Annotated in this window: 55 protein-coding genes (2 of these 55 running past the window's edge); 22 read left to right on the plus strand and 33 right to left on the minus strand. The window is 56.8% G+C overall.

Annotated features, from left to right (window positions below; genetic code table 11):
* On the plus strand, nt 1-42 hold the 3' end of the coding sequence (locus ACSPHG_RS12915) for a trypsin-like serine peptidase (protein ID WP_435953924.1). Its footprint begins 762 nt before the window's first position; only the last 42 of its 804 coding nucleotides appear in the window; the start codon falls outside the window, past its left edge; the stop codon is at nt 40-42.
* Between the two features lie 75 nt (nt 43-117).
* Here ACSPHG_RS12915 and nudI read toward each other — a convergent pair whose 3' ends face one another.
* The 6 genes from nudI to ACSPHG_RS24280 all read right to left on the minus strand — a co-directional run bounded on the left by nudI (nt 118) and on the right by ACSPHG_RS24280 (nt 3226).
* Nucleotides 118-543, minus strand: a complete 426-nt coding sequence (gene nudI, locus ACSPHG_RS12920; protein WP_435953926.1) for a nucleoside triphosphatase NudI — start codon at nt 541-543, stop codon at nt 118-120.
* Between the two features lies 1 nt (nt 544).
* The gene (locus tag ACSPHG_RS12925) at nt 545-1252 is read right to left on the minus strand and encodes a deoxynucleoside kinase (RefSeq protein WP_435953927.1); all 708 of its coding nucleotides are present in this window, start codon (nt 1250-1252) and stop codon (nt 545-547) included.
* Nucleotides 1249-2115: a radical SAM protein gene (locus tag ACSPHG_RS12930; RefSeq protein ID WP_435953928.1), complete on the minus strand. Its 867-nt coding sequence runs from the start codon at nt 2113-2115 to the stop codon at nt 1249-1251. Before ACSPHG_RS12930 ends, ACSPHG_RS12925 begins: the two co-directional genes overlap by 4 nt.
* Nucleotides 2116-2284: 169 nt before the next feature.
* Nucleotides 2285-2614 (minus strand): multidrug/spermidine efflux SMR transporter subunit MdtI, encoded by a 330-nt coding sequence (gene mdtI, locus ACSPHG_RS12935; protein WP_435953929.1) that lies wholly within the window; start codon nt 2612-2614, stop codon nt 2285-2287.
* A complete protein-coding gene (mdtJ, locus tag ACSPHG_RS12940; protein WP_435956013.1) occupies nt 2601-2978 on the minus strand; it encodes a multidrug/spermidine efflux SMR transporter subunit MdtJ in 378 nt (125 codons plus the stop codon). The genes mdtI and mdtJ overlap by 14 nt, the downstream gene beginning before the upstream one ends.
* A 134-nt stretch (nt 2979-3112) precedes the next feature.
* Entirely contained in the window at nt 3113-3226 is a 114-nt protein-coding gene (locus tag ACSPHG_RS24280) for a protein YdgV (protein WP_494516576.1), read from the minus strand.
* 237 nt (nt 3227-3463) lie between these two features.
* Between ACSPHG_RS24280 and ACSPHG_RS12945 the strand changes: the two genes are divergently transcribed.
* Nucleotides 3464-4498, plus strand: coding sequence for an AI-2E family transporter (locus ACSPHG_RS12945; protein WP_435953931.1), 1035 nt, complete (start codon nt 3464-3466; stop codon nt 4496-4498).
* A 37-nt stretch (nt 4499-4535) separates the two neighbouring features.
* On the opposite strand, the gene ACSPHG_RS12950 is transcribed toward ACSPHG_RS12945, so the two are convergent.
* The 4 genes from ACSPHG_RS12950 to ACSPHG_RS12965 all read right to left on the minus strand — a co-directional run bounded on the left by ACSPHG_RS12950 (nt 4536) and on the right by ACSPHG_RS12965 (nt 7111).
* Nucleotides 4536-5144, minus strand: a complete 609-nt coding sequence (locus ACSPHG_RS12950) for an alpha/beta hydrolase (protein ID WP_435953932.1) — start codon at nt 5142-5144, stop codon at nt 4536-4538.
* Between the two features lie 164 nt (nt 5145-5308).
* Nucleotides 5309-5539 (minus strand): tautomerase PptA, encoded by a 231-nt coding sequence (gene pptA, locus ACSPHG_RS12955; RefSeq protein WP_435953933.1) that lies wholly within the window; start codon nt 5537-5539, stop codon nt 5309-5311.
* A gap of 76 nt (nt 5540-5615) precedes the next feature.
* Nucleotides 5616-6419 carry an arylamine N-acetyltransferase family protein gene (locus tag ACSPHG_RS12960; protein WP_435953934.1) on the minus strand — a complete coding sequence of 268 codons (804 nt, stop codon included), beginning with the start codon at nt 6417-6419 and terminating at the stop codon, nt 5616-5618.
* Nucleotides 6420-6493: 74 nt separating this feature from the next.
* Nucleotides 6494-7111: a glutathione S-transferase family protein gene (locus tag ACSPHG_RS12965; RefSeq protein WP_435953936.1), complete on the minus strand. Its 618-nt coding sequence runs from the start codon at nt 7109-7111 to the stop codon at nt 6494-6496.
* A 70-nt stretch (nt 7112-7181) separates the two neighbouring features.
* On the opposite strand from ACSPHG_RS12965, the gene ACSPHG_RS12970 reads away from it, so the two are divergent.
* The 3 genes from ACSPHG_RS12970 (at nt 7182) to ACSPHG_RS12980 (ending at nt 12834) form a co-directional block, all read left to right on the plus strand.
* On the plus strand, nt 7182-8264 hold the full coding sequence (locus tag ACSPHG_RS12970; protein ID WP_435953937.1) for a LacI family DNA-binding transcriptional regulator: 1083 nt from the start codon (nt 7182-7184) through the stop codon (nt 8262-8264).
* Between the two features lie 152 nt (nt 8265-8416).
* Nucleotides 8417-11506, plus strand: a complete 3090-nt coding sequence (locus tag ACSPHG_RS12975; RefSeq protein ID WP_435953939.1) for a beta-galactosidase — start codon at nt 8417-8419, stop codon at nt 11504-11506.
* A gap of 65 nt (nt 11507-11571) precedes the next feature.
* Entirely contained in the window at nt 11572-12834 is a 1263-nt protein-coding gene (locus ACSPHG_RS12980; protein WP_435953941.1) for an MFS transporter, read from the plus strand.
* Between the two features lie 26 nt (nt 12835-12860).
* Here the strand turns inward: ACSPHG_RS12980 and ACSPHG_RS12985 are convergent, their stop codons facing one another.
* Together ACSPHG_RS12985 and ACSPHG_RS12990 are read right to left on the minus strand one after the other, a co-directional pair.
* Nucleotides 12861-13760 (minus strand): LysR family transcriptional regulator, encoded by a 900-nt coding sequence (locus ACSPHG_RS12985; RefSeq protein WP_435953943.1) that lies wholly within the window; start codon nt 13758-13760, stop codon nt 12861-12863.
* Between the two features lie 28 nt (nt 13761-13788).
* The gene (locus ACSPHG_RS12990; RefSeq protein WP_435953944.1) at nt 13789-14139 is read right to left on the minus strand and encodes an MmcQ/YjbR family DNA-binding protein; all 351 of its coding nucleotides are present in this window, start codon (nt 14137-14139) and stop codon (nt 13789-13791) included.
* Between the two features lie 972 nt (nt 14140-15111).
* Here ACSPHG_RS12990 and ansP point away from each other — a divergent pair.
* From ansP to pqqU, 3 genes are all read left to right on the plus strand, one after another.
* Entirely contained in the window at nt 15112-16611 is a 1500-nt protein-coding gene (gene ansP / locus ACSPHG_RS12995) for an L-asparagine permease (protein ID WP_435953945.1), read from the plus strand.
* 59 nt (nt 16612-16670) lie between these two features.
* Entirely contained in the window at nt 16671-17216 is a 546-nt protein-coding gene (idi, locus tag ACSPHG_RS13000) for an isopentenyl-diphosphate Delta-isomerase (RefSeq protein ID WP_435953946.1), read from the plus strand.
* Between the two features lie 213 nt (nt 17217-17429).
* Nucleotides 17430-19568 carry a TonB-dependent receptor PqqU gene (pqqU, locus tag ACSPHG_RS13005; protein ID WP_435956014.1) on the plus strand — a complete coding sequence of 713 codons (2139 nt, stop codon included), beginning with the start codon at nt 17430-17432 and terminating at the stop codon, nt 19566-19568.
* Between the two features lie 31 nt (nt 19569-19599).
* Here pqqU and ACSPHG_RS13010 read toward each other — a convergent pair whose 3' ends face one another.
* A complete protein-coding gene (locus ACSPHG_RS13010) occupies nt 19600-20505 on the minus strand; it encodes a LysR family transcriptional regulator (protein WP_435953948.1) in 906 nt (301 codons plus the stop codon).
* Nucleotides 20506-20618: 113 nt separating this feature from the next.
* On the opposite strand from ACSPHG_RS13010, the gene ACSPHG_RS13015 reads away from it, so the two are divergent.
* Nucleotides 20619-21143 carry an SRPBCC domain-containing protein gene (locus ACSPHG_RS13015; RefSeq protein WP_435953950.1) on the plus strand — a complete coding sequence of 175 codons (525 nt, stop codon included), beginning with the start codon at nt 20619-20621 and terminating at the stop codon, nt 21141-21143.
* Nucleotides 21144-21159: 16 nt separating this feature from the next.
* Here the strand turns inward: ACSPHG_RS13015 and ACSPHG_RS13020 are convergent, their stop codons facing one another.
* The 3 genes from ACSPHG_RS13020 to ACSPHG_RS13030 all read right to left on the minus strand — a co-directional run bounded on the left by ACSPHG_RS13020 (nt 21160) and on the right by ACSPHG_RS13030 (nt 22506).
* Nucleotides 21160-21519 carry a DUF4186 domain-containing protein gene (locus tag ACSPHG_RS13020; RefSeq protein ID WP_435953952.1) on the minus strand — a complete coding sequence of 120 codons (360 nt, stop codon included), beginning with the start codon at nt 21517-21519 and terminating at the stop codon, nt 21160-21162.
* A 92-nt stretch (nt 21520-21611) separates the two neighbouring features.
* On the minus strand, nt 21612-22064 hold the full coding sequence (locus ACSPHG_RS13025) for a DMT family transporter (RefSeq protein ID WP_435953953.1): 453 nt from the start codon (nt 22062-22064) through the stop codon (nt 21612-21614).
* 7 nt (nt 22065-22071) lie between these two features.
* A complete protein-coding gene (locus ACSPHG_RS13030) occupies nt 22072-22506 on the minus strand; it encodes a DMT family transporter (RefSeq protein WP_435953954.1) in 435 nt (144 codons plus the stop codon).
* A gap of 98 nt (nt 22507-22604) precedes the next feature.
* Here ACSPHG_RS13030 and ACSPHG_RS13035 point away from each other — a divergent pair, with 98 nt between their 5' ends.
* From ACSPHG_RS13035 to yciZ, 4 genes are all read left to right on the plus strand, one after another.
* Complete coding sequence (locus ACSPHG_RS13035; RefSeq protein WP_435953955.1) at nt 22605-23540, plus strand: LysR family transcriptional regulator; 936 nt, start codon at nt 22605-22607, stop codon at nt 23538-23540.
* Between the two features lie 120 nt (nt 23541-23660).
* Entirely contained in the window at nt 23661-24098 is a 438-nt protein-coding gene (gene umuD / locus ACSPHG_RS13040) for a translesion error-prone DNA polymerase V autoproteolytic subunit (protein WP_435953956.1), read from the plus strand.
* On the plus strand, nt 24082-25344 hold the full coding sequence (umuC, locus tag ACSPHG_RS13045) for a translesion error-prone DNA polymerase V subunit UmuC (RefSeq protein WP_435953957.1): 1263 nt from the start codon (nt 24082-24084) through the stop codon (nt 25342-25344). Before umuD ends, umuC begins: the two co-directional genes overlap by 17 nt.
* Nucleotides 25345-25449: 105 nt before the next feature.
* On the plus strand, nt 25450-25632 hold the full coding sequence (gene yciZ, locus ACSPHG_RS13050) for a protein YciZ/DeoL (protein ID WP_435953958.1): 183 nt from the start codon (nt 25450-25452) through the stop codon (nt 25630-25632).
* A gap of 105 nt (nt 25633-25737) precedes the next feature.
* Here the strand turns inward: yciZ and fsa are convergent, their stop codons facing one another.
* Nucleotides 25738-26400 (minus strand): fructose-6-phosphate aldolase, encoded by a 663-nt coding sequence (gene fsa / locus ACSPHG_RS13055; RefSeq protein ID WP_435953959.1) that lies wholly within the window; start codon nt 26398-26400, stop codon nt 25738-25740.
* 134 nt (nt 26401-26534) lie between these two features.
* Here fsa and ACSPHG_RS13060 point away from each other — a divergent pair, with 134 nt between their 5' ends.
* From ACSPHG_RS13060 to osmB, 4 genes are all read left to right on the plus strand, one after another.
* On the plus strand, nt 26535-27434 hold the full coding sequence (locus ACSPHG_RS13060) for a glycyl-radical enzyme activating protein (protein WP_435953960.1): 900 nt from the start codon (nt 26535-26537) through the stop codon (nt 27432-27434).
* 5 nt (nt 27435-27439) lie between these two features.
* Entirely contained in the window at nt 27440-29872 is a 2433-nt protein-coding gene (locus tag ACSPHG_RS13065; protein ID WP_435953961.1) for a formate C-acetyltransferase/glycerol dehydratase family glycyl radical enzyme, read from the plus strand.
* A 43-nt stretch (nt 29873-29915) separates the two neighbouring features.
* Entirely contained in the window at nt 29916-30674 is a 759-nt protein-coding gene (gene yciT / locus ACSPHG_RS13070; RefSeq protein WP_435953962.1) for a DNA-binding transcriptional regulator YciT, read from the plus strand.
* A 259-nt stretch (nt 30675-30933) separates the two neighbouring features.
* Nucleotides 30934-31152, plus strand: coding sequence for an osmotically-inducible lipoprotein OsmB (gene osmB / locus ACSPHG_RS13075; protein WP_435953963.1), 219 nt, complete (start codon nt 30934-30936; stop codon nt 31150-31152).
* 131 nt (nt 31153-31283) lie between these two features.
* Here osmB and yciH read toward each other — a convergent pair whose 3' ends face one another.
* The 5 genes from yciH to pgpB form a co-directional block, all read right to left on the minus strand.
* Nucleotides 31284-31610, minus strand: a complete 327-nt coding sequence (gene yciH / locus ACSPHG_RS13080; protein WP_435953964.1) for a stress response translation initiation inhibitor YciH — start codon at nt 31608-31610, stop codon at nt 31284-31286.
* Nucleotides 31611-31622: 12 nt separating this feature from the next.
* Complete coding sequence (pyrF, locus tag ACSPHG_RS13085; protein ID WP_435953965.1) at nt 31623-32360, minus strand: orotidine-5'-phosphate decarboxylase; 738 nt, start codon at nt 32358-32360, stop codon at nt 31623-31625.
* Between the two features lie 203 nt (nt 32361-32563).
* Nucleotides 32564-33733 (minus strand): lipopolysaccharide assembly protein LapB, encoded by a 1170-nt coding sequence (gene lapB, locus ACSPHG_RS13090; RefSeq protein WP_435953966.1) that lies wholly within the window; start codon nt 33731-33733, stop codon nt 32564-32566.
* Between the two features lie 6 nt (nt 33734-33739).
* On the minus strand, nt 33740-34045 hold the full coding sequence (locus ACSPHG_RS13095; RefSeq protein ID WP_435953967.1) for a LapA family protein: 306 nt from the start codon (nt 34043-34045) through the stop codon (nt 33740-33742).
* A gap of 136 nt (nt 34046-34181) precedes the next feature.
* Nucleotides 34182-34946: a phosphatidylglycerophosphatase B gene (gene pgpB / locus ACSPHG_RS13100; RefSeq protein WP_435953968.1), complete on the minus strand. Its 765-nt coding sequence runs from the start codon at nt 34944-34946 to the stop codon at nt 34182-34184.
* A gap of 210 nt (nt 34947-35156) precedes the next feature.
* Here pgpB and ribA point away from each other — a divergent pair, with 210 nt between their 5' ends.
* Nucleotides 35157-35747: a GTP cyclohydrolase II gene (gene ribA / locus ACSPHG_RS13105; protein WP_435953969.1), complete on the plus strand. Its 591-nt coding sequence runs from the start codon at nt 35157-35159 to the stop codon at nt 35745-35747.
* A gap of 44 nt (nt 35748-35791) precedes the next feature.
* Here the strand turns inward: ribA and acnA are convergent, their stop codons facing one another.
* The 6 genes from acnA to topA all read right to left on the minus strand — a co-directional run bounded on the left by acnA (nt 35792) and on the right by topA (nt 43319).
* On the minus strand, nt 35792-38467 hold the full coding sequence (gene acnA / locus ACSPHG_RS13110) for an aconitate hydratase AcnA (protein ID WP_435953970.1): 2676 nt from the start codon (nt 38465-38467) through the stop codon (nt 35792-35794).
* Between the two features lie 180 nt (nt 38468-38647).
* Nucleotides 38648-38746 (minus strand): small membrane protein YmiC, encoded by a 99-nt coding sequence (gene ymiC / locus ACSPHG_RS13115; RefSeq protein WP_435953971.1) that lies wholly within the window; start codon nt 38744-38746, stop codon nt 38648-38650.
* A 153-nt stretch (nt 38747-38899) separates the two neighbouring features.
* Nucleotides 38900-39070 (minus strand): YciX family protein, encoded by a 171-nt coding sequence (locus tag ACSPHG_RS13120; protein ID WP_435953972.1) that lies wholly within the window; start codon nt 39068-39070, stop codon nt 38900-38902.
* 2 nt (nt 39071-39072) lie between these two features.
* A complete protein-coding gene (locus tag ACSPHG_RS13125) occupies nt 39073-39234 on the minus strand; it encodes a YmiA family putative membrane protein (protein WP_494516571.1) in 162 nt (53 codons plus the stop codon).
* 311 nt (nt 39235-39545) lie between these two features.
* A complete protein-coding gene (gene cysB, locus ACSPHG_RS13130) occupies nt 39546-40520 on the minus strand; it encodes an HTH-type transcriptional regulator CysB (protein WP_435953974.1) in 975 nt (324 codons plus the stop codon).
* Nucleotides 40521-40721: 201 nt separating this feature from the next.
* Complete coding sequence (topA, locus tag ACSPHG_RS13135; protein ID WP_435953975.1) at nt 40722-43319, minus strand: type I DNA topoisomerase; 2598 nt, start codon at nt 43317-43319, stop codon at nt 40722-40724.
* Nucleotides 43320-43723: 404 nt separating this feature from the next.
* On the opposite strand from topA, the gene ACSPHG_RS13140 reads away from it, so the two are divergent.
* Nucleotides 43724-43975, plus strand: coding sequence for a YciN family protein (locus ACSPHG_RS13140; RefSeq protein WP_435953976.1), 252 nt, complete (start codon nt 43724-43726; stop codon nt 43973-43975).
* 107 nt (nt 43976-44082) lie between these two features.
* Here ACSPHG_RS13140 and sohB read toward each other — a convergent pair whose 3' ends face one another.
* A complete protein-coding gene (sohB, locus tag ACSPHG_RS13145) occupies nt 44083-45132 on the minus strand; it encodes a protease SohB (protein WP_435953977.1) in 1050 nt (349 codons plus the stop codon).
* A 264-nt stretch (nt 45133-45396) separates the two neighbouring features.
* Between sohB and ACSPHG_RS13150 the strand changes: the two genes are divergently transcribed.
* Together ACSPHG_RS13150 and cobO are read left to right on the plus strand one after the other, a co-directional pair.
* Nucleotides 45397-46158 (plus strand): YciK family oxidoreductase, encoded by a 762-nt coding sequence (locus ACSPHG_RS13150; RefSeq protein ID WP_435953978.1) that lies wholly within the window; start codon nt 45397-45399, stop codon nt 46156-46158.
* A complete protein-coding gene (gene cobO / locus ACSPHG_RS13155) occupies nt 46155-46745 on the plus strand; it encodes a cob(I)yrinic acid a,c-diamide adenosyltransferase (protein ID WP_435953979.1) in 591 nt (196 codons plus the stop codon). The genes ACSPHG_RS13150 and cobO overlap by 4 nt, the downstream gene beginning before the upstream one ends.
* Before the next feature lie 38 nt (nt 46746-46783).
* Here cobO and ACSPHG_RS13160 read toward each other — a convergent pair whose 3' ends face one another.
* The 3 genes from ACSPHG_RS13160 to ACSPHG_RS13170 all read right to left on the minus strand — a co-directional run bounded on the left by ACSPHG_RS13160 (nt 46784) and on the right by ACSPHG_RS13170 (nt 52948).
* Nucleotides 46784-49156 (minus strand): glycoside hydrolase family 3 N-terminal domain-containing protein, encoded by a 2373-nt coding sequence (locus ACSPHG_RS13160; protein ID WP_435953980.1) that lies wholly within the window; start codon nt 49154-49156, stop codon nt 46784-46786.
* A gap of 3 nt (nt 49157-49159) precedes the next feature.
* Complete coding sequence (locus ACSPHG_RS13165; RefSeq protein ID WP_435953981.1) at nt 49160-50548, minus strand: MFS transporter; 1389 nt, start codon at nt 50546-50548, stop codon at nt 49160-49162.
* A gap of 237 nt (nt 50549-50785) precedes the next feature.
* Nucleotides 50786-52948 carry a TonB-dependent siderophore receptor gene (locus ACSPHG_RS13170; protein ID WP_435953982.1) on the minus strand — a complete coding sequence of 721 codons (2163 nt, stop codon included), beginning with the start codon at nt 52946-52948 and terminating at the stop codon, nt 50786-50788.
* A 155-nt stretch (nt 52949-53103) separates the two neighbouring features.
* On the opposite strand from ACSPHG_RS13170, the gene ACSPHG_RS13175 reads away from it, so the two are divergent.
* Nucleotides 53104-54666, plus strand: coding sequence for an alpha/beta hydrolase-fold protein (locus ACSPHG_RS13175; RefSeq protein WP_435953983.1), 1563 nt, complete (start codon nt 53104-53106; stop codon nt 54664-54666).
* Nucleotides 54667-54702: 36 nt separating this feature from the next.
* Here ACSPHG_RS13175 and ppsA read toward each other — a convergent pair whose 3' ends face one another.
* A protein-coding gene (gene ppsA / locus ACSPHG_RS13180) for a phosphoenolpyruvate synthase (protein WP_435953984.1) crosses the window boundary here: on the minus strand, nt 54703-56732 show its 3' portion. It continues 349 nt past the right edge of the window; 2030 of the gene's 2379 nt are visible here — the last part of the coding sequence; the start codon falls outside the window, past its right edge; it ends in the stop codon at nt 54703-54705.

Here is a 56732-nt window from a genome sequence, read left to right on the forward strand (position 1 = left end):
ACGGGATTCCGCGACAGGCTTGAAGAGCTGGCGAACCAGTAGAACAGATGAAATGCGTTAATGTTTCAGCGAGATATGACCATTGGTACCCCCAGCCTTGAAGCTGGGGATAATCCCTTAGATGATCCCTTTTTCAGTAAAAGTGACCCGCGTAGCTTCATTTAAATCCAAAGATTTTATTTTTTCAGGTGGCATCCAGATAATTTCCTGGAACTCTTCGTTGAATGTAATATCGCGATTAGCACTTACACAATCAAATATAAGATAAATCATATAAATATCTTCGGTAGTGCCATCCGGATACGTTTTTGTACGGATGTCATCACGAAAAGCCCAAGGATTAATGTCTGTGATAAGTAGTTCATCCCCTAACTCTTCCATGATTTCGCGCCTAAGAGCGGTTTCCATTGTTTCGCCGGGTTCCATTCCGCCACCAGGCAAAGCCCATTGACCCGGGAAAACTCCACGATCGGAAGCCATTTTACACAGCAGAAACTCACCATCATTTTGTATTACAGGGCACACGATTATTCTCTGACGCATTTTATTTCCTTAATAACATTGCTTTCTGAAATACTCTATCAGAAAAGTCATCTATCTCATCTGGATGATTGCATATCATCACTCGTGGACGAAGATGGTCTGGAAGATTATCAATAAAATGCTGGTATTCATTATGCCAGCCATTTATCCATTTTACTTTTGCATCCTCTCCAGGAAATTCCTTTGGACGGACACCCTGTATTTCATCGTCCTGGAGATGGGCAAGTGAGTAATTTACGGAATAATCAATAAAAACTATAATGTCAGGCTCAGGTAGCAACTCATAGACACTTTTCCAAAGGTTCATGTAAGTGTCATGCTGCATTTTACTAATGTATTGAGCTTTAAACATGAAATTGACAAATACATAATCTTCAAGATGAGAACGTTCCATTATCAGATTAAACCCTTTATCCAGCCAGGATTTAATAATCAGAGCGCGCTGTATCATAAAGTTGAGTTGAATAAGATAACCATAGTTTTTTGTATCATCGAACAGATAAGGAAGAAGTGAATGGTGAACGCTTTTCTCGTCTATGGCTATTGTATAGGAATCCTCCTTAAATAAACATGAAGATAATTTCTTCAAGAGTGTGCTTTTACCTACACCGGAATTCCCGGATAGGCATACATAAAGGGGTTGCCGCTCCTTAAAAACCTCTTTCTTATCTGCCGACCAGGGATCCATATAAAGATAGTTGTATCTCATGCTGTGAACTCCCTTTCGTTGAGCCAGAAACGATTATTTTCACATTTTCTCATGATCTCATCGTTTCCAAAAATAGAATTTATAATCCTGTCAGGTGAATCTGTTAACATATTACCCAACAGGGTATATTTTTCGCCGTCGGGAATAATGATATCAAAATTGGGTTCCATAACGACATTGGCTTTGTCCCTCTCTTCGAAGGTGGCCCAACTGATGGGCATATCTGGGTGTTGCTTTTTCAAGATATTCATTTTAGATGTAAATACATCTGTACTTATTTCTAACTTATCCCTTTTTTCTATCCCAACGCCCAACGGGCAGAATTGATAAAACCGCCAGGCCTGAATTTTATAGGGAAGCTCTTCAATCCAGCTGACAATATCGCTCAGCAGATTAGCATTTGACTGGGAAACTACGGTGGTGAGTTTTATATTAATACGATTATTATTGTTCGGTAGCCACGTCAATATATTTTTAATGACTCTATGCTGGTTACTCATTTTATCACTGCGAATATCTGTATTCACGTACTTATCAATGCCGTCGATTGGCATGCCAACCCAGTCCAGAACCGGATTCAGCCGCTCATGATCCATTACGAAACGATGTCCGACGGTGGATAGATAGGTCATAAATCCCATCTGTTTCGCATATTCAATCATATTAATGAAGTCCGCTCTGGACGTCGGTTCACCACCAGTAAAACCTATACGTCGAAAACCCATTCGATACATGCGTTCAATAACATTGAGGGCACTGGAAAGAGACGAATCTTTGACACCGGGGTTGCGAAAACACAGATCGCAACCGAGATCGCAGTGTGAGGTTATTCTGAAATCCAAAAGCAAGCTGCTAATGTCCATAACAAGTCCTCTGTTTGCTGAGTTGAAACGCTATAACCATGCAATTTACATGGTTATAGCAAACCATATGCTCATATCAACCAGAGTTAAAGCTTAAATTTCGCCAGGTAGTTTTTCCCACAGATCGGCTTAGCAACACTTTCGGAAGTTTTCGGCGTCGAATCTCTTATCAGGCAACTTTAATAATAATCATGCCGATCAGCAGGAAAACCAGACCGATCCAGCCTTTACGGTTCAGACGCTGGCCGAAGAGGATCCAGCCTGCGGCAACCGTTGCCGCAATACCAAAGCCGCCCCACAGCGCGTAGGCCACGGAAAGTTCGATACCCTTCACCGCCTGTGCCAGGGCGCTAAACGCCGCGAGCACCGCTAACAGCGAAAGTACGCCATATCCCCAGCGACGGAAGCCGTCGGAATGCTTAAGAAAAATGTTCGCCGCGATTTCGAGCACGATGGCGGCCAGCAGCCAGGCCGCGTGGATCCATTCAAACGATGGCATGGTTACCTCCACGTGCTACGGGTTGGCTGTGCGCCTTTTTTGCGGTGGTACCCGACTTGATCAGCGCAATGCCCACCACCAGAGTGGTTAAACCTATAATTTTCAGTAATGAGATTGACTCGTCGAACAGCAGAACGCTGAACAGCGTAATAAACAGAATACCGATCCCTTCCCACATCGCATACGCCACGCCGAGGGCAATACGCTTAATAGAAAACGACAGTAAAATATAAGAAACGGCGATCATCACCAGCATGAAAATATAACCGAAGTTATTATCACTGACGCTTGACCATTTCATCGACAAGGTGCCAATAATTTCAGCAGCGATTGCGCAAGCTAATAGAATCCAATAAATCATGATTTCTCTCCTGACAGAGAAAATAACGGTGCCGCAGTTTGTATAAACGCCTCAGGCGACAAACAAACCGAACAAAAAGTGTTAAAAGGCCTTACAGCGCACGCGAGGTGCCTGATGGCGAATGCAGGAGAGCGGGACTATAGCGCGTTGCGCCAGTGTTGTTCACCGGATAAAGAAAAGGCAGGGGAAAAGATAACGGGGTGGTTCATTAATAACGTTTTGAACAGCTTGTTCGTAAACATAATGTCCATAGTATTCACAACATATCCGCGTTGTTGCTTCTCATCAGTTGCGGATAGTAAATTGTCCTCAGTAGTCAAACACGCCAAATTTGTACCATATCAGCGTTTTATTTTCCTCTCATTTTCATTTCTTTACGTTGGCGTTTAATAAAATAGTGGTGAATACTCCGTATTATAGTGAGAAATTACGGACAAAATAGACGTGTCGGGCTGCCCTCCCACACGGACGCGCGGAGACCCCCCTGCATGGCAAAACCCATCATTACGCTCAATGGTTTAAAAGTCGTCATCATGCTCGGCATGCTGGTCATTATCATGGCCGGCGTGAAGGAAGCGGCGGATATCATTGTGCCCTTTATCCTCGCGCTGTTTATCGCGGTGATCCTCAACCCGGTTATCCGCCGCCTCGAGAAATTGCGCGTGCCGCGGGTGCTGGCGATTACGCTCGTCGTCGTGATTATCGTGCTTTCGATGGTGCTGCTGCTCGCCTATCTCGGCACCTCGCTTAACGAACTGGCGCGCACCCTGCCGCAGTATCGCTCGTCGCTGGTTGCGCCTTTGCAGACTCTCGAACCCTGGCTGCAGCGCGTCGGCATCAGCGTTTCGGTGGATGAACTGCTCAAATATATCGATCCCAACTCGGCGATGACGCTGGTCACCGGGCTTATCACCCAGCTTTCCAACGCCATGACGTCGATCTTCCTGCTGCTGCTGACCGTGGTCTTTATGCTGATTGAGGTTCCGCAGCTGCCCGTAAAGCTTCAGCAGCTTATGGCCCGCCCCGTCGAGGGGATGGGCGCGATTCAGCGCTGCCTCGACAGCGTCAGCCACTATCTGGTGCTAAAAACGGCGATAAGCCTGGTGACCGGCGTGGTGGTATGGGCGATGCTCGGCGCGCTGGACGTGCGCTTTGCGTTCGTCTGGGGCCTGCTCGCCTTCTCGCTCAACTACATTCCCAATATCGGCTCGGTGCTGGCCGCCATTCCCCCCGTCGCGCAGGTGCTGGTGTTCAGCGGCTTCTACGAAGGGATGATTGTCGTTGCGGGCTACCTGGTGATTAACCTGGTGATCGGGAATATTATCGAGCCGCGCATGATGGGCCGCGGATTAGGCTTATCGACGCTGGTGGTGTTTCTGTCGCTGATATTCTGGGGCTGGCTGCTTGGCCCGGTGGGCATGCTGCTTTCCGTGCCGCTGACTATCGTGGTGAAAATCGCCCTGGAGCAAAGCCACGGCGGCAAGAGCATCGCCGTCCTGCTGAGCGATCTGAGCGAGAACTGAGGAATGCCCGGCTCCTGGCAGAACCGGGCGGGCAGAATCAGGTTAGATCGAAACGGCGGATGATAAACTCCATCGCCTTGGCAACGCCTTCCGCGCTGATGGTGTGAACCACGCCGGGTTCAAACAGCGTTTCCACTTCCACACCGGCTTCCGTTAACGCAGCGGCGGCCGATTCGCTCTCGGACCAGGGGATAACCTGGTCATCCATGCCGTGGACCAGCAGCGCAGCGGTACCCGCCGCAGGCTGGTAAGGACGCGGGGACGAAAGTCGCCCGGAGAAAGCCGCCACGCCCGCCATCGGGAAACGTGCGGTCACCAGCGCGTCCAGCGCCATAATCGAGCCCTGAGAAAAGCCGAGCAGGATCACCTTGTCTTTCCCCGGCGTCACGTCGTGCTGCCTGAAGATAGCGTCGAGGGTTTCATTGAAGGCCGCGCGGGCTTCAACGATGCGCGCGGGGCGAGTCTCTTCCGTTACGCCCATCACGCTAAACCACTGGTAGCCCTCGCCGCCGCCGTCAAAGCGCGAGGTGCCGTTAGGTGAAGCAAAAATAACCTCCGGCATAACCTGCTGAAAATAGAGCCCCAGCCCCGCCAGATCCGCGCCGGAACTTCCCACGCCGTGTAAAAAAATTACGAGCTTTTTCATATATGTCCTTAATCCGTTGGCCGGGAAGCGTTCACCCGCCCGATCGCCGGGCTTCGTACAACGATCTACATAGAATCCCACAGAGTTATCCACCGATTTTGTGGATAACTTTTGCCGGGTCGGGAAGCGTCACCGCACGAGTTTCTTTCCGGCCATCCTTGCGTTTACATGCTGTAGCCGGGTTTTTTAGCGAGCGTTTCCAACGACGGCGCGATTTCTTTGTCGTAGACGTCCTCTTTCCAGCGATCCTGCTCGACGGGGATAAGCGCCACCGACAGCGAGGCGTCTTTAGAACCAAAATGTTTCTTCACGGCTTCGCTGAGATCGTCCGCCAGCGCCTGCTTCTGCTCTTCCGTCAGCTCGCGCGGAAAGTGTTTTACGGTGATATGTGGCACGGGTTTTCTCCATCATGGTTAGAAAATGCGGGTTTGATTTCTTACTACTGCATTACATCTGCGTAACCAGATGATATCAACTACAGAAGATGCGGTTAAAGGATTCAACGTCGATGCCGTGCGTCGGCGAATCAAGGCGCAGGCCAAGATTTTCCTGAAGCGCCCGGTACACTGCCCCGGCGTCCGGCAGTTCCCGTCTTTCGCCGTTAACCGTAAGCTGGCGGTCGCTCAGGGTAATGCTGCCGCCGTTGCGCGCGTGCAGGCTGCCCATCAGATGATGGCGGAAGTGGGAATCCGGCCACGTCGCCACATAGTGGTTCGCCACCTCGTAATCGGCAAAATACTGCGGCTGCAAATCGAAACGGTACAGCGGCAGCCACTCCTCGCCTTCGCGCAGGCTGAGAAGATATTCGTCTTCGAGGCGCGTCACGCGGTAAACGCCGTGCGGCGTGGCCTGTTCGCGATCGGGCTCGAAGCGCAGCGGCGCGGTCAGCGTTTTGCCGCCGAAGCCCACGTCCGCCAAATAACGCTCCGCGCCGACGGTCACCAGCTGTAGGCGATGCGTGCGGGCGGGAACCTCGGCGGGACGCATAATCAACACGCGCGCGGCCAGGTCTTCGACGGCAAAACCGATTTCAAGCAGCGCCCGGCGCAGCAGCGCATTTTGCTCGTAGCAGTAGCCACCCCGCCCGGCGGTGACCAGCTTGTCGAACACGCTGTCGTCGTCGAGCAGGATCCGGCGGCCCAGCAGCGCGTCCAGATTTTCAAACGGGATGGCGCAGGCGTGCAGCAGGTGCAGCCGCCGCAGGGTCGGCAGATCCGCCGCGTAAGGGCCGGTGTAATGGATGCGCGCCAGGTAAGCGTTCAGGTCAAAAGCCATGGGACATTTTCCGTTACGGTGGAGTTGTCCTTACTATAAAGGATGGCGTGGCCTGCACATGATCGATGGTGCGATCACAGCAGTTCGTTGCGGCTCAGCACTTCCCGCAGGCGCTCGTCCTCGCGCACCTTTTGTGCAATGGCGTACAGCTTCGGCGTGTGCTTTTCAAACCACGCCTGCCGGGGCCGCCAGTTAATCATTACCGCCGGATAAGCGTCCAGCAGGCTAATTTTTTCGCCAAAAATGTATGGCCCGTCGCCAAGCTGCGTCTCCAGCCACAGATAGAGCCGCTCGCGATACCGGTTGGTGCTCGCCAGCAGCTCTTCTTCACCGCTTTGCGTCCAGCGGGAAGTGTCATCGCCGTAGGTGAAGGTGGGATAAACGTTGGCGACAAGCCAGACCAGCAGGCGGTAAAACCGCTGGCGTTCCGGCGTGTCCGGCGGCGGGGCCAGCTCGGGATGTTTATCCAGCAGCATCAGGGCGATGGCGGCGGTTTCGGTCATGATACTGCCGTCTTCCAGCCTGAGCGTCGGCACCTGCGCGAGCGGGTTCAGCTCCAGCAGCGCGTCACGCTGCGGGCCAGGTTGTTCAAAACCTTCAACGTTTTTCCACTTCCAGGCCTCGCCCGTCAGCACGAACATGATTTCGACAATCGCCGAGCCGCACCCCGGCGCACCGTAGAGTTTGTACATGATGCTCTCCTGTCTAAAGTGATTAAGTGTAGAATAGCCCCGGACTTTAAGAGCGATAAGGAAACCCGGCATGAAACCCAAGTCAGTAACGCTTTACGATGTGGCTGAATATGCCGACGTTTCCTATCAGACCGTCTCCCGCGTCATCAACCAGGCGAGCCACGTTTCCGAAAAAACGCGCCTGAAGGTCGAGGCGGCGATGGCCGCGCTGAACTACGTGCCCAACCGCGTGGCGCAGCAGCTCGCCGGCAAGCTGAGCCAGACCATCGGCCTTGCCACCACCAACCTTTCGCTCCACGCCCCTTCGCAGATCGTCGCGGCCATCAAAACCCAGGCGGGCGGCATGAACTTCAACGTGGTGATTTCCATGATTGAGGAGCCGGGGCTTGCGGCCTGTAAGAGCGCGGTTAACGGCCTGCTGTCGCAGCGCGTTGACGGGCTAATCGTCAATATCCCGCTGGAAAACGCGGACGCGAAGGCGGTGCAGGAAACCTGCGGCGGCGTGCCGACGCTGTTTTTGGACGTCGCCCCGGATCTGGGGGCCAACACCATTATTTTTGACCCGTACGCGGGCGCGCGCCTGGGCGTTGAACACCTTACGGATTTGGGCCACCGTCAAATTGCCCTGCTTTGCGGGCCGCTAAGTTCGGTTTCCGCTCGCCTGCGTTTTGAAGGCTGGAAGCAAACCCTTGAGGAGCACAGGCTGGAGGCGATGGCGATAATGGAAGGCGACTGGAGCTCTCTGTCCGGCTACGAGCAGGTTTCGCGCCTGCTGCGCGACGGGAAAACGCCCACCGCCATCGTTGTCGCCAACGATCAGATGGCGCTCGGCGCGCTGCGTGCCCTGTCGGAACACGGGCTGTCGGTGCCTGCCGAGGTGTCCGTCGTCGGCTATGACGATACCGAAGACAGCGCCTGCTTTATCCCGCCGCTCACCACCATCAAGCAGGATTTCCGCGCGCTCGGCAAAGCCAGCGTCGATCGTCTGCTGGAACTCATCCACCAGCCGAATGCCCAGCACCAGCCGCAGGTTCTGCCGGTTACGCTTGTTGAGCGTAAAACCACGGCGGCTCCCGGCTCCAGCACCCCTTCTGCTCAGGCGCTTGCCGATGCGTTAACCGCCCTTGCCCGCCAGGTCTCGCGCCTCGGCTAGCCTGCCCAATCCATTCCCCTGCGTTATACAAAAGCCCTAAATCTGTGAGTCACATCACCTAATGTCACCCTGCTGCTTTACACCCCGGCGGGGAAAAATCATATTGCTTTTAAATTGTGAGCGCTTCGCAAATCAATCAAGGACTATGAGATATGACGATCAAAGCAGGCACCGTTGCTTCTACTCTGGCTTCCGTACTGGCCCGGCGCGACTGGGAAAACCCGGCGGTCACCCAGCTAAACCAGCTTCCCGCCCACCCGCCGTTCGCCAGCTGGCGCAGCCCGGAACAGGCGCGCAGGGACGAACCCTCCCAGCGCCTGCGCAGCCTTAACGGCAGCTGGAAGTTTAGCTATTTTTCCCGTCCGGAAGCCGTGCCGGAAAGCTGGATTGAGCAGGATCTCAACGGTGCCGACGCCGTTCAGGTGCCGTCAAACTGGCAGATGCTGGGCTACGACGCGCCGATTTATACCAACGTCACCTACCCGATTCCGGTGAACCCGCCGTTCGTTCCGGAAGAAAACGCCACCGGATGTTACTCGCTCACATTTAATATCGACGCCGAGTGGCTGGCAGACGGCCAGACGCGCGTTGTCTTCGACGGCGTGAACTCCGCTTTTCACCTGTGGTGCAACGGCTGCTGGGTTGGCTACGCGCAGGACAGCCGCCTGCCGTCAGAGTTTGACCTCAGCGCCGTGCTGAAGGCCGGGGAAAACCGCCTTGCGGTGATGGTGCTGCGCTGGAGCGACGGCAGCTATCTGGAAGACCAGGACATGTGGCGCATGAGCGGCATCTTCCGCGACGTCACCCTGCTGCACAAGCCGCAGGCGCAAATCAGCGACCTGCGCGTGGTAACCCATCTCAACGAGGACTTCACCCGCGCCGAGCTGGAAACGCTGGTGGCGGTAAAAGGCGACGCGGGCTGTCAGGTATGCGTCCAGCTATGGCTGGGAGACAGGCCGATAGCCGAGCGCCAGCAGGCCATCGGCAGCGACATTATCGACGAACGCGGAGCCTATAGCGACCGCACCACCGTTCGCCTGACGGTTGAACGCCCGCTGCTGTGGAGCGCCGAAACGCCGAACCTGTACCGCCTCGTCGCGATCTTAAAGGACGACCATGGCGCGGTCATCGAGGCGGAAGCCTGCGACGTGGGCGTGCGCAAGGTGGAGATTTCCCACGGGCTGCTTAAGCTAAACGGCAGGCCGCTGCTGATTCGCGGCACCAACCGCCACGAGCACCACCCGGAAAACGGCCAGGTGATGGACGTTGAAACCATGCGCCGCGATATCCTGCTGATGAAGCAGCACAACTTTAACGCCGTGCGCTGCTCCCACTACCCTAACCACCCGATGTGGTACCGCCTTTGTGACCGGTACGGCCTGTACGTGGTCGATGAGGCCAACATTGAAACCCACGGCATGGTGCCGATGAACCGCCTGAGCGACGATCCCGTCTGGCTCCCGGCGATGACCGAACGCGTCACGCGCATGGTGCAGCGCGACCGCAACCACCCGTCGATAATCATCTGGTCGCTGGGCAATGAATCCGGGCACGGCGCCAACCACGACGCGCTTTACCGCTGGATTAAGTCCAACGACCCAACCCGCCCGGTGCAGTACGAAGGCGGCGGCGCGAACAGCGCGGCCACCGATATTATTTGCCCGATGTACGCCCGCGTGGACCAGGATCAGCCGTTCCCGCAGGTGCCGAAATGGTCGATTAAAAAATGGATCGGCATGCCGGATGAGAACCGCCCGCTGATTCTGTGCGAATACGCCCACGCCATGGGCAACAGCTTCGGCGGCTTCCATAAATATTGGGAAGCGTTCCGCCAGCACCCCAAATTGCAGGGCGGTTTCGTCTGGGACTGGGTGGATCAGTCGCTGATTAAACGGGACGAAAGCGGCCAGCCGTTTAGCGCCTACGGCGGGGATTTTGGCGATACGCCGAACGATCGCCAGTTCTGCATGAACGGCCTGGTGTTTGCCGACCGCACGCCGCATCCGGCGCTGTACGAGGCCAAGCAGGCGCAGCAGTTTTTCCAGTTCGCGCTGCTGCGCGAAACGCCGCTGAAGGTTGAGATCGCCAGCGAATACCTGTTCCGCGCGAGCGATAACGAACGCCTGCTGTGGACGGTCAAACAGGACGGCAGCGTGCTGGCGCAGGGCGAGGCGCGGCTGGACATCGCTCCGCAGGGCAAACAGACGGTTGAAATTGATGCCCTGCCGGAGATGGCCCGCAGCGGCGACGTGTGGCTGACGGTGCAGGTGCAGCAGATAGAGGCGACCGCCTGGTCCGACGCCGGACACATCTGCGCGTGGGATCAGTGGCAGCTTGCGGGCCTGCTGGCGCTGCCCGAGATAACAAACGGCGGCGAGGCGCCGCGCCTGGAGGCCACGCCGGACGGTTTTGAAATCCACCAGCGCAGCCACCGCTGGGCCTTTAGCCGCGAGTCCGGCCTGCTGACGCAGTGGTGGCAGGACGGCGAGCCCGCGCTGCTCTCCCCGCTTGAAGACAGCTTTACCCGCGCGCCGCTGGACAACGACATTGGCGTCAGCGAAGCCACGCGCATCGACCCGAACGCCTGGGTTGAGCGCTGGAAGGCCGCCGGTATGTACGGGCTGGAATGCGAACTGTTAAGCGTTGATGCCCAGCCGCTGGCGCGCGAGGTGCAGGTTCGCACCGCGCACCGCTGGACGCACGGCGGCAAAACGCTGTTTATCAGCCGCAAAACCTACCGCATCGACGACGCGGGCGAGCTGCATATCAACGTGGACGTCGACATCGCCTACGGTACGCCTGCCCCGGCGCGCATCGGGCTGAGCTGCCAGCTTGCCGAAGTACAGCCGGACGTAAGCTGGCTCGGCCTCGGCCCGCATGAGAACTACCCGGATCGCAAAAGCTCCGCGCTGTTCGACCGCTGGCAGCTGCCGCTTGAAGAGATGTACACGCCGTACGTTTTCCCAACCGAAAACGGGCTGCGCTGCGATACGCGGCGGCTGGCCTACGGCGCAAACGAATGGCGCGGGAACTTCCACTTCAACATCGGCCGCTATAGCCAGCGGCAGCTGCGGGAAACCTCGCATCGCCACCTGCTTACGCCCGAAGCGGGAAGCTGGCTGAACATCGACGGCTTCCATATGGGCGTGGGCGGGGATGATTCGTGGAGCCCAAGCGTTTCGCCTGAATATCTGCTTGAAAAACAACAATATCATTATGCAGTGAGCTGGGTGCGTCGTTAAGCACCGCGTTTTTGACCGGGCAGGCCTGGCCAGTCTGCCCCGCTCTTACCCTAAGGATAAACCTCATGTACTACCTGAAAAATACGAATTTCTGGATGTTTGGGCTGTTCTTTTTCTTCTACTTTTTCATCATGGGCGCCTACTTCCCGTTTTTCCCGATCTGGCTGCACGACATCAACCACATCAGCAAAAGCGACACCGGCATTATCTTCGCCTGCATTTCGTTTTTCTCGCTGCTGTTCCAGCCGGTCTTCGGGCTGCTGTCGGACAAATTAGGGCTGCGCAAGCACCTGCTGTGGATCATCACCGGTATGCTGGTGATGTTCGCCCCGTTCTTTATCTACGTTTTTGGGCCGCTGCTGCAGGCCAATATTCTGCTGGGGTCGATCGTCGGCGGGATTTACCTGGGCTTTATCTACAACGGTGGCGCACCGGCGATTGAGGCCTATATCGAGAAGGTGAGCCGCCGCAGCTCGTTTGAATTTGGCCGCGCGCGCCTGTTTGGCTGCGTCGGCTGGGCGCTGTGCGCGTCGATTGTCGGCATCATGTTCACCATCAATAACCAGTTTGTCTTCTGGCTTGGCTCGGGCTGCGCGGTGATCCTCGCCGTCCTGCTGTTTATCGCCAAACCGGAAACCCAGCCTTCCGCCGAGGTTGCCGACTCGCTGGGCGCTAACCATTCGCCGTTTAGCTTCCGCCTTGCCCTCGAGCTGCTGAAAAACCCTAAGCTGTGGTTCCTTTCGCTGTATGTCGTGGGCGTGTCCTGCACCTATGACGTGTTCGACCAGCAGTTCGCCAACTTCTTCACCTCGTTCTTCGACTCCAACCAGCAGGGCACGCGGGTGTTCGGCTACGTCACCACCATGGGCGAGCTGCTCAACGCCTGCATTATGTTCTTCGCGCCGCTTATCGTGAACCGCATCGGGGGCAAAAACGCGCTGCTGTTGGCCGGGGCTATCATGTCGGTGAGGATTATCGGCTCGTCCTTCGCCTCCACGCCGCTGGAAGTGATCGTGCTAAAAACGCTGCACATGTTCGAAATCCCGTTCCTGATTGTCGGCTGCTTTAAGTACATCACCAGCCAGTTTGAGGTGCGTTTTTCCGCCACCATCTATCTGGTCTGCTTCTGCTTCTTCAAGCAGCTGGCGATGATGTTTATGTCGGTGTTCGCGGGCTATATGTATGACAGGGTGGGCTTCCACGGCGCGTATCTGGTGCTCGGCCTGGTCGCCCTTTCGTTTACCGTGCTGTCGGTGTTCACCCTGAGCGGGATGGGGCCGCTCGACGCGATACGCTCGTTCGGCAAGCAGAAAGAGAAGCTGGCCTGATTAAGCGCCACGGTGTCGGGTAGCGCTTACGCTTGCCCGGCCTGGATTTTTGTAGACCACGCCTCGCCCATCGCATCTAACAGCTGCGCCAGCAGCGGCTGGGCGATATGGCCGGGCCTGGAGAGCGCCACCAGCGGGTGCGCCAGGCCCGAATCGCCAAACTCCGTTTCGATTCGTTCAACGTTTTCCCAGCTTTCCGCCTCAAAATGCACCGGCAAAAATGCCCAGCCGTCGCCCGCGCAGAGCAGCTTTTCGAGCATCGCCATTTCGTTGACGCGCAGGGTTCGGTCGGCGATTTGCAGGCGCTGGGCAAGCCACGGCGGCATGGACTGGAAGGGTATCAGCTGCGTGCATGACGCAAGCTGCAAAGAACTTACCGGCTTAACGGGGAAAAATCCCTCTTTCGCATACACCGCAAGCGCGATGCTGCCGACGGCGCGCCACTGCAGTTTGTCATTGATCGAGCGGTTCATCGCCTGGTAAATACCGATATCCGCAAGCCCTTCCTCAAGCCACTGCTCCGCCTGCCCGCGCTCACACAGAATCAGGTCCAGCTGGATCTGGCGCCCGCGCAGCAGCCGGGTCAGACGGAAAAGATAGTCGCGCGGGGTAAACGGGTCATAGCACAGCGTAACGTGGGTGCTGAGCTGCTGGGGGATCTGCCGGGCAATCTGAGCGAACGCCTGCGCCTCGTGTAAAAACAGCCGCGCCTGGCGGTAAAGCAGCTGCCCGGCGTCGGTTAGGGTCAGCGGCCGCGTGGATCGATCAAACAGCGGATAGCCAAGATCCAGTTCGAGATAGTCCACCAGCTCGCTGATGGTGGTGCGATCCTTTTTCAGCTTTCGCGCCGCCTGGGTGAGCGTTCCACATTCGCAAACGCAGGCGAAGGCTTCAATCTGCGCGAGGGTGAAATTCAGCAGGTTCATCTTTTCCCCTTTTTCCGTTTGGGCCAGCTCAGCGCGTTAGCCGATAGCTTTCGTCAATCAGGCTGAGGATGTCCTCGGCGGGAACGGTTTCCAGCAGCACCGTGACCCAGTGCTCTTTATTCATGTGGTAGGCGGGCAAAATGCCGGGCTGCATGCGCAGCGAGCCCAGCAGCTCGGGCTGAACTTTAACGTTCATCGCCTCAAGGCTCCCTTCCCCCGGCAGGCCCAGCTTTTCAGGCTCAATACGGTACACCAGCGCAAACCATTTCTTTTTGAACCTGTGCCGCAGCACCGCGTAATCGCTAAGTTTTTGCCACGGGTAGTCCGGTTCAACCTGGTATTTGTCTAATACAGCCTCAAAGAGCGCTTCGCGTTTCATCTGCCGATCTTTCCTGTTATCTGTTGCCGTAAGTGGGGACAACGTTAGCACACTGTCAGCTTTAAATTCGAATGTACGACATCACGAATTTTTAATGGCCCTTTTGCGTGGCGCTTTATTTCCTGCGAATATTCACTTTGTTATTCTTTAAAATTAGCATTCCTTGGGGTTATTAAATAACCTGGAACATATCCAAATTTAATAATGGTTCTTTTGTACAGCATTCAACAGTGCGCAATAAGTATTACACGGAGCTTTAACAGGATTAATTAATAAAAGGAGATTTATGATGATTATTCCGCCGATGGTTGGACGGTCGGGGCGGGCTTATGGCACCGTGCAGGTTTATTAAATGACGCTAAAACCCCTCCAACTCGCGTTGCTTTGGCTCGCTGGTTGCGCGTTATATTGCGTAACTGTCTCAACATTTTATGTCGCCGTTCCGGAACGATGGCTTTATACAAGGATTACGGATTATACGGGACTAATTCAGGGACATCAGTGGGACGAGCTTTATGGCATAATAATGTTTATCTCATCAGCATTCATTAACGGATTACTGATCTGGCTACTTGCCGCTCTATACGTTCGCAGTAAATCTCATCAGGAGTAAATGTACGCGGTTGCCGCTACGGCAGCCGCAAATTGTTGCCTGGCAACTTTTCCCGCGCTTGTATTAGCAGTACGTAGAGTCTTCGCATCAGGTTAATTACTCCCCAAGAACCAGCCTCAATAGACGTTGTTTTCAGTCAATAACGCCAGGCATTGTGCAAAGACGAATCCCCCTAACTTCTGAACGCCCACAGACATAGAATTTTCAGCAAAAACAAATAGACATCCTGAAGACAAACCTGCCAGGATTCATCGCCGATTTTCGTCATGCCCGCGATTTAACAAACTACAGGGCAGGCAATTTTTGGTGTTAAAACGTTCGAGGCAAGCAGGAACAACACAGAAATCACAGGATTATCAATGAAAACAAAGCATAAAACCGAGGCTGAGCACCGCGCGGCCAAAAGGCGCTGGCTCAACTCGCATGATTCCGGCTATCACAAGGCGATGGGGAATCGTCAGGTACAGATGATCGCCATCGGCGGCGCTATCGGCACCGGGCTATTTTTGGGCGCCGGGGCGCGTTTGCAGATGGCAGGCCCGGCGCTCGCGCTGGTCTATCTGGTTTGCGGTATTTTCTCTTTCTTCATCCTGCGCGCACTGGGTGAACTGGTTTTACACCGCCCTTCCAGCGGCAGTTTTGTCTCTTACGCCCGCGAGTTCCTCGGCGAGAAGGCCTCCTACGTCGCGGGCTGGATGTACTTTGTTAACTGGGCGATGACCGGCATTGTCGATATCACCGCTGTGGCCCTCTATATGCACTACTGGGGCGCGTTTGGCGACGTGCCGCAGTGGGTGTTTGCCCTTGGCGCGCTGGCGATTGTCGGCACCATGAACATGATCGGCGTGAAGTGGTTCGCCGAGATGGAGTTTTGGTTCGCGCTGATTAAGGTACTGGCGATCGTCGCGTTTCTGGTGGTCGGCACGGTGTTTCTGGGCAGCGGCAAAATGCTCGACGGCAACACCACCGGCTTCCACCTGATAACCGACAACGGCGGATTCTTCCCGCACGGGCTGCTGCCTGCGCTGGTTCTGGTGCAGGGCGTCGTCTTCGCCTTTGCGTCCATTGAGCTGGTGGGCACGGCGGCGGGCGAATGCAAAGATCCGCAAAACATGGTGCCGAAAGCGATCAACAGCGTTATCTGGCGCATCGGCCTGTTCTACGTCGGTTCCGTGGTGCTGCTGGTTCTGCTCCTGCCGTGGAACGCCTATCAGGCCGGACAAAGCCCGTTCGTCACCTTCTTCTCGAAGCTTGGCGTGCCGTACATCGGCGATATCATGAATATGGTGGTGCTGAGCGCCGCGCTCTCCAGCCTCAACTCCGGGCTGTACTCCACCGGCCGCATCCTGCGCTCCATGTCGATGGGCGGTTCCGCGCCGAAGTTCATGTCGAAAATGAGCAAGCAGCAGGTGCCGTATGCGGGCATTCTGGTGACGCTTGGCATTTACGTGATTGGCGTGGTGCTGAACTACTACGTGCCTTCGCAGGTGTTTGAAATCGTACTTAACGTCGCGTCGCTGGGGATTATCGCCTCGTGGGGCTTTATCGTGGTTTGCCAGATGAAGCTGCGCCAGGCCATCAGGCAGGGCAAGGCGGAAGACGTCAGCTTTAAGCTGCCGGGCGCGCCGTTCACCTCCTGGCTGACGCTGCTGTTCCTGGTCAGCGTGCTGGTGCTGATGGCGTTCGATTACCCGAATGGCACATATACCATAGCCTCGATACCTGTGATTGCTATACTCCTGATTCTTGGCTGGTTCGGGGCGCGTAAACGCGTCAACGAAATCGCAAGCCAGGTTCACGAGCATCACGAAGAAACCCCGTCTGATACCCTCACGCCAGCGGATTCTACGAAGAGCTGATAAATTGCCGCTACCGCCTGATGCCGGGCGGTAGCACCCCAGGTTTAACCGGAATTGATATGACTGCCGTTACCGAATACGTGCTGCTACTTGATGATGATTTAAACGTCTCCGGCACCATGGAAAAATCACTGGTCCATACCGCCGCCACCCCGCTGCATCTCGCTTTCTCCTGTTATCTTTTCAACGAAAAAAACGAACTGCTGCTCACCCGCCGTGCCATCGGCAAAATCGCCTGGCCCGGCGTGTGGACCAACTCGGCCTGCGGCCACCCTCTGCCGGATGAAGCCATGGCGGACGCCGTTTCCCGCCGCTGCGGTTACGAACTGGGCCTTGCTATTGAATCGCCAACGCTTATCGACGGGTCGTTTCAGTATTACGCCACCGACGCCAACGGCATCGTTGAAAACGAGTTCTGCCCGGTGTTCTTCGCCCGCGCGGCTTCCCAGCCGCATCCCAACGCCGATGAGGTGATGGATTACGTCTGGGTGCCCGTTGAGCAGGTTCTTGCCGGTGTGAAGGCGATTCCTGCCGCCTACAGCCCGTGGATGGTTGCCCAGCTCCAGCGCCCCGATATTCTGGCCGCGCTGCATAAATTTCTTTAATCACAAAGCTCCGCTAAGTGCCTCCGGGCCGGTTGTCAGGCCGGCCGATTAGCGCACCGGCTTGCATTATCCCGCCCCGCCATCTTTACTTTGCGTTAACGTAAAGTGCCTTTACAGTTTTCAAACTTTCGCCATAAGTATTAACATATGCCGAAAATGTTCCAGATGGTTCGTCTGGACGCTCGCCCTTCTCACCTGATGAAAATTGCTCTGATGAAAATGAATGCACACGGAAAGTCCACGCTCCCCCTTCTTCTGATCCCGGCGCTGACGCCATGGGCCGCGCCTGTCGTAGCGGCAGAGACCCCGCAGAATAACGAACAAACGATGGTGGTGACCGCTACACCCGGTGGGATATCCGAGTTGGATACGCCCGCCGCCGTCAGCGTGGTGAACGGCGACGATATGCGCCAGGCCGCGCCGCGCGTGAATCTCTCGGAAAGCCTGAGCAGCGTGCCGGGTTTACAGGTGCAAAACCGCCAGAACTACGCGCAGGATTTACAGCTTTCCGTTCGCGGGTTCGGGTCACGTTCCACCTACGGCGTGCGCGGCATTCGCATGTACGTGGACGGTATTCCGGCGACCATGCCGGACGGCCAGGGGCAGACGTCCAACATTGATATCAACAGCGTGGAGAGCATCGAGGTGCTGCGTGGGCCGTTTTCGGCGCTGTACGGCAACTCGTCCGGCGGCGTGGTTAACGTCACCACCACTACCGGCACGCAGCCGCCAACCCTTGAGGCGAGCACTTATTACGGCAGTTTCGGCAGCTGGCGTAACAGCGTGAAGGCAAGCGGCTCAACCGGCGATGGCACGCACGCGGGCGACGTTGACTACTCGGTTTCCGCCTCGCGCTTTACCACCCACGGCTACCGCGAGCACAGCAGCGCGCAGAAAAACCTCGGCAACGCCAAGCTTGGCGTGCGTCTGGACGAGGCCAGCAAGCTGACCTTCCTGTTTAACAGCGTGGACATCGACGCCAACGATCCGGGCGGCCTGACCGAGCAGGAATGGCACGACAACCCTACCCAGTCGCCGCGCGCCAATCAGTACGACACGCGCAAAACCACCAAGCAAACCCAGGCGGGCCTGCACTACGAGCGCCAGCTTACGGCGAACGACGACCTGAGCGTGATGGTTTACGCCGGCGAGCGCGAAACCACGCAGTACCAGTCCATTCCCGTTGCCCCGCAGCTTAACCCGACGCACCCCGGCGGCGTGATCCAGCTTTCGCGCCACTATCAGGGTATCGACTCGCGCTGGACGCACCGCGGCAACCTGCTTTCCGTGCCGGTGAGCTTCACGACGGGGCTTGATTACGAAACCATGTCCGAGAAGCGCAAGGGCTACGAGAACTTCGTGGTGGAAAACGGCACCACGGTGCTGGGCGAGAAAGGCGATCTGCGCCGCAACGAGCGCAACCTGATGTGGAACGTGGATCCGTATCTGCAAACCGCGTGGCAGTTTACCGATAAACTCAGCCTGGACGCAGGCGTGCGCTTTAGCTCGGTGTACTTCGACTCCAACGATTACTACATCGTCGGCAAAAATGGCGACGACAGCGGCGACGCGAGCTACCACAAGTGGCTGCCTGCCGCCTCGCTGAAATACGCGATCACCGATGCCTGGAACGTATACACCTCCGCAGGACGCGGGTTTGAAACGCCGACCATCAACGAACTTTCCTATCGCGACAACGGCCAGTCCGGGCTGAACTTCGGCCTGAAACCGTCCACCAGCGACACGATTGAAGTGGGCAGCAAAACCCGCGTCGGCAACGGCCTGTTTACCGCAGCGGTATTCCAGACCGATACCGACGATGAGATCGTGACCGACCAAAGCAGCGGCGGCCGCACCACCTACAAAAACGCCGGTGAAACCCGCCGTCGCGGCGCGGAGCTGTCGCTCGATCAGCAGTTCGCCTACGACTGGCGCGTGAAAATGGCGTGGACTTATCTGGACGCCACCTACCGCACCAACGTCTGCGGCGAAGACAGCTGCAAAGGCAACCGCATGCCGGGCATCGCCCGTAATATGGGCTACGCCGCGCTGGAATACGCGCCGGAAGAAGGCTTCTACGCCGGGGCCGACGTGCGCTATATGAGCGATATTCAGGCCGACGACGAGAACGATGCCAAAGCACCAACCTACACCGTGGCCTCGCTGAACAGCGGCTACAAGTTCCGCATTCAGCAAAGCTGGCTGCTGGACGTCTGGGGACGCGTGGACAACCTGTTCGACCGCGATTATGTCGGATCGGTCATCGTTAACGAAGGCAACGGGCGCTACTTCGAACCCGCGCCCGGCCGCAACTACGGCGTGGGCGTCAATCTGAGCTATACGTTCCAGTAGTGATACCGAGCGGAACCCCAGGGTTCCGCTTTTACTTTATCTCCCCGCAGCTCTCGAATAACACCTCCCTGACCCACCGATGCGCCGCATCCTGATGGGTGCGTTCGTGCCATGCGGCAACTTTGGTGAAGCCGGGTATCGCCAGCGGCGGCGTCAGGGTGACGATATCCTGGCCGGGGGTTATAAGCCTTGCCGGCACGACCGCAATCAAAGCGGTGGTGCGCAAGACCTCTTTGAGAAACAAAAAGCTTTGTACCGATAAACTCACCCGCCGCCGATAGCCGAGCTTTTGTAGCGCGATATCGGTCACGCCGTTAAATTCACTGCCGCTCCACGACACCAGCGCATGATCCCACGCGCAGAACTCATCAAGCGTAATGGCGGGCTGACCGGCAAGCGGATGATGCCCGCCCATGGCGCACACGTACTTTTCTTCATACAGCGTGCGGGCGTGCAGATCCGGGGCCACCGCGTACGTCGTCATAATCGCGATATCCATTTCACCCTTTTCAAGCTGCTGCTGCGCGTTGCTGTCTTCCGGCGGGCGAACGGCCACGCGCATGCCGGGAGCAATCCTGCGCAGCTCACCGATAAACGGCAGGACGATGGCCTGTAGCGCGTAGTCCGTCGCGGTAAGCGAAACGGTGAGGTCTGACGTTGCCGGGTCGAATTCCGCGGGCCGTAAAATCTGCTCAACGTCGTCGAGGATGCGCTTCACCGGCCCTGCGAGCTGCAGGGCGCGGTCCGTGGGGACGATGCCGCGCTGGGTGCGGATAAACAGCGGATCGTTAAAACTGTCGCGCAATCGCGTCAGCATGCCGCTTACCGCAGGCTGCGTGACCGAAAGGCGCGTCGCGGCCCGCGTTACGCTGCGTTCTTCAAGCAGCGCGTCCAGCGTTTTTAGTAAATTGAGATCCAAATTTCGCAGCTCGCGCATCGCTCCTCCTGGTTATAATCTTAAATTATATCTGAGATTAGTTTTCACGATTAGTTTTATATCTTACGACGCCCTATTCTCACCCCACATTAACGACAAGCGAGACATTTACCATGCATGCAATCCACTGGCCGGAAGGCTTTATCCCAGGTTTTAGCGACAATTTCGCCTCCAATGAAGTTATTATTGCCGGACTTAGCGCCGCAGATGTCTGGGGCTGGCTGACCGATACCCACGCCTGGCCGGACTATTACAGCAACGTTTCCGAGGTTCGTTTTTATGACGGCACAGGCCCGGTACTGAGCGCGGGCGCGCGGTTTCGTTTTACGACGTTCAGCTTCCCCATCGAAGCTGAAGTGGTGGAGTTCGTCGCGCCGGCAGAAGGGCTGCCGGGCCGGCTGGCGTGGCACGGCTGGGCTGAAGGGGATGCCCAAACCGCGCTGGACGTGCATCACGCCTGGCTGATTGAAGATTTGCCGCAGGGGCGCGTGCGCATATTGACTCAGGAAACGCAGAACGGTAAGCCTGCCCGCGATCTCGCTTCGGCGCTGCCGAATCCGATGATTAACGCGCACCAGGAGTGGATAAGCGGGTTGGCGAACAAAGCGCTGGCGCACAAGCAGGTCGGGCAGGCTTAACGCCACGCGACAAAATTTACCCCGTCATCTGCGCCGTCAACCACCTGTAAATCACCGCTACCACATAGCGTTGCTGCTCGGCTGAAAGCTCGGCTCCGGCGGGAATACTGTGCCATTTTGCAAGGCAGCCACGGCAGCAGGTGCCGGTGGCGTGCTGGGCGATAAACACGGGGTGGCCGCGCATCGGCGTTTGTTTGCCGTCGTTTTTCGGCTGCGCGGGCGCAAGCCGCTGGGCGATAAAATCTTCCGCATGGCGGGTGACGGTTTCCGGGCCTTTATCGATGCAGTACTGGCGCTCTTTTGGGCCAAGGCGAAAACGCTGGCGAAACGTGGAGCGCGACAGGCGCTGGAAGACGGGGTCAAGATTGTTGTTCATAGCGTGAGTTCGGGCAGGCCGGGTACAAAGACCTCTAGTGTTCCCCCAATGCTGCCGCGTAGCAAGCGGATATTCATCGGGGGAGTGCGGCATCAGGCCGCTTTCGGCTTGCTGCTTGAGTAGATGAAAAACAGCGCGATGCCCAGGCAGATTACCGCGCCGAGGCGGGTGGCGGAAAAGTGGATGGCCTCGTTACCCAGCCAGCCAAAGTGGTCAATCAGCATGCTCATCGCCAGTTGGCCGAAGATAACGGCGACGGTCGCAACCGCAGTGCCAATACGCTGCACCGCCAGCACCATAATAACGATGTAGGGCACGCCGCAAAACGCGCCGAGCAGCTGCCATTTCGGCACGTCCAGCAGCGTGACCGCGTGCTTCGGCTCGAAAAAGAAGATCAGCAGCGCGGTAATTAACGCGCCTACCGAGAAGGTCAGAAACGCGCTTTTAAATACGCCCACTTTGCTGCCAAGCTGGCCGTTAATTGCCGCCTGGATGCTCAGAAACGCGCCGCCCATTACCGCCAGTATAATCAAGAAAATAGCCATTTTTACCTCAGCCTTTTGCCACAAGAACCAGCGCAATCACGATAAAAATCAGCGCGATAATGCGCCTGACGTCTATTTTTCGATGCGCGGTACCAAACAGCCCGTAGTGGTCAATCACCAGGCTTTTGAAAACCTGCCCTGCCAGAATGCCTATCATGGTCATCGCGATGCCGATGCCGGGAACGGCAACCGTCAGAATGATGACGTAAAGCGGGCCAAGCACGCCGCCGAGCAGCTGCCAGGAAGGCTGCGCAAAAAACGACGGGCTGTTGCGCGGGCTGAAAAACAGCATCAGCAGAAACGTGAGCGCCGCCCCTACGCCAAAGATGCTGAACGTCGCCCATAAATCCCCTACCTCGCCGCCCAGCGGGCCGAGCAGCCCCGCCTCAACGGACAGCCCCATCCCGCCTGCCACGACGAGCAATATCAATAAAAGCCGCATAAAAACGTTCTCCGGTAAGCCAGGCGGAGGATGATAGAGCAGCGGGTAATAATGAAAAACGGTATAATTCAGGAAACACCTTTGCAGAATTCGTGATAATGACCGATCCCAATACTATCAATTTCAGGGCGTTGCATTTTTTCATTGGCGTCTTTGACGAGCAGAGTTTTTCCGCCGTGGCGCGCCGTGAAGGGGTTTCCGCCTCAATGGTTTCGCGCGTGATCCTGCAGCTGGAAGATTCGCTCGGCCAGCAGCTGTTTTATCGCAATACGCGCGCGGTGATCCCCACCGAGGCGGGCAGAGTGTTTGCCGACTACGCCCGGACAATCGTCGAACAGTTTGGCGAGGCGCGTAAGGCGCTGCTGGAAAGGGACGTGGAGCCGGTGGGCCTGATAAGAATTAACGCGCCGGTGTTCTTCGGGCAACGGCACATTGCGCCCTGGCTGCCCGAACTTTCGTCCCGTTACCCTCGCCTGCAGATCGAACTGACCCAAACCGACGATTTTATCGACCCGCATCGCAACGCAACGGATATAATTTTCCGCATCGGCGCGCTGACGGATTCCAGCTTCCACGCGCGCATTTTTGGCACCCAGCGTTATCACCTTGCCGCCTCGCCGGAGTACGTGCGCAAACACGGCTCGCCTGCCGCACCCGCAGACTTCGGCAAACATAAGTGCCTGGTTTATCGCGGATCTTCCGGTGCCAACCGCTGGCTGTTTCGGCTGCCGGGTAAGAGCTGGGTGCACTATCCGGTGGCGGCGCTGCTTACCTCTAACAACGCCGAGACGCTGCTTACCGCCGCCCTGGGCGGCATGGGCATGGTGTTGTTCCCGGACTGGCTGATTGGCGACTGCCTGAAGAAAGGCGAGCTGGTCCGGCTGCTGCCGGGCTATGAGGCCGCCATAAAAACCGAGCCGCAGCCTATCGCCGCGATCTACCCGAATACGCGCCACCCGCCGCTGAACGTGCGCACGGTTATCGACTATTTCGTGGAGGTTTACGGCTCGCCGCTTTACTGGGAGTACGGCTAGCCGCGGTAACTAAAATTCCCCACATCTCAATCTCTTCTAAGAATCTTCCTGCAAGCGGCTTGATCATGCCTGCCACTCGGCGATACTGTATATATAAACAGTACCAATGAGAAAACGACAATGATGTTGTACAGAATTGATGCCAGCCCGCACTCGCCCAGCCTTCCGCTGTATCTGGAGCGTATTTCTGCCGGCTTCCCCAGCCCGGCTGCGGATTATATGGACGAGGGAATTAACCTCGTCAAACACCTGATTTCCCATCCCTCGGCGACCTATGTGCTGCGCGTTTCGGGGGAATCCATGCGCGATGCCGGGATCCTCGACGGATCGTTGCTGCTGGTCGACAGCAGCCTGCGGGCCGACCACCACGATATCGTCGTCGCCAGCCTTAACGGCGAGTTCACCGTAAAACGCCTCGAACTGCGCCCCGTTCCGCGCCTGCGGGCCGAAAACCCGGACTACCCCGCCATCCCTCTAACCGACGAGGACGATACGCGCATCGTCGGCGTGGTTACCACCGTCATTAATACCTTTCGCCGCAATGTTTGCTCTCGTTGACGTCAACAGCTTCTACGCCAGCTGCGAGCTGGCCTGGGACCCCACGCTTGAAGGGAAGCCCGTGGTGGTGCTTTCCAATAACGACGGCTGTGTGATCGCCCGTTCCGCCGAGGCAAAGCGTCTGAATATCGTGATGGGCGCGCCGTACTTCAAGCAGCGGGAGATTTTTAAAAAGCATAACGTGGTCACCTTCAGCAGCAACTACGCGCTGTATGGCGATATGAGCCACCGGGTGATGGATACGCTGGAGGAGATTTGCCCGCGCGTGGAGGTTTACAGCATCGACGAGGCTTTTGCCGATGTGACCGGCATTCGCGATCTGGACGCGTTTGGGCGCGAGATCCGCAAAACCGTTTATAAGCGCACGCGGCTGACGGTTGGCGTGGGCATCGCCCCGACAAAAACGTTGGCTAAGCTTGCGAACCATGCAGCAAAGATGTGGACGCAAACCGGGGGCGTGGTCGATTTATCCAGCCCAGAAAGGCAGCGCAAGCTGATGGCGCTGATGCCGGTCAGCGAGGTTTGGGGCGTGGGGCGGCGCATCGGCAAGAAGCTGAATGCGATGGGCATCGAGAAAGTTTTGCAGCTCGCCGAGACCGATTTACGGTTTATTCGCAAACACTTTAGCGTGGTGATGGAGCGCACCGTGCGCGAGCTGCGCGGGGAATCCTGCCTCGCCTTTGAAGAGTTTATTCCGGTGAAGCAGGAGATTATCAGCTCGCGCTCGTTTGGCACCCGCGTGCAGGATTATGAGTCGGTGCGCGAAGCCGTCTGCAACTATGCCGCCCGGGCCGCCGAAAAGCTGCGCGGCCAGCATCAGTACTGCTGCTACGTTTCCGCGTTTATCAAAAGCAGCCCGTTCGATCTGCACGAGCCCTATTACGGCAACAGCCATGGCACCCGCCTTTTAACGCCAACGCAGGATACGCGGGACATTATGGCCGCCGCCACCCGCTGCCTGGATGAAATCTGGAAGCAGGGGCCGCGCTATCAAAAAGCGGGCGTGATGCTGGGGGACTTTTACAGCCAGGGCGTCGCGCAGCTGAATTTATTCGACGACTACGCGCCGCGGGTAAACAGCGATGCTCTGATGCTGCTGGTGGACAAGGTTAATCAGGAAGGCAAAGGCAAGCTGTGGTTCGCAGGCCAGGGGATTCAGCAGGAGTGGCAGATGAAGCGCGCCCTGCTTTCGCCCGCGTGGACGACAAGAATTACGGACGTGCCGGTGGCCCACGCGCGCAGCTAGTTTGTTAAGAAGAAATATTTCTAAGCGGCGCAATAATCTGTTGATGAAATGCGGGGAAATTGCATTATTCTGGCAGGACATTTTTGCACAACAACAGGATGCACCATGCCATCAGTGGACCCGCAGCAGCTTGCTAAACGTATCGATACGGTACTGGATATTCTGGTCGGCGGCGATCGCGACTCGGCGATCAATAACCTTGAGATTTTGAAAGCGGAACTGCTGAAGATTGCGAGCGGCGAGGAGCCGGGCGGCAGCGATTTGAAAAAATCGCCGTGGGAGATTTAATTCCAGCGCGGCAAAACCGGTGGATGGCGCATTCGCTTATCCACCCTACAATCACCAAATCAATCGTAGGTCGGGTAAGCGAAGCGCCACCCGACGTTCAACATCCTACAGCGTCAAAGACCCAAACGCGCCCTGCCAGTCTTTTTCAAAGGTGGCGATAGCCGCGGTGACCGCAGGCGTGGTCAGCAGCTGGTCCGCAACGTCTACCGGCAGCGTAATGGATTCACAGCCCGCCAGCAGGCATGACATCGCCTGATGCGGCGTGCGGAAGCTTGCTGCCAGCACTTTGGCGTGCGGCGCGTGCAGCGTCAGCAGCTGCTGTAAGTCCTGCACCATCTGAATACCGTCGCCGCCCTGCGCGTCCAGGCGATTCACGTATGGCGCTACGTATTCTGCACCCGCCAATGCAGCCAGCAGGCCCTGAGCCGCGCCGTAAACCGCCGTACCAAGCGTAGGAATACCCAGCACTTTCAGCTGTTTCATCGCCGCCAGGCCTTCTACGGTCGTAGGCACTTTGACGACAAGGCCCGGCACGCGGCTGGTCAGCAGCTGCGCTTCTTTCACCATTTCGTCCGCCCCCGATGCAATCACCTGAGCAAACAGTTTGCCTTCGCCGCCCAGCGCGTCCTGCAGCGCGGGCAACACTTCCCACAGCGGCTTGCCCGCTTTGGCGACGATTGATGGGTTGGTGGTAACGCCCTGCAGCGGTAAAACTCGCGCCAGGCGTTTAACGGCGGCGACATCAGCGGTGTCTAAATACAGTTCCATAAAGCTCTCCAGATTCGAGTCAGATCTCATTGACGCCATCATAGCTTCGGCTTCTGATCTTTTCCTGATCGAAATCAATAAAACTTTCATTCGAAAGTAATCTAATTTACGAAAGAAAGTTACGAGGCGTGATTATGCTTTTCAATATCCAGCGTTACTCCACACATGATGGCCCAGGTATTCGCACCGTGGTGTTCCTTAAAGGCTGCTCTTTAGGCTGCCGCTGGTGCCAGAATCCAGAAAGCCGCGCCCGCTCGCAGGACGTGCTGTTTGACGAGCGTCTGTGCCTCGCAGGCTGTGAACTCTGCCAGCAGGCCGCGCCGCAGACGGTTTCGCGCCTGGATGAAAAGCTGATTATTGCACGTGAAAAGCTCAGCGATGCGGATATGTCCTCCCTCACCGACTGCTGCCCAACGCAGGCGCTGACCGTTTGCGGCGAAGCCCAAAGCGTGGACGCCATTATGGAGAAAGTCCTGCGTGATAAGCCTTTTTACGATCGCAGCGGCGGCGGCATTACGCTCTCCGGCGGCGAACCTTTTATGCAGCCTGAAATGGCGCGCGCCCTGCTAGCGCGCAGTAAAGAAGCCGGTATCAATACCGCGGTGGAATCCTGCCTGCACGTGCCGTGGAAGTACATCGAGCCGTCATTGCCCCATTTGGATCTGCTGCTGGCCGATCTGAAGCACGTCGATAAGCAGCGTTTTCACCAGTGGACGGACGGCAACGCCGAACGCGTGATGGATAACTTCCGCAGGCTTGCCGCGCACGGCGTGGAGATGACCATCCGCGTGCCGCTAATCCCTGATTTTAACGCCGATGAGCAGTCTATTCGCGCCATCAGCGATTTTGCCGCCGACGAAATCGGTGCCAAAGCGATTCATTTTTTGCCCTACCACACCCTTGGTATTAACAAATACAAACTCCTGAACGTTCCCTATCTGGCAGCGCTTAAGCCTCTCGACGCGCCCGATTTACTGCACTTTGCCGAGCAGTACGCCAGCCAGAAAGGCATGACCGCCTGGATTAGAGGATAAACATCATGACCGAACTGAACCTGAACTATCTCAGCCCGCGCATTCAGGCGCACAAAGAAGCGCTGATCCACATCGTGAAGCCGCCGGTTTGTACCGAACGCGCGCAGCACTACACCGCGATTTATCAGCAGCATCAGGACAAGCCGCTGCCGGTGCGTCGTGCGCTGGCGCTGGCGCATCACCTGGCCGAGCGTACTATCTGGATCAAGCACGACGAGCTGATTGTCGGCAACCAGGCAAGCCACGTGCGCGGCGCGCCGTTCTTCCCGGAATATACCGTCGGCTGGATTGAAGCGGAGATCGACGAGCTGGGCGACCGTCCGGGCGCGGGTTTCTCTATCACCGCCGAAGATAAAGCCGTGATGCACGAAATCTGCCCGTGGTGGAAAGGCCAGACGGTGCAGGATCGCTGCTACGGTATGTTTACCGACGAGCAAAAAGCGCTGCTGGCAACCGGCATAATCAAGGCTGAAGGCAACATGACCTCCGGCGACGCGCACCTGGCGGTGAACTTCCCGCTGCTGCTGGAGCTGGGCCTTGACGGCCTGCGCAAAAAAGTGGCCGAACGTCGCGAACGCCTGCACCTTACCGACTGGGACGATCTGCACAAAGAGCAGTTCCTGAGAGCTATCGATATTACTTTTGCCGCCCTGAGCGACCATATTCTGCGCTACGCCGCGCTGGCGAAAGAGATGGCGAGCAAAGAATCCCGTACCGAGCGCCGCGACGAGCTGCTGGCGATGGCGGAAAACTGCGAGCACATCGCGCACCAGCCGCCAAAATCCTTCTGGCAGGCGCTGCAGCTGAGCTACTTCGTGCAGCTGGTGCTGCAAATTGAATCCAACGGCCACTCCGTTTCCTTTGGCCGCCTCGACCAGTATCTCTATCCGTGGTATCGCCGCGACGTGGAGCTGGAGCAAACCCTGGGCCGCGAGCAGGCAATCGAGCTGCTGCAAAGCTGCTGGCTGAAGCTGCTGGAAGTGAACAAAATCCGTTCCGGCTCGCACTCTAAAGCCTCCGCCGGTAGCCCGCTGTATCAGAACGTGACCATCGGCGGCCAGACGCTGCTCAATGGCGAAGCGGTAGACGCCGTTAACCCGCTCTCTTATGCGGTGCTGGAATCCTGCGGTCAGCTGCGCTCAACGCAGCCAAATCTGAGCGTGCGCTACCACGCCGGGATGAGCAACGACTTCCTCGACGCCTGCGTGCAGGTGATTCGCTGCGGCTTCGGGATGCCTGCGTTTAACAACGATGAGATCGTGATCGACGAGTTCATCAAGCTGGGCGTGAGCCGCGAAGACGCTTACGACTATGCGGCAATCGGCTGCATCGAAACCGCCGTGGGCGGCAAGTGGGGCTACCGCTGCACCGGCATGAGCTTTATTAACTTTGCCCGCGTAATGCTTGCGACGCTGGAACACGGCCGCGACGCCACCAGCGGCAAGGTATTCCTGCCGCAGGAAAAAGCGCTGTCCGAAGGCAACTTCACCCACTTCGATGAAGTGATGACCGCGTGGGACGAGCAGATTCGCTACTACACGCAGAAATCTATCGAAATCGAATGCGTGGTGGATACCGTGCTGGAAGAGAACGCGCACGATATTCTCTGCTCTGCGCTGGTAGACGACTGCATCGAACGCGGCAAGAGTATCAAGCAAGGCGGCGCGAAGTACGACTGGGTTTCCGGCCTGCAGGTGGGGATCGCCAACCTGGGCAACAGCCTGGCGGCAGTGCGTAAGCTGGTGTTCGAGCAGGGCGCGATTGGTCAACAGCAGCTGGCGGAAGCGCTGGCCAATGACTTTGACGGCCTGAGCGGCGAGCAGCTTCGCCAGCGTCTGATTAACGGCGCGCCAAAATACGGTAACGACGAGGACGAAGTGGATCTGCTGCTGGCTCGCGCCTACCAGACCTACATCGACGAGCTGAAGCAGTATCACAATACGCGCTTTGGACGCGGCCCGATTGGCGGCACCTACTACGCCGGTACGTCATCCATTTCTGCTAACGTGCCGTTTGGCGCGGCGACCATGGCAACGCCGGATGGACGTAAAGCCACTACGCCTCTGGCGGAAGGCGCAAGCCCGGCGTCCGGCACCGACCGCCTGGGGCCAACGGCGGTGATTAGCTCCGTGGGCAAGCTGCCTACCAGCAAGATTTTGGGCGGCGTGCTGCTGAACCAGAAGCTGAATCCTTCCACGCTGGATAACCCGCGCGACCGTGAAAAGCTGATGTTTATGCTGCGCACCTTCTTCGAAGCGCACAAGGGCTGGCACGTGCAATACAACATAGTTTCCCGTGAAACCCTGCTGGATGCCAAACAACATCCTGATAAATATCGCGATTTGGTGGTGCGTGTAGCAGGTTACTCGGCATTCTTTACAGCCTTATCTCCGGACGCACAGGATGATATTATAGCCCGAACAGAACATACCCTTTGACGACTCTGGCGGTGGCTGCGGCCACCGCCCATAATTGGCTGACATGAATTCCAGACAACAAATCATATTACAGATGGTGATTGATCAAGGCCGCATGAGCGTGGCCGATCTCGCCAAAACGACCGGGGTTTCCGAAGTCACTATCCGTCAGGATCTCAACCTTCTGGAAAAACGCAGCTACCTGCGACGCGCCCACGGCTACGCCGTTCCGCTGGAAAGCGACGACGTAGAAACGCGCATGATGAACAACTACACCCTCAAACGTAACCTGGCGGAGTTTGCCGCTTCACTGGTGAACGACGGGGAAACGGTGTTTATCGAAAACGGCAGCAGCAACGCCCTTCTCGCCCGTACTCTCGCAGACAACAAGCGCGTGACTTTAATTACCGTGAGCGGCTATATCGCCCATCTGCTGAAGGACACGGATTGCGAAGTGATTTTGCTGGGGGGAATTTATCAGAAGAAAAGCGAGAGCATGGTCGGCCCGCTGACGCGCCAGTTTATCCAGCAGGTGCATTTCAATAAGGCGTTTATCGGGATCGATGGCTTCCTGCCTGAAACCGGCTTCACAGGCCGCGATATGATGCGTGCCGACGTGGTGAACGCGGTGCTGGAAAAAGCCAGCGAGGCGATTGTTCTCACCGACAGCAGCAAGTTTGGCGCAACACACCCCTATACGCTTGGGCCTATTTCCCGTTTCAGCCGGGTGATCACCGACGACGGTCTTAACGCTGTCGCTCAGCAGCAGCTGCAGGAAAGCGGCGTGCTTGTTGATATCGTTCCGCAATTTCCCCTGAGCTAATCCGCTTATTTCCGGGCTGTCTGTGGGTTTCACAGGCAGCTTTGCTATCAGATTTATCCTGCCCGACCTTTAAGAATTTTTACCTGTCGTAATTCCCTGCAAAAATTAGAATATTTACAGGCGATATAACAGGAAGTGATAATCACCCGCGTTATCTTTTAGGTCTGTATCGCTACGTAGTTTCACGGCATCTCCGCTTAAGCCACTATACTTAAAGGGAGACTGACGTCCGTGAATCAATAATTCAGGAGAAAGTATTATGACCTTAAATAACAAAAAAATTGCCGCTGTTATGCTGGCCCTTACCGTAGCTATGTCTTTGAGCGCCTGTTCAAACTGGTCCAAACGCGACCGTAACACCGCGATTGGTGCTGGTGCCGGTGCCCTGGGCGGCGCAGTATTAACCGACGGCAGCACCCTGGGTACGCTGGGTGGCGCGGCGGTAGGTGGCGTTATCGGTCACCAGGTCGGCAAATAAGGCAGGATGCCAGCAAAGGCTTAATACGCTTTGACGAATTAAAAAACGTTTCGACTTTCAGGTCTGGCAGCAATCAAAAAAAAGGCCACGGTAAATACCGTGGCCTAATCATTTGCGTTATCGACAGGCTATCAGCCACCCGCCAGTTTTACCTTCATGCCTTTGGCTTCCAGCAGTGATTTAATCAGGTCACGTTTATCGCCCTGGATTTCAATCACGCCGTCTTTCACCGCTCCGCCGCAGCCGCATTTCTTTTTCAGCTCGGCCGCGATGTTCGCAAGCGTAGCATCATCCGCATCAATGCCGGTGATCAGGCAGACGCCCTTACCTTTACGCCCGCTGGTCTGGCGCTGAATGCGTACCACGCCGTCGCCTTTAGGGCGCACGGCTTCTGGCTTCGGCTCGTCAATACGCCCGGTTTCCGTGGAGTAAACCAGGCGGCTGTTATTGTCTTTCATTTTTATGCTCCTTTATGCTCCCTGTTTCAGCGAGGCCCGGATATCACGCAGCGTTTGAGCCGGGTCGGCGGATTGGGTGATCGGACGTCCGATAACCATATAATCCACGCCTGCGGTTTGCGCCTGTATCGGCGTCATGATGCGGCGCTGATCGCCCGCGTCGCTGCCCGCCGGGCGGATACCCGGCGTGACTAACTTAAAGGCCTGGCCTAGCTCATTTTTAAAACGAATAGCTTCATGGGCGGAACACACTACGCCGTCCAGGCCGCAGTTTTGCGTCAGGCGAGCCAGGCGCTCCGCGTAGTCCGCCGGGCTTGAGATAATCCCCAGATCGGCCAGGTCGCTTGCTTCCATGCTGGTGAGTACCGTTACGGCAATCAGCAGCGGCGCATCTTTGCCGAACGGGTTCAGGGCTTCACGGGCGGCCGTCATCATTCGCGCCCCGCCGCTGGCGTGAACGTTGACCATCCAAACGCCAAGCTCTGCCGCAGCGGCTACCGCGCGGGCCGTGGTGTTAGGGATATCATGGAATTTCAGGTCGAGAAAGACGTCGAAACCGCGCTGCTGAAGGTCGGAAACAAACTGCGGCCCGAACAGGGTAAACATCTCTTTGCCCACTTTCAGGCGGCAGTCCTGCGGGTCGATACGGTCAACAAAGGCCAGCGCGCCGTCGCGCTTATCGTAATCGAGCGCAACGACGATTGGCGAATCGGTGGCAACACGGGAGGAGGAGGATGCGGTTGATTTCATGGCTAAACCTTCTGACTGTTGGGCACCGGCGCGGCGCGAAGATAAACGGCAAGCATTCTACCCGCCGCCCCGGCAAATTTACAGTTGCCATTGCACCCTGCCAGACAATTCGTACTCGGAGTTGGAGGTAAGGAGAAAAACAAATAGACAAGTATGTTGTAACTAAAGTGCGGACTTTTTAAAAAACAGCGCCTGAGCGCTGCTTACTGTCCGTCCAGACCGCGAATCGGTTTCACCGTTGACCAGGCGCGGCACGACGGGCAGTGCCAGTACATGGTAAACGCGGTGAAGCCGCACTTCTGGCAGCGGTAGCGCGGCTTGGTGCGCACCTGTTCGCCGACCATATCGCGCAGCACGATAAGGCTTTCTTTTGCGCGCCCTTCTTCCGCTTCCTGCAGATGGTAGTCAATCAGCCGGTGGAATACGCGCATCGTCGGGTGGCGTTGCAGCTGACGATTGATATAAACCTGTGCGGTTTCCGGCCCTTCTTTTTGCTCCAGAATACCCGCGAGCATCAGCTCGGCCACGGCACCGGTGTTTTCTTCAACGCAGCGTTTGAGGAAGGCTTCCCACTCCTCCGGCTTGTTCAGCTGTTGGAAGCAGACCTGGAGCATTTCCAGAGTTTCGCTGACCAGCTCGCTGTCCTGATCGATAACGCGCTGGAGCGTTTCCACGGCTTTGGCGTATTCGCCCTTCGCCATGAAGATGCGCCCCATCATGATGGAAACGCGGGCACAGTTTTTGTCGGCCGCGGCGCCCTTTTTAAGCAGCGACATGGCGCGGTCGAGATCGTCACTGCCCATCAGCTGTAGGGCGAGCTCGCAATAGAAGTGGGCGATTTCGGTACGCTGTTTGTCTTTGCCGAGTTTGACGAGGCGTTCGGCGACGTCGATCGCTTTCTGCCAGTCGCTGGTTGCCTGGTGAATTTGCAGCAGCTGCGAAAGCGCGCCAACGCGGAAGTCTGTTTCATCCACCAGCTGCGCGAACATGTCTTCTGCCCTGTCGTACAGGCCGGCGGCCATGTAATCGCGGCCCAACTGCTGTACGGCGAGCAGGCGCTGTTCATAGGTCAGCGAGGCGCTTTCCATCAGGGACTGGTGGATACGGATTGCACGATCGACCTCGCCACGCGAGCGGAAAAGGTTGCCCAGAGTAAGGTGCGCTTCAACGGTGCTGGTGTCTTCTTTGAGCATATCAAGGAAGAGATCGACCGCTTTATCCTGCTGGTTAGACAGCAGGAAGTTGACCCCGGCGACGTAATCGCGGGACAGCCGGTTAGCTTCCTGTTGTTTATCCTGATGTGCACTTCTGCGGCCCATGTACCAGCCGTAAGCGGCGGCCACGGGCAACAACAGAAACAGCAGTTCCAGCATGGCCTGTTATTCCTTCACGGCCGGAACAGTGGAGACTGGCACGACGGGTTCCGTGGTGACCTGCTGCTCAAGACGCTTAATTTTACGTTCGGCGCGCGCAAGCGAAAGGCGCACGCGCAGCCAGAACAGGCTGCAAATCAGCCAGCCGATGATAAAGCCCGCGGCAAACAGGGTCGCCAGTAATGTGGAGACGCGATATTCACCCTGAGCCAGCAAATAATTGAAGTTCACTACCTGATCGTTTTGCGCACCTAAGGTGACGGATACCACAAAGATCGCTAGCACCAGTAAGAAAATGAATAAATATTTCACATTACTTCCCGTTATGTGGTCGTACGCGACGGTTATGCCCTAATGCTTTCAACGGTATAAATTACCATTTCCGGTGAGTCCGGGGAATCCATTAGCGACGTCCAATTCATAAGAAATGGGGCTTAAATCAAGAATCTCAAGGCTCTTCGTTCCTTTCGGCTATTTCTTCAGCTTCTTGCGGCGGCGGAGCGAGCGGGCCACAGAATTTTTGCGCAAGCCAGGTCGCCAGTGAGACCAGCAATCCGGACAGCAGCGTGGCGACGATGAGATCCTGCGGCCAGTGCATGCCGAGCAGCAGCCTGCTACCCATGACGCTCGTAGCCCAAACCAGCAGTAAAACGATGGTTATGGTGCGTCGACGTGGCCAAAGCAGCCCAACGCCTAATAATGCCCAGCTGGCGGCAAACATCGTATGCCCGGAAGGAAACGCGAAGCCGGTCTCTTTTTGCCAGTGCAGATGGAGCCAGCCCGGAACTTCCGGGTGATTGGCGAGTTGGTTTTTCACCAGTTCACTGCGCTGCTTGCGTTTTAAATTGTAGAACTCATCGGTGGGAATATGCTGCGTTTTTTCAAGCCAGACGACAAACGGGCGCGGTTCCTGTACCCGATCTTTGATAGCCGATTTAAGCGTTTGGCCGATGAGGATCGCGGCGGCAAGTATGGCGAATAGCATAATCGCGGCCTTGAGGCGAAACCGCAGACACCATAAAAACCATCCGCAAAGCAGAACGTGGGTGATGATCCCCCAGGGCTGGGTGACGGTTTCGGTTACCCAGTACATCGCCTTGAGCCAGGCGCTGTTGCCGCCCGGAGCCCAGTGCCAGCCGGAAAGCCAAACGGTTAACGGCATGATTAACAGCAGTCCCGTGCCCACCGCCAGTCGTTTTGCAATCGCTCGCATCGTTTCTCCTTAAAAGTCAAAGTCCTTCAAGGATAACCGAAAAAGTGCACGGGAGGGTAAACGGGCGCATCATCAAAGAGTAAAAATAGCCGACCGCCCAGCCAATTAGGCGAAGTGTTCTGCGTTGTGGCAAAATAGCCGATGATATTTGCACAAGCCAGAAAGCTGGCAGGCGCGTAAGGCGTCAAAAATAAGTACCTGGAGAATCACATGCAGCTTAAACGTGTGGCAGAAGCCAAACTGCCAACCCCATGGGGCGATTTCCTGATGGTGGGTTTTGAAGAACTGGCAACCGGGCAGGACCACGTAGCCCTGGTTTTTGGTGATATTACCGGGGACGAATCCGTTCTGGCTCGCGTCCACTCAGAGTGTTTGACGGGCGACGCGCTCTTTAGCCTGCGCTGCGACTGCGGCTTCCAGCTTGAAGCGGCCCTGTCGCACATTGCCGAAGAAGGTCGCGGCGTGCTGCTTTATCACCGTCAGGAAGGTCGTAACATTGGCCTGCTGAACAAAATTCGCGCCTACGCCCTGCAGGACAAGGGTTACGATACGGTGGAAGCGAACCATCAGCTGGGCTTCGCGGCGGACGAGCGCGACTTCACGCTGTGTGCGGATATGTTTAAGCTGCTGGGCGTCGACGCCGTTCGCCTGCTGACGAACAACCCTAAGAAGGTGGAAATTCTGAGCGAAGCCGGAATTAACATCGTCGAGCGCGTGCCGCTTATCGTCGGGCGCAATCCGAAGAACGCGCATTATCTGGATACCAAAGCGGCGAAAATGGGCCATTTGCTTTCCGAATAACGCATTAAAAACGCCCCCGGAAGCGGGGGCGTGAAGTTTTAGAGTTACTTCAGCATATTACGGATCACGTAATGCAAAATGCCGTCGTTACGGAAATAGGTAAGCTCGTTTCCGGTATCGATACGACAGCGGCAGTCAATCACCTCTTTGCGTCCGTCGGCATGTGACAACGTCACCGGCACCGTTGCGCCCGGCGTCAGCGAGTCCAGCCCGCTGATATCAATGGTTTCATCCCCCGTCAGCCCCAGCGTTTTGCGCGTTACGCCCTCCGGGAACTCCAGCGGCAGTATCCCCATACCGATCAGGTTGGAGCGGTGGATACGTTCGAAGGATTCGGAAATAACGACCCGCACGCCAAGCAGGCGCGGCCCTTTCGCCGCCCAGTCGCGGCTTGAGCCGGAGCCGTACTCTTTCCCGGCGATAACCGCCAGCGGGATGTTTTTCTTCTGGTAGCGCATCGCCGCGTCGTAAATTGACATCACTTCGTCACCGGGCACCAGGCGCGTCATGCCACCCTCTACGCCGGGAACCATTTCGTTGCGGATACGAATGTTGGCGAAGGTGCCGCGCATCATCACTTCATGGTTGCCGCGACGCGAACCGTAGGAGTTAAACTCTTTGCGCTCGACGCCGTGGTTCAGGAGGTAGCGCCCCGCCGGGCTGTCGGGCTTAATGCTGCCGGCCGGTGAGATGTGGTCGGTGGTGACGGAATCCCCAAGCATCGCCAGCACGCGTGCGCCGTGAATATCTTCGACCGGCTTTGGCTCCGCCTCCATATCATCAAAGAACGGCGACAGGCGGATGTAGGTGGAATCATCCTGCCAGCCGTAGGTGTCCGAGCGGTCGACTTCGATGCTGCGCCACTCGGGCGTGCCTTCGAACACTTCCGCGTATTCTTTGTTAAACATTTCGGTAGAGACCTGGGCTACCGCGTTGGCGATTTCCTGATTGCTCGGCCAGATGTCTTTCAGATAAACCGGATCGCCTTTCCGGTCGTGCCCCAGCGGGTCAGTCATCAGGTTGACGTTCATGTTACCGGCTAGCGCATAGGCCACCACCAGCGGCGGTGAGGCCAGCCAGTTGGTTTTCACCAGCGGGTGGATGCGCCCCTCGAAGTTACGGTTGCCGGAAAGCACGGCCCCAACGGTAAGATCGCCTTTTTTGATCGCCTGCTCGATGGGGTCCGGCAGCGGGCCGGAGTTGCCGATACAGGTGGTGCAGCCGTAGCCGACGAGGTTAAAGCCGAGATCGTCAAGGTACGGCGTGAGCCTGGCCTTCGCCAGATAGTCGGAAACGACTTTCGAACCGGGTGCCAGAGAGGCCTTAACCCACGGCTGGCGCTTCAGGCCGAGCGTCAGGGCTTTTTTCGCCAGCAGGCCGGCGGCCATCAGCACGCTCGGGTTGGAGGTGTTGGTACACGAGGTAATGGCGGCAATAACGACGGCACCATCCGGCAATTGATACTCGCGGCCGCCAAGGGTGTAATCCACCGGCGCGCGATCTTTGTGGGTCGTATTCAACTCAAGTTCGTTGCTGGCGTTGAATGCCTTAGGCACATCGCCCAACGGCACACGATCCTGCGGGCGTTTCGGCCCGGCGAGGCTCGCCTCCACTTCATTCATATCCAGCGACAAGGTGCTGGTAAACACCGGCTCATCGCCCGTATTACGCCACATGCCCTGCGCTTTGGCATACGCCTCGACCAGCGCAATCTGATCTTCGCTGCGCCCGCTCAGACGCATGTAATCAAGCGTGACGCCGTCAATTGGGAAGAAGCCGCAGGTTGCGCCATATTCCGGCGCCATGTTGGCGATGGTGGCGCGGTCCGCCAGCGGCAGCGTATCCAGCCCGTCTCCGTAAAATTCCACAAACTTACCGACAACGCCGTGCTTGCGCAGCATCTGGGTCACCGTCAGGACGAGGTCGGTCGCGGTGATCCCTTCACGCAGCTTGCCGTCAAGCTTAAAGCCGACCACGTCAGGGATAAGCATTGAAACCGGCTGGCCGAGCATGGCGGCTTCCGCTTCGATACCACCGACGCCCCACCCCAGCACGCCGAGGCCGTTAATCATCGTGGTGTGCGAATCAGTGCCCACCAAAGTATCCGGGAAGGCGACAAGCTCGTCGCCCTGCATTTCGCTCCACACCGCTTTACCGAGGTATTCCAGGTTCACCTGGTGGCAAATGCCGGTGCCCGGCGGCACGACGCTGAAACGGCTGAACGCCTGCTGGCCCCAGCGCAGGAAGACATAACGCTCGTGGTTACGCTCCATTTCCAGACGGACGTTTTCTTCAAAGGCGTCGTCATCGCCAAAATGGTCGACGGTGACGGAGTGGTCGATGACAAGGTCGACGGGGGAAAGCGGGTTAACTTTGGCGACGTCGCCGCCGAGGCGCTTAACGGCTTCGCGCATGGCGGCCAAATCCACCACGGCGGGCACGCCGGTAAAATCCTGCATTAACACGCGCGCCGGGCGGTACGCGATTTCGCGATCGGCATGGGCGTTTTTCAGCCAGCCGGCCAGCGCGTGGATATCGTCCTGAGTAACTGAATCTTCATCCTGCCAGCGCAGCATATTTTCGAGTAAGACTTTTAGCGACTTGGGTAAACGGGTGATATCCCCAAGCTCCTTAGATGCCAGCGGCAGGCTGTAATAGTGATAGGTTTTATCCAGCGCCTGCAGCGTGTCCTTGCTGGCTTCTCGTAGGGTTAACGACATAGCTCCTCCTTTATGACCAGGGATAGCGATTGCCCCGATTGAATTCAGGGTCACTATTAAAGATAACACAAAGAAGATGTAACGTTTTGATAACAACCCGAATTGACAAATCGAGCTGTTTACGGGGTTCAGGCGTGGGAAATGAAAAACGCCCCGGCGGGGAAGCCAGGGCGTTTGAGATTAGTTGACCAGGGTCGCGATCAGCTGTGCCCAGAACAATACCGAAACGGTGAAAGCCCCAAGCCATGACCAGTATTTAATACTGCTGTGATTTATCATAGGCATTACTCTTTATTTGCGTTATGCAATGCGGCTGAATAATCAGTCGCGAAGAATATTGCCGTGTGTAGTTATTAAGTCGAACATTGTTAACCGCGGTTAATAAGAAGTGTGACCGACCGCAAGTTAATTAAACGTAAATAAAATGAAAGTTTATTGTTTTTTGTGATCGTCTGTCGAAAACAGATCGATAAATTCCTGCTGCTGTTTGCTGAGCTTCCAGGACTCCGGCGGGACGATTTTACCCCCCTGCCGCTCCTGAACCGCGTTGTCATCTTTCTGACACACGGGTTTTGGCTGCACAACCTGCCCCTGGATTGCCATGTTCAGCTCCAATAGTGCCAGGCGACCAGCGCTACTACTAGCCAGAACAGGCCTGAAACAAGAAAGACCGCCAGCCAGGCTTTGCGTTTAAGCTCGGGATCCCTTTGCGGTTCTTCACTTCCTGAAGGCATTGCTAACCTCATACAATCGACACCACTTATCATTAACCTGCTAACAATCGGTATAAGTAATCGTCCGTTGGGATTAATCCTAAAGAAACTCTAGCGCAAAAGCCAGCAAATTTGCGCACTGTTTACAGTAAAAGATTTAATCTTTTGACGTGAAATAAGTTATTGAAGTGCCGAATTTGCGTTACGGTTAATTATTATCTACGCCTGTCTCTTAATTGCGACAGATTAACCTTTGTTATTATAGGGCTTATATAAAGTGCGGGGGAATAATGGGGATGAGTCTAATTCGTATTATTGAGCGCAAAACAAAGGTCGCTTCTCCGGACGAAGAAGCGACCGGCTAATTATTTAGCGGGTAATTTAATATCTTTGAACATCGCCTCGATATCTTCATTCGACCTCAGCGCCACGGCGGTATCCACCACGTCACGCGTCAGATGCGGGGCAAAGCGCTGAATGAAATCATACATATAGCTGCGCAGGAAGGTGCTGCGGCGGAAGCCGATTTTAGTGGTGCTGTGGCTGAATACGCCCTGGGCTTCGATACGCACCAGGTCCGGGTCGGAAACCGGGTCAACCGCCATGCTGGCGATCACCCCGACCCCTAATCCCAGGCGCACGTAGGTTTTAATGACGTCCGCATCGGTGGCGGTAAAGACAATGCGCGGCGTCAGGCCCGCGCGGTTAAACGCGGTATCCAGCTCGGAACGGCCGGTGAAGCCAAAGGTATAGGTGACCAGCGGATACTGAGCCAGCTCCTCAATGGTCACGGACTCTTTGGAAGCCAGCGGGTGCTCCGGGGTAACGACAATTGAACGGTTCCAGTGGTAGCACGGCAGCATCACTAAATCGTCGTACAGGTGCAGCGCCTCGGTGGCAATCGCAAAATCTGCATTACCCTTGGAGACGGCTTCCGCAATCTGCGTAGGCGAGCCCTGGTGCATATGCAGCGAAACGCGCGGGTAGCGCTCGATAAAACCTTTAATTACGCTTGGCAAGGCGTAACGCGCCTGGGTATGCGTCGTGGCGACGTACAGCGAGCCTTTATCAGGCCAGGTGTGTTCGCCCGCCACGGACTTGATGGCATCGACCTTAGAGAGCACTTCACGGGCGATGCGGATAATCTCCTGCCCGGCTGGCGTAACCTGCGTCAGATGCTTGCCGCTGCGCGCAAAAATCTGAATGCCCAGCTCGTCTTCGAGCATGCGCACCTGCTTACTGATCCCCGGCTGAGAAGTGTAGAGCCCTTCCGCCGTCGACGAGACGTTAAGATTGTGGTTGACCACCTCAACGATGTAACGAAGCTGCTGTAGTTTCATGACTTGCCATCCAGGTCAAAACGCCCCAGACGCAGGCGGTGCGGGGAGTCAGACGCGATAAAATTTAAAGGGTACGGGATAAAAACACTATATCAGTTATATCTTCTCTGTATAGATGGAAAGAAAAAATAATAAAGAGGTTATATAAGAAGATATAAAAAAACCGGAGCGCAAGCCCCGGTTTTAGGTTAGTTCAGGAAATTACTTTTTCCCTTCAACCCATTTTCCGTCGACGAAGAAGGCGGACCAGCCGGTCGCTTTACCGTCTTTCTCGGAGGAAACGTATTGCTGCTTGGTCTTGCGACTGAAGCGAACAACGGATTTATTACCGTCAGCATCCTGCTGCGGCGCGTCGGCCAGATAGCGCAGTTTTTCCGGCAGGCGATCGCGGAAGCGGTACAGCTCTTCCACTAACGGCGCGCGGGTTTCACGCGATTTAGGGAAAGTGTTCGCAGCCAGGAATACGCCCGCAGCGCCGTCGCGCAGCACAAAGTAGGCGTCCGATTTTTCGCAAGGAAGTTCTGGTAACGGAACCGGATCTTCCTTCGGTGGAGCAACTTCGCCGTTACGCAGGATCTTACGCGTGTTTTTGCAATCGTCGTTGGTGCAGGCCATATACTTACCGAAACGTCCCATTTTCAGGTGCATTTCGGAGCCACATTTTTCGCACTCAACGATTGGGCCGTCATAGCCCTTGATGCGGAACTCGCCCTCTTCGATTTCGTAGCCGTCACAGGTTGGGTTGTTCCCGCACACGTGCAGCTTGCGTTTTGGATCGATGAGGTAGCTGTCCATCGCCGTGCCGCATTTTGCACAGCGGCGTTTTGCGCGCAGGGCGTTGGTTTCCGCGTCATCGCCTTCCAGCACGTTGAGCACTTCGTTTTCCGGCACCAGGTTAATGGTGGTTTTGCAGCGCTCTTTCGGCGGCAGCGCGTAGCCAGAACAGCCGAGGAACACCCCGGTGCTGGCGGTACGAATACCCATCTTACGGCCGCAGGTCGGGCAGTCGATGCTGGTGAGCACCATCTGGTTCGGGCGCATGCCGCCTTCTTCCGGGTCCTGCTCGGCTTTTTCAAGCTGGCCGCTAAAGTCGCTGAAGAATTCGTCCAGCACGCCTTTCCACTCGGCCTGGTTATTGGCAACCTGGTCGAGGTTGTTTTCCATCTGCGCGGTAAAGTCGTAGTTCATCAGCTCGCGGAAGTTTTCTTCCAGACGGTCGGTGACGATCTCGCCCATTTTCTCGGCGTAAAAACGACGGTTCTCCACGCGTACATAGCCACGATCCTGGATAGTGGAGATGATAGATGCGTACGTTGACGGACGGCCGATACCGCGTTTTTCCAGCTCTTTAACCAGCGATGCTTCGCTAAAGCGAGCCGGTGGTTTGGTGAAGTGCTGGCCCGGCGTCAGCTCGATAAGCGACATCACATCGCCCTTGCTTACGGCTGGCAGAATGCGATCTTCATCACCCTTACGCAGCGCAGGCATGACTTTCGTCCAGCCGTCGAAGCGCAGGATGCGGCCACGCGCTTTCAGGCGGTAGTCGCCTGCTTCCACGGTAAGCGTTGTGGAGTCGTACTGCGCAGGCGTCATCTGACAGGCCACAAACTGCCGCCAGATAAGCTGGTAGAGTTTCTGCGCGTCGGCTTCCATATCTTTCAGGGATTCAGCAACCACGCCCACGTCGGAAGGACGAATCGCTTCGTGCGCTTCCTGCGAGTTTTCTTTACTGGCGTACTGGTTAGCATTGGCCGGCAGATATTTCTTGCCGAAGTTTTCCTCAATGTAACCACGCACCATGCTCACCGCGTCCTGGCTGAGGTTAGTGGAGTCAGTACGCATGTAGGTGATGTGACCGGCTTCGTACAGACGCTGCGCCATCATCATGGTTTTTTTCACGCCAAAACCAAGACGGGTGCTGGCAGCCTGCTGCAGCGTGGAGGTAATAAACGGCGCGCCAGGCTTGCTGCTGGTCGGCTTATCTTCACGCTCAAGCACGGAATAACGGGCTTTTTCAAGCTCGCTGACCGCGGCCATCGTCTGCTCGCGGTTGACCGGGCGGAAAGGCTTGTCTTTATGGTGACTCACCTGAACCGGCAAATTGTCGCCTTTAGGCGTTGCCAAATTGGCATCAATTTCCCAGAACTCTTCCGGTACGAACGCTTTGATTTCACGCTCGCGCTCAACCACAAGGCGCACGGCAACGGACTGCACACGACCGGCAGACAGGCCGCGGGCAATTTTTTTCCACAGCAGCGGAGAAACCATGTAACCCACCACGCGGTCCATAAAGCGACGCGCCTGCTGAGCGTTAACGCGGTCGATATTCAGCTCGCCCGGTTTTTCAAATGCCTGTTGAATAGCGTTTTTGGTGATTTCGTTAAACACCACGCGGCTATAACGCGATTCATCACCCCCGATCACTTCCCGCAGGTGCCATGCGATGGCCTCCCCTTCGCGGTCAAGGTCGGTTGCGAGATAGATATGGTCGGCTTTTTCAGCAAGGGATTTCAGTTCTGAAACCACCTTTTCTTTGCCCGGCAGCACTTCGTACTGGGCTTCCCAGCTGTGCCAGGGATCGACTCCCATACGGTTTACGAGCGCGCCGCGTTCATCCTTTTTGACCTTTTTGGTCGTTTTGGTGGAGGCAGAGTCAGCGCTCTTCTTGGTGGTTGATCCACTGGTCGGCAAATCGCGGATATGACCTACGCTGGACTTAACCACATAGTCATTTCCGAGATATTTGTTGATCGTTTTGGCTTTTGCCGGGGACTCAACGATGACGAGAGCTTTACCCATATTCACCTTTACCTATTTAATTCATCCAGAATACGTCGCACGCAGTCTTAATCTCCTGTGACGGTGCGCCTTTTTTATATTGCGACAGCGTCTTTGGAGATCAACCCTTTTTACAAACACCGGTCCGGAAAGCAGGACAAAACGCAGGTGATTGAGATACCGAGCCTTTCATGCAGGTGACATAGCACGACGGAAGTTTGGTTGAATGTCAAGCAATTCCGTTGCCAGATTTGCGAAAGCGTCACACTCTACCTGATAAAATCCGATACGCAACTTTATTAGCATGCAAAACGGATTCCCGCCAGCATGGTTAACTTTTTTGCGCTCAGGGGGTTTACAGGGAGATATTGCCCTTAACCGCCGTGTGGACGTACACTAGCGCCAGTTTTTATGGAGGAAATAACATGCAATCTACAACTCAACCCATTGACCGTGAAACGCTCCTCGCCGAGGCCAATAAAATCATTCGTGAGCATGAAGATTTTATGCACGGAATGAAAGCCACGGGCGTTGAGCAGAAGAACGGCGTGCTGGTCTTTAGCGGTGAATATTTCCTGGATGAGCAAGGCCTACCGACGGGCAAAAGCACTGCGGTATTTAATATGTTTAAACACCTCGCCCATCTGCTTTCCGAAAAATATCACCTGCAGGACTAAACAAACAGCGAGGCCATTGGCCTCGCTTTGATTTGCGGCGTTTCCCTACGACGATGAATTGATTTGTGCGGCGCACTGATTGCCGCACGATTCATCAGACTCTCTTATTACAATAGCGGCTTTTCACCACGCTGCCACCAGCGTAAAAGCAGGCGGTCGAGGCTGTTTGCAGCACTCCCCGTAAAGCGATCCATCATTTTCTTACGCTGCGCGTAGCGCACGCCGATCACTTCATGATTTTTCATCATGCCGATCAGCAGATCGTCGCTGGTGCTAACCTCATCTACCAGCCCTTTCTCTTTGGCCTGCAGACCGTACCAATGCTCGCCGGTAGCCACGGAATCGATGTCCAATATTGGACGCATGTCATGAACAAACTGCTTAAAGAGAAGATGGGTTTCGTTGAGGTCTTCGCGGAACTTCTCACGCCCCTGCTCGGTGTTTTCACCAAACAGCGTAAGGGTGCGTTTGTACTGCCCGGCGGTGTGCAGCTCGATGTCGATGTCGTTACGCTTTAACAAGCGGTGGAAGTTTGGCACCTGCGCCACCACGCCGATAGAGCCAATAATAGAAAAAGGAGCGGCGACGATACGATCCGCCACGCAGGCCATCATATAACCGCCGCTTGCGGCTACCTTATCAACCGCTACGGTAAGGCGCACTTTGCTTTCACGCAGGCGCTGGAGCTGCGATGCCGCCAGGCCATAGCCGTGCACCACGCCGCCCGGGCTTTCCAGGCGTAGCAGGACTTCATCTTCCGGCTTGATCACCGCTAAAACGGCGGTGATCTCTTCCCGCAGGGAAGTGACTTCATGGGCATCCATACTGCCTTTAAAATCCAGCACATACAGCGTCGGCTTGTCAGAACTGACCGTTTCACCACGCTTTGCACGAGCTTTAGCCTGTTTTGCCTCAAGTTTGTCCTTCTTCTTCTGACCCTTATGCCATAGCTTTTGCTGATGATGGTCAAGACGCGCAACCTGCATATCCTCGCGCATCTCCTTATACTGTTCGCTTAAATTGGTCAGCCGCAGTTCGCCGCGCTGATGTTTTTTGCGCTGGGCTGCATTCACCACCAGGATGACAACTGCTGCAATCGCGACGACAACGGTGACAATTTTCGCCAGAAACAATCCATAATTCGCAATAAAATCCACGTCTTCCGCCTTTCTCTCAGAGCATACATTAACCCATGGAGTGTACCCGAGCGGGCCATCCACGTCTCTCACCAACTATATACGCTGCGGGATGCGTTCCCGAATCGATTTAAATCGACGAAACTTTTGCAAAATGTTAACCAAAGGTAATGTCTCCTGATGGCTGATTGAAATCCCCCCTCCTTTCAGGCATAAAACCCCGTGTATCAAAAACCACGAGAAATAAGACGTGAGCACCTGACTGCATCGCGCGAGGAGTTAATTTTGCATTACCAACCGAAAATCGACCTGCTGCAAAACCGCATTATTCTGATCACCGGCGCGAGCGACGGCATAGGCCGCGAGGCGGCGCTAACCTACGCCCGCTACGGTGCCGAGGTCATTCTGCTTGGCCGCAACGAAGACAAGCTCCGCGCCGTAGCGCAAGAGCTAAACCAGCTCAACGGCAGCTCGCCGCACTGGTTCATTCTGGATTTACTCACCGCCACGCCGGAGGACTGCCAGCAGCTTGCCCAGACGCTTTCCGGGCTGGTGCCGCGTCTTGACGGCGTGCTGCACAATGCGGGCTTCTTGGGCGACGTCATGCCAATGGACCAGCAGGATCCGCAAACCTGGCAAAATGTTATGCAGGTCAACGTCAACGCCACCTTCTTCCTGACTCAGGCCCTGCTGCCCCTGCTGTTGAAGTCTGATTCCGGCTCGCTGGTGTTTACCAGCTCAAGCGTGGGCCGCCAGGGCCGTGCGGGCTGGGGTGCCTACGCGGCCTCGAAATTCGCCACCGAAGGCATGATGCAGGTGCTGGCCGAAGAATATAAGCAGCAAAACCTGCGCGTGAACTGCATCAACCCAGGCGGTACGCGCACCGCCATGCGCGCCAGCGCTTTCCCAACGGAAGATCCCAATAAGCTGAAAACGCCCCGCGACCTGATGCCGCTCTACCTGTGGCTGATGGGCGATGACAGCCGTCGTAAAACCGGCATGAGTTTTGATGCCCAGCCTAACCGTAAACCAGGAATTTCCGAATGAGCGACGATCGTTACCAGCAGCGGGCCCAGCGCCAGAAAGAGAAGGTTGACGCCCGAATCGAAGCGGCGCAGGACGAACGCGGTATTTTGATCGTTTTCACCGGCAACGGGAAAGGTAAAACCACGGCGGCCTTTGGCACCGCAACCCGTGCCGTAGGGCACGGCAAAAAGGTCGGCGTCATTCAGTTCATTAAAGGACAGTGGCCCAACGGCGAGCGTAATCTTCTGGAGCCGCACGGCGTAGAGTTTCAGGTCATGGCGACCGGCTTCACCTGGGAAACCCAGAACCGCGAAACCGATACCCAGGCCTGCCTCGAAGTCTGGCAGCACGCCAGGCGCATGTTGGCGGACGAACGGCTTGATATGGTCATTCTGGACGAAATTACCTACATGGTGGCCTACGATTATCTGCCGCTTGAAGAAGTGCTGACGGCGCTGAAGCAACGCCCTGCGGGTCAAACCGTGATTGTCACCGGGCGCGGCTGCCACAGGGATATTCTCGACCTCGCCGACACGGTCAGCGAATTACGCCCGGTTAAGCATGCGTTTGATGCCGGAGTGAAGGCGCAGCTTGGCATTGATTACTGACGTTAATTTTGGCCCTCCCAAACGAGAGGGCCAAAAATTTACCGTTTCACCTCGCAGTGGCTCACCATCCGCCATTTACCGTCGATGACCCGCGTTTCACCGCTAACCCTTGCCACCGCCGCGCTGCGGATATCCCCGCTCGATGCGCCAACCTGAATGTCAAATTCGCCAGGTTCAACCACGCGATCCCCGTTACGGCGCGTGAAGTTGAGCATGTCGGTGGGGACGATAAACGTCAGCTCCGCGCTTTCGCCGGGCTTAAGGTGGACGCGCTGGAAGGCCTTTAGCTCCTGAACCGGGCGCACCTGGGAGGCGACCCTGTCGTGAACATAAAGCTGCACAACCTCACTCCCCGGCTCGCTCCCGCTGTTGGTCACGGTAACGCTCGCGCAGACCTCTCCGCCGTCGTTTGGCACCGTATCGGCCGCCAGCTTCAGCGCCCCATATTCGAAGGTTGTCCAGGTTTTGCCATAGCCAAACGGGTAACGCGACCCGAAATGGAAGGCGAACGGCGTGCCGCCGCTTTTCAGCTTGTGGTTGTAGTAGTAGGGCATGGCACCCGCGCTTTTCGGCACCGATACCACCAGCCGCCCGCCGGGTTCAGCCTGCCCGGTGAGCACATCGGCAATGGCGTGCCCGCCCTCCTGCCCCGGCGCCCAGGCCATCAGCAGGGCGGCCACATTCTCTTCCTGCCCGCCCAGGTTATAGGGACGCCCGCCCGTCATCACCACCACAACCGGCCTGCCGGTTGCCAGCAGTTCGTCAAGCAGCTGCTGCTGCACGCCCGGCAGCGTCAGGCTGTCGGTATCTGAACCTTCGCCAACCGTGCCGCTCTGGAACAGGCCGGACAAATCCCCCACGCACAGCACCACCACGTCGCTTTGCGACGCTACTTTTACCGCTTCGGGGATAAGGCTGGTATCGAGCGACACCGGCGACTTCTGCATGGGTTTGCCCGCGCTTTCACCGGGGAACACCGGCGCGCCCGCCATGCGTTTTTCAATGATATGGCAGCCTTTGGCGTAGCGGACATTGTCGTGGCCGAACCTTTCGCGCAGCGCCGCAAGCGGCGTCACGACCTGCGAAGTCTGCTCGAGCATATCGCTGATGATCAGATGCACCGGGAAGCTGTAGCCGCTCAGCAGCGCCAGAGGATCGTCTGCCGTTGGCCCAACCACGGCCACGCGCGGCTTGCCTTTTAGCGGCAGCGTGCCGTCGTTCTCAAGCAGCGTAATGGAGCGCGTCGCCACTTCCCGCGCGATGCGCACCGTGGATTCGCTTTGCAGCGCTACCCCGCCCTCGTCGCAGTAAGGGTGTTCGAACAGGCCCAGGCGGAATTTTTCTTTCAGCACGCGCGCCACGATTTCATCAATTTTCTCCATGCCAATCAGCCCACGCTCGACGGCCTGCGCCAGGTGGCGGGCGCAGTCGTCTTTCGGCAGCTCGACGTCGAGTCCCGCGTTAAACGCAAGCGCGGCGGATTCGGCGGCATCGTGCGACACGCCGTGGTGCTGGTGCAGCAGGCTAACGCCGCCATAATCCGCAACGATCAGCCCGTCGAAGCCCCACCGCTCGCGCAGCACGGTAGTCAGCAGGAACGCGTCGGAATGGCCCGGCTGGTTATCGATATCGTGGTAGGCAGGCATGACGGAACCGGCGTTCGCCAGCTTCACCGCCATCTCAAACGGCAGCAGGAAGGTGTCGTTAAGCTCGCAGAAGCCAAGATGCACCGGCGCGTGGTTGCGCGCGCCCTCGCTGAAGGAGTGCCCAACGTAGTGCTTAAGCGTCGCCAGCAGATCGCGCTTTTTGCCCTGCAGGCCTTTCACGTAGTGGGTCGCCATCATGCCCACCAGCCACGGATCTTCGCCGAAGGTTTCTTCCGTGCGGCCCCAGCGCACGTCGCGCGAAACGTCCAGAACCGGGGCTAAACCCTGGTGGCAGCCCGTCGAGCGGGCTTCCTCGCCGATCGCGGCCGCCGCGCGTTCGATAAGCTCCGGGTCCCAGGTTGAGCCGTAGTTTAGCGACGACGGAAACAGGGTCGCGTCCTTGCACAACAGCCCAACCAGACACTCCTCGTGAAACAGCGCGGGAATGCCGAGCCGGGTTTCTTCCACCAGGGTTTTCTGCAGGCGATTCGCGGCACGCACGCCTTCTTTGGCATCGACGATATGCGTGCCGAGCGGCCGGGTAATCTGCCCAATGCCAAACTTGATCCTGTCGCTTAAGCCGGCCTGCTCCGTTACGCCTGCAAATTCATCGCTTAAATCGGTACGCTCGCGGTGGTTGCCGTCGCTCGACAAAATCAGCCACCAGGCGTGCATCTGGGCAAACTTTTCTTCTGGCGTCATGCGGGAGAGGAGATCGGCTACGCGTTCGTTAACCGGGCGATGGGCATCCTTATAAATAGACATGCGTTACTCCTGAGTTGCGGGGGCGAGTGACGGCGCTTCATCGCGTACCTGGCGTTTAGCGGCAAGCTCGCGGGCAATGCCGTAGACCGTGCGGCTGTTAAGTTTGTAGAGGAACAACAGCAGCGCCATGGCGATAAACAGCACCGAGGGAATGAGGGTGAATAGCGCGTTGATGGTGCCGAGCACCGACGCGGACTGGGTTGGCTGGTTAGGCAGGTAATTCACCATGCCCAGAATCCAGCCGACAACCGCCCCGCCCAGCGCCAGCCCGAACTTAATGGCGAACAGCGCGGTTGAGAACACCAGCCCGTCAAGCCGACGGCCCGTGCGGTGCTCTTCGTAATCAACCACGTCGGAAAACATGGTCCACTGCAGCGGCGTGGTGAGGTTCTGAATAAAGCTAAACACCAGGTTCAGGCCGAAGATAAGCCAGATTGCGCCAGGCGGAATAAAGTAAATTGCCGTACCGAAAACCACGAAGCTGACGATAGTCCACTGATAGGCCCGCACCCGGTCAAACTTGCCGAGCAAACGCTCGGAAAGCAAAGCGCCGAGTAGAGATGCGACCATGCCCGAAACAATAAATGCAAACACCAGATCGGGGCGTAATAAAACGTACTTCACATAATACATTGTGGCCGAACCGCGGGTGACGACGGCGGTTAATAGCAAAATATTAAAGACGAAAACAATGCGCCACTGGCTATTTTTAGCCAGCAGTTTTAAATCGCCCGCCATAGAACCGGAAGTATCATTACGCGGAGAATAGCGTTCTTTGGTCATGGCAAAGCAGCAGTAAAATAACCCTACGCCCAGCAGCCCCATTAGGCTCATGGCATAGAAATAACCTTTTTGCAGATTGCCGTTCCCCAGCCAGTCCACCAGCGGCAGCGCGATAACGGTAACGATCAGGCCGCCGATAAACGACAGCGCGAAGCGCCAGGACTGAATAGAATGCCGTTCACGCGGATCGAGCGTCAGCGCACCGGGCATGGCGCAGTAAGGCACGTTGATGGCGGAATAGACCAGGCTCAGAATGCTGTAAGTCGCGCAGGCATATATGATTTTTGCCGTTGTGCCCACGTCGGGAACATAAAAGGTTATCAGGCAGCTCACGCCAAACGGAATCGCAAACCACAGCAGCCAGGGGCGGAAGCGGCCGTGCTTCGTTTGCGTGCGGTCAACCATTGCGCCGATGCAGGGATCGACAAAAGCGTCTACCACGCGCACCACCAAAAACATGGTGCCCATAATCGCGGCGGGCAGGCCGAAAACGTCGGTATAGAAATAGGCGAGAAATAACGTTGCGGTTTGCCAGACTAATGCGCTGGCCATATCGCCAAGGCCGTAGCCAATTTTATCTTTCGTACTGAGAACAGAGGAGGCATCCATTATTATTGACCTTATTTATCGGGCTCAAAATAGTTCAACCGTCCGCATGACTTCTCGCGGAAATATTTTCAGCCCTCAGTATTGGTCAACGTTTGCCGGGTCAACAATTGTCGAATCGCCCAGACAAATTATGATTTTTTGCTTTTTACGATAAATGTGACGTGGTGCAAACCCAGAGATGAGATGAATGTAAAAAGCCCGCCATAATTGACGGGCTGAATGATTTTGCGATCGAAATTACCAGCTATAGCTGACCGTTGCCGTCATCGTGCGGCCAATGCCGTAGAAGCACGCGGAGTCCGAGGCGCAGGACGCAACGTATTTGGTATCGGCCAGGTTGTTGACGTTAAACTGCACTGCCGCGCCCTTCAGGCCGCTGTTCACCTCGCCAAGCTCATAGCGCAGCATAGCGTCATACAGATCGACCGCCGCAACTTTGAAGGTGTTCTTCGCATCGCCGTAGCTGGTGCCGATGTAGCGCATACCCACGCCCGCCGTAAGATTGCGCAGCGGCCCGCCCTGGAAGGTGTAGCTCCCCCACGCGGAAGCCATGTGGGTCGGAATGCGGGCCGGGGTTTTACCTTCGGTGCCCGCCACGGTAGTGCTGACGTTTTCCGCGTCCGTATAGGTATAGGAACCCAGCAGGTTAATGCTATCAAACAGCGTCGAGTGGATTTCCGTTTCAACGCCCCTTGAACGCACCTCCCCCGCGTTTTCAAACCAGCCGAGGCCGCTGTTGTAGGTCGCCACGTTAGTCTGATGCAGATCGTAAAGCGCTACCGTCATAAAGGTAGTGTCGACGGGCTGATACTTCAGGCCGATTTCCGTTTGCCTGCCGGTGGTCGGCTCAAACGGCGCGGTGCCGGGCGCGCGGTTGGTTTGCAGGTTCGGCTCGAAGGAGGTGCTGTAGCTGACGTACGGCGACAGGCCGAAATCAAAGGCGTAAAGCAGGCCGGTACGCCAGGTAAATTTGCTGTCGTTCTGCTGCACGGTGCTGCTGTCCTGGTTGTCGGTAGTGCGCACTTCTGACCAGTCATAGCGCCCGGAAAGCAGGAGCTGCCAGTTGTTCCAGCTCATCTGATCCTGCAGGTAGACGCCCATCTGGTCGAGGTTCTGCTGCTCGTCGGTAACGAGGCTAAATGTGCTTTCATCGACGTTTATACCGTACGACGGCTTCGGCCAGTAAAGGTCATACTGCGAGCCCATGCCGCGCCAGAAAAGCTGATGGTCATTGCTTGACTTGTAGTCCACGCCGCCCAAAACGGTATGCCCCACGTCGGCGGTGTCAAACTGCGCCTCAAGCTGGTTATCAAGGCCAAACTCGTCGGTATCGCGGATTTCGTGCTGCGCGCGGCGGGACAGGGTCAAGTCCGTTTTCGAGGATGAATAGACAAGATAGCGGTACTTCTGCTTGATCTTCGCGTAGCGGGCGTTCTGGCGGAAGGTGAACACGTCGTTGAAAGCGTGCTCAAACTCGTAGCCAATCATCGTCTGCTCGCGCCAGGACTGGTCGTAGTTCGGGTCGCTGACGTTAAAATCAAAGGGGATATAGCCCGCCGAGGTTTCGGTGACGAGACCGGCCTTCGGCAGGAAGTTTCGGTAGCCCGCGTCCGGGTCTTTTTGATAGCTGGTCAGCAGGGTAAAGCGCGTCTGGTCGTTCGGATACCAGGTTATCGCCGGGGCGATTGCCATGCGCGTTTCTTTATAGTCCGAAACCTGATTGTCCTGAGTACGCGCAATGCCGTTCAGGCGATACAGCACGCGTCCGTCGTCGCTTAACGGCCCGCCGAAGTCAAACGCGCCCTCGGCGAGATTATTGTTGCCGCCGCGGAACTGAATTTTATGAATCGCCTCGCTGGTCGGGCGCTTGCTGGTCATGCTGATAAGGCCGCCTGGGTTAACCTGGCCAAACAGTACCGACGCCGGGCCGCGCACCAGCTCTACCCTTTCGAGCAGCCACGGGTCAACGGTGCCCGTTTGCGATGAGGCCGTCGCGCCAAAGCTCAGGCCGTCGAGATATTTCGGCACGTAGCTAAAGCCGCGCACGAACACTTCGTCATTGCGGTTTGAGCTGCCGCGGTATTCCGTAAAGACGCCCGCCGAGTAGCGCAGCGCCTGGGAAACCGAGGTCACGTCCTGGGCATTCATCTGATCGCGCGTTATCACCGAAACGGACTGCGGCGTTTTAATCAGGTCAGCCGCCGTCTTGGTGGCGGACAGCGTTTTGGTGGCAACCATGCCGCTAAACGGCGCGGTAGGCTCTTCAGACACGCGCCCGCTGACCACCATGGTTTCTTCGGCCGGTCGCGTCGTATCGGCCCAGACCGACCCGCTGACGCCCGCCGCCGTAATATTCATTAACCATAAACCCTGCGTTATCTTATTATTTTTAAACTGCATTTTTATTCATCCCTATTAGCCATTACAAATCGTGTAGCCTTTTGATATCTACAGTTACCTTTTGATACATCCATAGGCGGCATGAATGTTATTGCAAATCATTACCATTTGCATTAGCGTTTCCAAACTTTTTTAACCATTGCCGATGGGACGTAATGACCAGAGCCTGGGTAGGATTAATGTTGGGGCTGTGCTCCGCCTCCGCGATGGCGGCAACCTGCATGCCGCGCGGTTCACAGGGGGAACAGCAGGGGAAATTCGATGCGACGGGCGAGGTCTGTTTCTCCCTGCCGCCGCTGGGGGAAAACTATGCCAGCGCGACGCTCACCGGCGTGCGTGACGCAAAGCTGCTGGATGCCAAAGGCTATCTCTGGCGCGTGCTGGTTGAAGATGGCCCGGCTGACGGGCAGCAAAGCCTGCTGTTTTCACTGCCCTCGAAACGGGATTCAACGCTGCTGCTAAGAGGCGATCCCGGCGCGGAGTGGCTGTTCAAGTGGCAAATCCGCGAAACCACGCCCCTGCCCGTCGAGCAAAATATCGCGCCGGAAAGCCCTGCCCTGCAGGATCTGCAAACAGCGCTAGACAACGGCGGCACCACGGATGCGTTCTGGCAGGCGCGGCAGGAGGAAGGCACGCCGCTGGTGGAGGACGTAGACGCCGGGCATAAGCGAGTCACCTTCCTGTGGCGCGGCGCGCGCGGCAACGTCTTTATTCTCGGCTCCCCGGCGGGGGATCACGATCCGCTTTTCCGCCTCGGCCGGTCAGACGTGTGGTTCCGCAGCTATGTGGTGCCCGCCAACACGCTGATGCAGTACAAGCTTGCGCCCGATGTGCCGGTGGTTGTCGGCTCCGCACGCGAGCAGCGCCGGGCGATTCTGGTCACCGCTCAGGCCGATCCGCTCAACCCACAGGCCAGCCCGGCGCTAAAAGCCGACCGCTGGAACCGCTATTCACTATTGAACCTCACCGCCAGCCGCTACTGCACGCCGCAGGCGGCCAATCGGCCAATCGGCCACGGCTCGCTGATCCGCTATCAGGTTGCCAGCCAAAAACTTGGCAACAGCCGTGAAGTTGCCGTTTATCGCCCGCGCACCCAGCAGCCGGTGCGCTGGTCGCTGCTGGTCTTCGACGGCAAAACCTACCAGGATCGCTACCGGCTGGCGAACGTGATGGACGGGCTTATTGCGCGCCATTCGCTGCCCGCCATTAACGTGATTTTCATCGATAGTCTGGACCACGAGCGTCGGCAAAAAGAGCTGCCGCCCAGCGAGGACTTCGCTGACTTCATGGCGCTGGAGCTGGTCCCGTGGCTGAAAAACCAGGGGATTAATACCGGCGCGCAGAAAACGATTGTGGCGGGTTCAAGCTACGGCGGCATCGCCTCGTCGTGGGTTGCGCTGCGCTATCCGCACGTGTTTGGCAACGTGCTGAGCCTTTCCGGCTCCTACTGGTGGGCGCCGAAGGGCGAAGAGGCAAGCTGGCTCACCCGCCGCTACCGGGATTCGCCAACGCTGCCGATTCGCTTCTGGCTGCAGGCCGGTCGGTTTGAAACCCAGGGGCCGGACGGCGGCATCTACAGCAATACGCTTGAGTTTGAAAAGGTGCTGCGCGACAAAGGCTATGCCGTCAGCTTCCACCCGTGGTCGAGCGGCCATGATTACGCGGCCTGGTGCGAGGCGATGATTACGGGCGTGAAGGATTTGGCGGGCAAACGCTGAGGAAAGCCCCCGCCCGTGATGGGCGGGGGAGAATGCTTAGTGCTTAATTTCTGCCAGACTCAGCCAGGTCTGCACCACGGTATCCGGGTTCAGGGACAGGCTATCGATCCCCTCCTCCATCAGCCAGGCGGCAAAGTCTTCGTGATCCGACGGACCCTGCCCGCAGATGCCGACGTATTTGCCCTGCTTCTTCGCCGCTTTGATCGCCATCGACAGCAGCGCCTTCACCGCGTCGTTGCGCTCGTCAAACAGCTCGGAAACCACGCCGGAATCGCGGTCGAGGCCCAGCGCCAGCTGCGTCATGTCGTTCGAACCGATGGAGAAGCCGTCGAAATATTGCAGGAACTCATCCGCCAGCAGGGCGTTGGACGGGATCTCGCACATCATGATGATTTTCAGACCGTTTTCACCGCGCTTCAGGCCCTGACGCTCCAGCTCTTCCACCACGGCCTTCGCCTGCGCGACGGTGCGCACAAACGGCACCATCACTTCAACGTTGGTCAGGCCCATATCGTTACGCACGCGTTTCATGGCGGCGCACTCGAGTGCGAAGCAGTCGCGGAAGCTGTCCGCCACGTAGCGGCCCGCGCCACGGAAGCCCAGCATCGGGTTTTCTTCTTCCGGTTCGTAGCGCTCGCCGCCGACCAGGTTGGCGTATTCATTAGACTTGAAGTCGGACAGGCGCACGATCACGCGTTTCGGCCAGAACGCCGCGCCCAGCGTCGCGATCCCCTCGGTCAGACGACCGACGTAAAACTCGACCGGATCGTCGTAGCCTTTCATCATCTCGCGGATTTCGTTTTGCAGCGCGGGTTCCTGATCGTCGAACTCCAGCAGCGCGCGCGGGTGCACGCCGATCATGCGGTTGATGATGAACTCCAGTCGGGCCAGGCCGACGCCTTCGTTCGGCAAGCACGCGAAGTCAAAGGCGCGGTCAGGGTTGCCGACGTTCATCATGATTTTCAGCGGCAGGTCGGGCATGGTGTCGACCGTCGAACTTTTGATGCTGAAATCCAGCAGATCCTGGTAAACGTAGCCGGTGTCGCCTTCGGAACAGGAAACCGTTACGTTCTGATCGTCGTGCATGCGGTCGGTTGCGTCGCCGCAGCCAACAACCGCCGGGATGCCCAGCTCGCGGGCAATGATCGCCGCGTGGCAGGTGCGGCCGCCGCGGTTGGTGACAATCGCCGCCGCCTTTTTCATGATCGGTTCCCAGTCCGGATCGGTCATGTCGGTCACCAGCACGTCGCCGGGCAGGATGCGGTTCATTTCGCTGATATCGTGAATGACTTTGACCGGGCCTGCGCCGATGCGGTGGCCAATGGCGCGCCCTTCCGCAACGATCTTACCCTGCGAATGCAGCTGATAACGCTCCATCACCTGGCCCTGGGAACGCACGGTTTCCGGGCGGGCCTGCACGATAAACAGCTTGCCGGTATGGCCGTCTTTTGCCCACTCGATGTCCATCGGGCGACCATAGTGTTTTTCAATCTGCACCGCCTGCTTCGCCAGCTCCTGCACCTCTTCAGGCGTGATGGAGAATTTATCGCGGTCGGCCTGCGGCACGTCTTCAATCCTTACCTGCTTGCCGTGCTCCTGGCTCGGCGCGTAGACCATGCGGATTTTTTTGGAACCCATATTGCGACGCACGATGGAAGGCCTACCGGCTTCGAGCGTTGGCTTGTGAACGTAGAATTCGTCCGGGTTAACCGCGCCCTGCACCACCATTTCGCCCAGGCCGTAGGCCGAGGTGATGAACACCACCTGGTCGAAGCCGGATTCGGTGTCGATGGAGAACAGCACGCCGGAAGATGCGAGGTCGGAACGCACCATGCGCTGCACCCCGGCAGAAAGCGCCACGCCGCGGTGGTCGTAACCCTGGTGCACGCGGTAGGAGATCGCGCGGTCGTTAAACAGCGAGGCGAAGACGTGCTTCACCGCCACCAGCACCGCGTCGTAGCCCTGAACGTTAAGGAAGGTTTCTTGTTGCCCGGCAAACGACGCGTCCGGCATGTCTTCTGCGGTGGCGGAGGAGCGCACGGCAAAAGAGGCATCGGCGTCGTCTG

Origin of the sequence: Dryocola baronae, from assembly GCF_051297175.1 — a bacterium.
In the GTDB taxonomy this organism is placed as follows: domain Bacteria; phylum Pseudomonadota; class Gammaproteobacteria; order Enterobacterales; family Enterobacteriaceae; genus Dryocola.

Coding starts and splice junctions, on each gene's coding strand:
- ACSPHG_RS13035 (WP_435953955.1), top strand. CDS start 22,605: ATGACCGATCCCAATACTATCAATTTCAGGGCGTTGCATTTTTTCATT.
- ACSPHG_RS13020 (WP_435953952.1), bottom strand. CDS start 21,519: ATGAACAACAATCTTGACCCCGTCTTCCAGCGCCTGTCGCGCTCCACG.
- ACSPHG_RS12965 (WP_435953936.1), bottom strand. CDS start 7,111: ATGTACAAACTCTACGGTGCGCCGGGGTGCGGCTCGGCGATTGTCGAA.
- topA (WP_435953975.1), bottom strand. CDS start 43,319: ATGGGTAAAGCTCTCGTCATCGTTGAGTCCCCGGCAAAAGCCAAAACG.
- ACSPHG_RS13160 (WP_435953980.1), bottom strand. CDS start 49,156: ATGTCTATTTATAAGGATGCCCATCGCCCGGTTAACGAACGCGTAGCC.
- nudI (WP_435953926.1), bottom strand. CDS start 543: ATGCGTCAGAGAATAATCGTGTGCCCTGTAATACAAAATGATGGTGAG.
- ribA (WP_435953969.1), top strand. CDS start 35,157: ATGCAGCTTAAACGTGTGGCAGAAGCCAAACTGCCAACCCCATGGGGC.
- yciH (WP_435953964.1), bottom strand. CDS start 31,610: ATGAAAGACAATAACAGCCGCCTGGTTTACTCCACGGAAACCGGGCGT.
- ACSPHG_RS13030 (WP_435953954.1), bottom strand. CDS start 22,506: ATGCGGCTTTTATTGATATTGCTCGTCGTGGCAGGCGGGATGGGGCTG.
- osmB (WP_435953963.1), top strand. CDS start 30,934: ATGACCTTAAATAACAAAAAAATTGCCGCTGTTATGCTGGCCCTTACC.
- ansP (WP_435953945.1), top strand. CDS start 15,112: ATGAAAACAAAGCATAAAACCGAGGCTGAGCACCGCGCGGCCAAAAGG.
- cysB (WP_435953974.1), bottom strand. CDS start 40,520: ATGAAACTACAGCAGCTTCGTTACATCGTTGAGGTGGTCAACCACAAT.
- pgpB (WP_435953968.1), bottom strand. CDS start 34,946: ATGCGAGCGATTGCAAAACGACTGGCGGTGGGCACGGGACTGCTGTTA.
- pyrF (WP_435953965.1), bottom strand. CDS start 32,360: ATGAAATCAACCGCATCCTCCTCCTCCCGTGTTGCCACCGATTCGCCA.
- ACSPHG_RS12970 (WP_435953937.1), top strand. CDS start 7,182: ATGAAACCCAAGTCAGTAACGCTTTACGATGTGGCTGAATATGCCGAC.
- lapB (WP_435953966.1), bottom strand. CDS start 33,733: ATGCTGGAACTGCTGTTTCTGTTGTTGCCCGTGGCCGCCGCTTACGGC.
- ACSPHG_RS12950 (WP_435953932.1), bottom strand. CDS start 5,144: ATGAAAAAGCTCGTAATTTTTTTACACGGCGTGGGAAGTTCCGGCGCG.
- mdtI (WP_435953929.1), bottom strand. CDS start 2,614: ATGCCATCGTTTGAATGGATCCACGCGGCCTGGCTGCTGGCCGCCATC.
- pqqU (WP_435956014.1), top strand. CDS start 17,430: ATGAAAATGAATGCACACGGAAAGTCCACGCTCCCCCTTCTTCTGATC.
- ACSPHG_RS12980 (WP_435953941.1), top strand. CDS start 11,572: ATGTACTACCTGAAAAATACGAATTTCTGGATGTTTGGGCTGTTCTTT.
- ACSPHG_RS13165 (WP_435953981.1), bottom strand. CDS start 50,548: ATGGATGCCTCCTCTGTTCTCAGTACGAAAGATAAAATTGGCTACGGC.
- ymiC (WP_435953971.1), bottom strand. CDS start 38,746: ATGATAAATCACAGCAGTATTAAATACTGGTCATGGCTTGGGGCTTTC.
- ACSPHG_RS13175 (WP_435953983.1), top strand. CDS start 53,104: ATGACCAGAGCCTGGGTAGGATTAATGTTGGGGCTGTGCTCCGCCTCC.
- ACSPHG_RS24280 (WP_494516576.1), bottom strand. CDS start 3,226: ATGGACATTATGTTTACGAACAAGCTGTTCAAAACGTTATTAATGAAC.
- yciT (WP_435953962.1), top strand. CDS start 29,916: ATGAATTCCAGACAACAAATCATATTACAGATGGTGATTGATCAAGGC.
- ACSPHG_RS13170 (WP_435953982.1), bottom strand. CDS start 52,948: ATGCAGTTTAAAAATAATAAGATAACGCAGGGTTTATGGTTAATGAAT.
- acnA (WP_435953970.1), bottom strand. CDS start 38,467: ATGTCGTTAACCCTACGAGAAGCCAGCAAGGACACGCTGCAGGCGCTG.
- ACSPHG_RS13025 (WP_435953953.1), bottom strand. CDS start 22,064: ATGGCTATTTTCTTGATTATACTGGCGGTAATGGGCGGCGCGTTTCTG.
- fsa (WP_435953959.1), bottom strand. CDS start 26,400: ATGGAACTGTATTTAGACACCGCTGATGTCGCCGCCGTTAAACGCCTG.
- ACSPHG_RS13120 (WP_435953972.1), bottom strand. CDS start 39,070: ATGGCAATCCAGGGGCAGGTTGTGCAGCCAAAACCCGTGTGTCAGAAA.
- ACSPHG_RS12985 (WP_435953943.1), bottom strand. CDS start 13,760: ATGAACCTGCTGAATTTCACCCTCGCGCAGATTGAAGCCTTCGCCTGC.
- ACSPHG_RS13060 (WP_435953960.1), top strand. CDS start 26,535: ATGCTTTTCAATATCCAGCGTTACTCCACACATGATGGCCCAGGTATT.
- ACSPHG_RS13010 (WP_435953948.1), bottom strand. CDS start 20,505: ATGCGCGAGCTGCGAAATTTGGATCTCAATTTACTAAAAACGCTGGAC.
- ACSPHG_RS12925 (WP_435953927.1), bottom strand. CDS start 1,252: ATGAGATACAACTATCTTTATATGGATCCCTGGTCGGCAGATAAGAAA.
- ACSPHG_RS12960 (WP_435953934.1), bottom strand. CDS start 6,419: ATGGCTTTTGACCTGAACGCTTACCTGGCGCGCATCCATTACACCGGC.
- ACSPHG_RS12975 (WP_435953939.1), top strand. CDS start 8,417: ATGACGATCAAAGCAGGCACCGTTGCTTCTACTCTGGCTTCCGTACTG.
- ACSPHG_RS13065 (WP_435953961.1), top strand. CDS start 27,440: ATGACCGAACTGAACCTGAACTATCTCAGCCCGCGCATTCAGGCGCAC.
- umuD (WP_435953956.1), top strand. CDS start 23,661: ATGATGTTGTACAGAATTGATGCCAGCCCGCACTCGCCCAGCCTTCCG.
- ACSPHG_RS12945 (WP_435953931.1), top strand. CDS start 3,464: ATGGCAAAACCCATCATTACGCTCAATGGTTTAAAAGTCGTCATCATG.
- cobO (WP_435953979.1), top strand. CDS start 46,155: ATGAGCGACGATCGTTACCAGCAGCGGGCCCAGCGCCAGAAAGAGAAG.
- idi (WP_435953946.1), top strand. CDS start 16,671: ATGACTGCCGTTACCGAATACGTGCTGCTACTTGATGATGATTTAAAC.
- ACSPHG_RS12990 (WP_435953944.1), bottom strand. CDS start 14,139: ATGAAACGCGAAGCGCTCTTTGAGGCTGTATTAGACAAATACCAGGTT.
- ACSPHG_RS13015 (WP_435953950.1), top strand. CDS start 20,619: ATGCATGCAATCCACTGGCCGGAAGGCTTTATCCCAGGTTTTAGCGAC.
- ACSPHG_RS13140 (WP_435953976.1), top strand. CDS start 43,724: ATGCAATCTACAACTCAACCCATTGACCGTGAAACGCTCCTCGCCGAG.
- ACSPHG_RS13125 (WP_494516571.1), bottom strand. CDS start 39,234: ATGATAAGTGGTGTCGATTGTATGAGGTTAGCAATGCCTTCAGGAAGT.
- umuC (WP_435953957.1), top strand. CDS start 24,082: ATGTTTGCTCTCGTTGACGTCAACAGCTTCTACGCCAGCTGCGAGCTG.
- yciZ (WP_435953958.1), top strand. CDS start 25,450: ATGCCATCAGTGGACCCGCAGCAGCTTGCTAAACGTATCGATACGGTA.
- ACSPHG_RS12930 (WP_435953928.1), bottom strand. CDS start 2,115: ATGGACATTAGCAGCTTGCTTTTGGATTTCAGAATAACCTCACACTGC.